Origin of the sequence: Mesorhizobium sp. M0140 (assembly GCF_040322475.1) — a bacterium.
Classification (GTDB): Bacteria; Pseudomonadota; Alphaproteobacteria; order Rhizobiales; family Rhizobiaceae; genus Mesorhizobium.
This window is the reverse complement of sequence record NZ_JAMYTM010000003.1, coordinates 221,993-277,661: the sequence shown is the minus strand read 5'-3', so window position 1 is coordinate 277,661 and position 55,669 is coordinate 221,993. Positions and strand designations below refer to the sequence as shown.

Sequence of the window (55,669 nt, the reverse complement as noted above, 5' to 3'; positions counted from 1 at the left end):
TTGCCATTGACCCGGCTGCCGCCGCGGCAATGGGCACCGATGAGCTGCGTCACAACTTCCACATTGACGGCCTGTTCCAGCCTGGCCGCATCAGCCTGACCTACACTCATTACGACCGCATGATCGTCGGCGGCGCCGTGCCGACTGGCGCACCGCTTCAACTGGAAGCGATCAAGCCGACCGGCACCAAGAACTTCCTCGACCGTCGCGAGCTGATCGCCGTCAACATCGGCGGCACGGGCGTCATCACGGCCGGCGGCCAGTCCTTCGAATTGCAGGCGCGCGACATGCTCTATCTCGGCATGGGCACCACCGACGTGTCCTTCGCCTCGGTGGACAAGACCGCGCCGGCTAAATTCTATCTGCTCAGCGCGCCTGCGCATCAGGCCTGGCCCAGCCGGCTGATCCGCATCGGCGACGCCAAGCGCCTCGATCTCGGCAGCAAGGACACCTGCAACGAGCGTTCGATCTTCCAGTTCATCCATGCCGAGGGCGTGAAGACCTGCCAGCTGGTGGTCGGCATGACTCAGTTGGCTCCAGGATCGGTGTGGAACACCATGCCATGCCATGTGCATGACCGGCGCATGGAGGCCTATCTCTATTTCGACCTGGCCGAGACGGCGCGCGTCTTCCATTTCATGGGCGAGCCTGACGAGACGCGCCATATCGTCATGGGCAATGAGGAGGCGGTGCTGTCGCCGGGATGGTCGATCCACTCCGGTGCCGGCACTTCCAATTATGCTTTCATCTGGGCGATGGCCGGCGACAATGTCGACTATACCGATGTCGACCCGGTGGCGTTGGGGGATCTGCGGTGAGCGACCCCTTCAGCCTTACCGGAAAACGTATCCTGGTCACCGGCGCCAACACTGGCATCGGCCAAGGCATCGCCGTGTGCGTCGCACGCGCCGGGGGCGCGGTGGTCGGCGTCGGCCGCTCGTCGATGGACGATACGGCAGACAAGATTGCGGCGGTGGGCGGGCAATTCGAAGCGGTGAGCGCCGACCTTGCCGACACTTCGGCCGCCGGCCTGTTGCTCGACCGGATCTGGGACGAAAGCGGTCCGCTCGACGCGCTGGTCAACAATGCCGGCATCATCCGCCGCGCCGATGCCGTCGATCTCAGAGAGGCCGATTGGGACGACGTCATGGACGTCAACCTGAAGACGGTTTTCTTGCTCTGCCAAAGCTTTGCAAGGCGTGCCTTGGCCGCTGAGCGGAAAGGCAAGATCGTCAACATCGCCTCGGTGCTGGGCTTTCAGGGCGGCATCCGTGTCGCGTCTTACACGGCCTCGAAGCATGGCGTGCTCGGCATCACCCGGCTGCTCGCCTGCGAATGGGCGCAAAAAGGCATCAACGTCAACGCCATCGCGCCGGGCTATATCGAGACCAACAACACGCAGGCGCTGCGCGCCGATCCCGACCGCAGCGCCGCCATCCTGGCGCGGATCCCGGCCGGTCGCTGGGGGGAAGCGGGCGACATTGGCGACGCCGCCGTGTTCCTGCTGGCGCCGGCGTCGAACTACATGCATGGAGCGGTGGTGCCTGTGGATGGCGGCTGGCTTGCGCGATGAGGAGACGACGATGACCACAAAGATTTTCGCGCATGCCGGCGAGGGCGCCTGGACGCCGACCCCGGACGGCAACAGGCGACGCGTTCTCCTGCATACCGACGAGTTGATGCTGGTCGAATTCGGCTTCGACAAGGGTGGCGTCGGCGCCCTGCATTCGCACCCACACGTCCAGGCTAGCTATGTCGCCGAGGGCCGCTTCGAGGTGACCATCGACGGTAGGACCGAAACCATCGAGACCGGCGGCAGCTTCATTGTGCCGTCCGGTCTGGTGCACGGCGTCAAGGCGCTGGAAGCAGGGCGGCTGGTCGACAGCTTCACGCCGCACCGGGCCGATTTCCTCGGCTAGCCAGGGAAGACCCGCACCTCAAAAGAGGCGCGGGTTGTTGCCTGGGCGCTTGTGGCGCCGCGGTACTCAAGACATGACCGCAGGATGCGAACCTGCCGCATGATGGTGAACATAGGCTTAACGCGCCGGGTGTTCGGTCAGGTGATATGCCGGAGCAGGCTGAAGAGCCGCTCGAACGTCTTGCCGTAGGGCGGGCGCAACAAGGCTCCCGCGCTCAGCCGGGACTGCAGGAAAACCGGCTTCTCCTTGCTGAAGGTGCGAAAGCCCCATTCGCCGTGATAGGCGCCCACGCCGCTGGCGCCGACGCCGCCGAAAGGCTGGTTCTCCTGCACCAGATGCAGCATGCAGTCGTTGATGGTGACGCCGCCGGCGACGGTCTCATGCAGGATGCGTTGACGGTTGCCGCTGTCGCGCCCGAACCAGTAGAGCGCCAGCGGCCGGTCCGCCCCATTCACATGCGCGATTGCCTCGTCGATCCCGGTATATTCTACGATGGGCAGCACCGGCCCAAAAATCTCTTCGCGCATCAGCCGCAGGTGCGCGCCGGCATTGCGGACCAGGGTCGGCAGCAATTTCCGGCTGGTACCGCCAAGCTCCTCACTGGCCGGGTTGATTTCGGTGACATCGGCGCCGGCGTCACGCGCTTCAGTGATCATGTCGCGCAGGCGCTGGTGGTGCCGATCGCTGATGATGGCGGTATAATCGGGGTTGTCGCGCAGGGTCGGGTAGAGCTTCGCGATCGCCGTTGCGAGCTTCGCGGCGACCGCGTCTGCTCGCCCCTTCGGGACCAGAAGATAATCCGGCGCGATGCAGGTCTGCCCGGCATTCAACAGCTTGCCGTAGGCAATGCTGGATACCGCCGCGTCGAGGTCGCATGACGGATCGAAGATTGCCGGCGACTTGCCGCCGAGTTCGAGCGTGACCGGGGTCAGGTTGGCTGCCGCGGCTATCGCGACCTGGCGTCCGACCGCGGTCGAGCCGGTGAACAGCAAATGATCGAAAGGCATCGACACGAAGGCCTTTCCCATCTCCGCGTCGCCGCTGATGACGCTGAGCTCATCGGGTGCGAAATGCTCGGCAACGAGTTTGGCCAGCAGCGTTGAAAATGTCGGCGTCAGTTCGGAAGGTTTTATGAGTACGCGGTTGCCGGCGGCAAGGGCCGCGGTGACCGGCGCGACAGCGAGCTGGAAAGGATAATTCCAGGGCGACACGATGCCGACGACACCCAGTGGCTGCGGAAGGAGGCGATTTCTGCCCGGCAGGAACGGCATAGTGGTGGCGACGCGGCGTTCGCGCATCCAGCCCCTGAGGTGCGACAGCGCGTGGCGGATACCGGCGCGCACGACGAACAGTTCCGCAAGACGCGTCTCATGCGCGGAACGGCCGCCAAAGTCGGTGTCGATGGCGGTGCAGATGTCGGCTTCATGCCGCTCGGTCAACGCCAACAGGCGTTTCAGGCGATCCTTGCGGATGCCAAAGTTGGGGAAAGGCTGCGCCTCGAAGGCAGCACGCTGCAACCGAAACCGCTCGCCGAGAGCATCCTGAATGGCCTGCAGCATCGCGCCCTCCCTGACTTGTCGGGCCGAGCTTACATCGTGGTGCGTGGCGGAATCCAGCGGGGGTGCAGGTCTCGCAAGGGAAGGTGCTGCGGCGAGCCTTGGATCAATCGGTCAGCTTCCGCGTTCGCGCCGCAGGCTTTCCTTGTGCCGGCTTGTTCTGGTTGTGGTCCGGTGTCAGCTGCGCTAAGGCAAGGTGCCCATGCGGAGAGTCGTTTTGACCGGTTTCCACATCCTCTCCAATCCACGAAATTGCAGCCCGGTGTCTGCCTGATGCAGGCATCGGCGATGAGCATCTTGGCCGTGGCCCGCAGGCGGCGCGTTTCGTCCCGGGTGGCCCTGATGCAAGATCGGGTTGCCGCATTGCGCCAGCGGAATTGCGGATGAAGGGCGCGCGCAGGCTTGAGGCTGCGTTTGGAGCGGCCGCGCGAAGGGTTATGCGGGAGTTTCTGCGATTCGTGCCGCTGTCTCTGAAACAGCGCATGCAAAGACGCACATACGCACGCGCAACGCCCGCCAACAGAATTTTCATTTCGGGCTGCGCGCGCAGCGGGACGACGCTGACACAGCGGCTGATGAGGTGTTTCGGGGATATTTTCGTCCATCCGCCCGAAGCGCGATACACAATGCTGGACATGCTGGATCGGCCGGAATCGAACCTCGTCGTCAAGCGCGATGCGCGCGGTTTTGCGCATCTGGCGAAGCTACCTCCCTCCATCGGCTTGATCTATTGTGTGCGCCATCCATTCGACACGCTGACAAGTTCGCATCCGCAAACACGCCACGAGCGTCGGTTCCGCGTCACGCCGCATCGCTGGCTGGCCGAATACGACGCGCTGACCCGGCTGAAGAAGGCACAACCGCACCGGCAGATACTCTTTGTCCGCTACGAAGACATGATCGGCGCGCCCGATGCGCAGCAGGACAGAATCGCGCAGTCGTTCGGACTGACACCGCGCATTCGTTTCAGCGAGGATCCGGACAATCCGATCCGGGTGGCTTCGTTGAGAAAATGGGAACGGAATGAAGAATTCAGGACCTATCTCGACGGTCTGCCCCCGGCATTTCTCGTCGGCGTCCGGCGTTTCTGCGCCGAGTTCGGCTATGACATGCCAATAAGCACGCCGACCGTGGACGCGCGGTGATGCAGGCACCGGCGGCCGTCGCGACAGAAGAGCGAGATCCCAAGCGGCGCGTGCTGAAAGACGTGTTCGGCTTCGATGATTTTCGCCCCGGCCAGGCCGATGTCATGGACGCGCTGCTGGCTGGGCGTCATGTGCTGGCCGTCATGCCGACAGGTGCGGGCAAATCGCTCTGCTACCAAGTGCCGGCACTGGTCCTGGGTGGGCTCACCATTGTCGTTTCGCCGCTGGTGGCGCTGATGCAGGATCAGGTCGCCGCCTTGCGGCTTGCCGGCGTGGCGGCCGACACGATCAATTCCTCGATCGACCGCGATGCCAATATCGCCGCATGGCGTCGCGTCGCCTCGGGCCAGACGCGCCTGCTCTATCTCGCGCCGGAGCGGCTGATGACCGAGCGCATGCTCGAGGCGCTGGCCAGGCTCGATATCAGCCTGATCGCCGTCGACGAGGCGCATTGCATCTCGCAATGGGGGCCGGCGTTCCGGCGCGAATACGAGGACCTGTCGCGTCTGCGCGGCATCTTTCCCAACGTGCCGATCATGGCGCTGACGGCAACGGCGGACGAAGGCACGCGCACCGACATCGAATCTCGGCTATTTGCCGAGCGCGTCGAGACCCTGGTGCTGGGCTTCGACCGGCCGAACATCAAGCTTGCCATCGAGGCCAAGCAGGACAGCAAGCGGCAATTGCTGCGCTTCGTCGAGCGCCATCCCGGCCGCAGCGGCATCGTCTACTGCCTGTCGCGCAAGAAGACGGAGGAGATGGCGGCCTTCCTCGAGAAGAACGGCGTCACCGCGCTCGCCTATCATGCCGGCATGAGCAAGGAGGCGCGAGACGCCAACCAGAACAGCTTCATGACCCTTTCAGGCGTCGTCATGGTGGCGACCATCGCTTTCGGCATGGGCATTGACAAGCCTGATGTCGCCTATGTCTTCCACACCGACATGCCGGGCAGCCTGGAGGCCTACTACCAGGAGATCGGCCGCGCCGGCCGCGATGGGCGGGACGCCGAGGCGCATATGCTGTTCGGCCTTGGCGATATCCGCATGCGCCGGATGTTCATCGACGACGAGGATGCGCCGCCCGAGCACAAGAGGCGCTCGCATGGCCGGCTCGACACGCTGATCGGCTATTGCGAGACGGCGCAGTGCCGCCGCCAGGTGCTGCTCGGCTATTTCGGCGAAGAAGCGCAGCCTTGCGGCAATTGCGACACCTGCCTCGACCAGGCGCCGCGCGCCGATGGCGGAGCGGAGGCGCGGATCATCCTGGCAGCCATCGCCCAGAGTGGCGAACGCTTCGGTGCCGGCCATGTCATCGACATTCTGCTCGGCCATGAAACCGAGAAGGTGCTGGCCAGGAACCACCAGAGGCTCGCCAGCTTCGGCAGCGGACTGGCGCACAAGAAGGACTTTTGGCTGTCGCTAATCCGGCAGCTCGTCGCCGGCGGGTTTCTGATGCCGGATCCGGCCGGCCATGGCGGCCTCGCCATCGCCGAAAAAGGCCATGCGCTTGGCCGTGGCGAGGTGCCGTTCCATTATCGCGTCGAGGTGCGCAGCCGCGCCTTGCGCGGCAAGACGCGCTCCGGGCAGGATTTCGGGCAATCGGATGTGGACACCGGGCTGCTGGCCGCGCTGAAGACCTTGCGACTGCGGCTCGCCAAGGAGCGCCAGGTGCCGGCCTATGTGGTGTTTTCCGATCGCACCCTGATCGACATGGCAGAGCGCCGCCCAAACGACCTCGACGCCTTCGCTGAAGTGAATGGGGTTGGGGCGGCAAAGCTGAAGGAGTTCGGCCAGGTTTTTCTGAGTACGATTGCCGAGCACCAATCCGATGGCTCGGCCTGAGGTCAGATCAGCGACTGGTCACGCGTCCTGAAGCATAGCGATCTTCGGAGAGGGCATCCGTTCCGAGACCTCCTGTTCCGTCGCCGCCCATTCCTCCACCGCCCATGCCCCCGCCGAGACCGATCAGTTCAATGTTCTCTGGCCGGCCCGCCGACAGATCAGGCCCAGACTGAGGCGTTCATCGACTTCATGGCTGAGCATCTTCAACCGCAATAGGTGCCGCTGTCCGCCTATCCACCGCAGCGTCGACCCGCGGGGCGTCAGTCGCGCGATATGGACAGTCCCGTGAAAAGCGGAGCGTAGGCGGCGAGCCTGCGGGATACGAACTCCGTGAAGAGCCGCACGCGCTTCGTCTTGCGTGTCTCCCCCTGTGTGAGAAGCCAGAGCGTTCCGTACATGTGCAGGTCGGTGCCCGGCACCCTCACCAGCAGGGGGTCGGCATCTCCGACGAAGCACGGCAGTGTCGTGATCCCGAGACCTTGCCGTACGGCAACGATCTGCGCCTCGGCGTCCGTGGTCCTGAATGGAACCCCCGCGGTGCGAACCTCACCCGCGCCGGCCCACTCTGGAATTCCATGAACGCTTATGACGATCCACCGGATGGGATCAGGCGCGCCCGCACGCCACGCGGCCAGGCGATCGCGGGACATGTAGACGCCGCCGAACACCTCCGGTCCCTTCAGGCCGTGAAGATTGAGCGGCAGGGTTTTGCGGTCGTAGACGACGCGGATCGCGACGTCGGCCTCTCGGTTGGTCAGATTTGCCAGCTCGCCGGACGACAGGATTTCCATCTCGATGTCCGGGTGCAGACGCGCGAAATCGGCGAAGTCCGGCATGAGCAGGTGTGTCGCGAGGGGAGGTGCCAGCGTCACCCGCAGAAGCCCGCGCACACCCTGGTCGCGCCCGAAGACGCGCGTCTCCAGCTGGTGCGACGACGCTTCCATCTGGTTCGCGAGATCGAGGACCTCCTCGCCCACAGCCGTCAGGCGGTAGCCCGAAGGCAGCTTTTCGAACATGTGCGCTCCGAGGCGTTCCTCGAGCTGGGCGACGCGTCGCAGCACGGTCGAGTGATTCACCCCGAGCTGCGCGCCGGCAGCCCGCACCGAGCCTCCGCGCGCGACGGCAAGAAAGTAGCGAATGTCATCCCAGTCGATCATGGTGCAATCCGGCACCGCGCGGTGCGCCTTCCCAAGCCCGTATCTAACGCATGCTACAGCAGTACGGGCGGGACATCATAGCTTATGTCGACAGGGGCGGCGCAATTCCGAATGGCGGACACGGATCGTCACGGCTGGCGTCAGTTCCTGAAAGCGGATCGATTTTGCACCACCGATGTGCGCGCTTCCGCACTCACCGCGTGACTCTGACGGGCCCATCTAGAGGTTCTCGGGGCGTACCCGAACGACCAAAGACAGAGCCTGGAAGGATTGAGTTATGGGAAAACTAGACGGTAAGGTTGCGGTTATTACGGGTGGCGCCACCGGCATCGGCCTCGCCGCTGCAAAGCGCTTCATCGAGGAGGGCGCTTTCGTCTTCATTTTCGGCCGTCGGCAGGATGTGCTCGACGCTGCTGTGGCCAACCTCGGGGCCAATGCCCGCGCGGTGAAAGGCTCGGTTTCCGACGAGGCCGACCTCGACCGGCTCTACGCGGCGGTGAAGGCCGAGCGCGGAACCCTCGACATCGTCTTCGCCAATGCCGGGGCGGGAGGCCTGCTTCCGCTCGGCGAGATCACCGCCGAGCACATTGACGAAACCTTCGACACCAATGTGAAGGGTACGATATTCACGGTCCAGAAGGCGCTGCCACTGATGGGCGAGGGCGGTTCGATCATCCTGACCGGATCGAGCGCCGGCACCACGGGCGCCCCCGCATTCAGCGTCTACAGCGCGAGTAAGGCGGCCGTGCGCAATCTTGCGCGGAGCTGGGCGGAGGACCTGAAGGGCACCGGCATCCGGGTAAACGTGCTGTCGCCCGGGCCGACAGCGACCGAACTCGCGAAGGCAGCGATAGGGGAGGAGGGCTTGAAGGCCTTCGCCTCGATGAACCCGCTCCAGCGCATGGCCGATCCGGCGGAGATTGGAGCGGCGGCTGCGTTTCTCGCGTCGCCCGACAGCAGCTTCATGACCGCCAGCGAGGTCGCCGTCGACGGGGGCCTGGCGCAAATCTGACGCTACGCCCCGCCGTTCATTCCATTCGATATTCCGGGCCCGCAGGGCGTGGTAAACTGAAGGAGAATATACATGAGCTATGCAATTATTGGCTTCGGCAAGATCGGCCACGCTCTTGCCAAGGCGTTTGCCCGCAACGGCATCGAAGTGTCCGTGGCAACCACGCGCGACCCGGAAAGCTTTGCAGCCGATGCGGCCGCGATCGGACCCACGATTATCCCCAAAACGCTGGCGGAAGCGATCAAGGCGGACATCATCTTTCTGGCGGTTCGTTTCGAGTCGCACCCAGATGTCGCGAAGGCGCTGTCAAGCTGGGAAGGCAAGACGATCATCGACGCGACGAACGTGTTTCCAGCCCCTGAAGAGCTGGACGGTCTGCCGTCCTCCGCCTTCGTCGCAAAGGCGTTCACCGGTGCCAAGCTCGTCAAAGGGTTCAATCACCTGATTGCAGCCACTTTGGCTGCCGATCCGATCGTCGAGGGCGGGCACCGGGTCGTCTTTCTGTCGAGCGACGACGAGGACGCGATCGCTCCCGTGGCGGCCTTAGCCAAACAACTCGGGTTCGCACCGGTCAAGCTGGGGAAGCTCAACGAGGGTGGCGCACTGGTGCACGCACGCGGCCGCACTTGGGGCCAGCTGATCTTCCAGGACCTGTTCAAGAAGGAGCAGTAACGGATTTATCGTGCACCGACAGAGTGGCCGGTGTTCGACGCCGGCCACATCGTCAGCAACGAGCCGAGCCGCAAAGTGACATGCTTGAAAGCGGCTTACATTTGCCTGGGATCCTTCGGCCGACATGTGCCGGCCACCCATGAATCGTAATTGCAATAGCTGACGTCCCAGCCGGCATCGCGTCTTTTGGAAGTTACCTCACGACCGCCCGGGCGGATGGGTCCGAAGCCACCCCAACTGCCATCCGAGCCTTTGCAATTTCCCATGACGCGATAATTGCAGTTGTTTACGACGAAGTTGCCGTCCATCGACACGCATGCCGATGCGACAGTGGAAAGACTGAAGAAGGCCGTGCCGACGACTGTGACGGCGAGAGAGGCTTTGCGCATAGTGGTCTCCTAACTGGCTGGGCGAACCAACCATTACGAGATCTTGGGCCGGCCACTTCCCCCATTTGGGCCAAACCGGCTGGCAAATTCACAGCGACATGGCTGCGCTTGCGGACAGAAAACCATGTGCGGAGAGCCGAATGGGCCTGCCCATCGCCGAAGCTTTACGCCTCCGCAAAGGCCAGAGTGTCCCGGCTCGGGCGGCTTTGTCCTGTTGGCTGCGCGATATGCGCGCGATATGCGGCAGGCGGCTAGCAGCCCAGGAGATGTCAGGTTCTTGGGCTAAATGGCGGAGAGGGAGGGATTCGAACCCCCGATGGGCTTGCACCCATGCCGCATTTCGAGTGCGGTGCATTCGACCACTCTGCCACCTCTCCGCGGTCATGGTCGGCCGTTGCCGGCGCGGCGCACTAGATAACGGCTGAACGGGCAGGTTACAAGGCCAATCCGTCAGTTATTTGGCTTGCTTGGCAAGCGGCGGATTCACGGCTGGTGGGGTACAGCGAGACCCGAGGCAGATTGCCGACCAGTCACCCATCCTCAGCCCAGGCGGGGCAACGCCGTGGGCATGTCGGCACAGCCGGTCCGTGCCCGCCAATGACAATCTCGGAAACGGCGCGGCTGGTTTGCCTTGACTCGCCCCCAACCTTCGGTTAGGGACAGCGCGCAATCGGCGTGGAGGGTTCTTCCGCGCCGCTTGTTTTTTGAACCCGCAGACTGACAAAAAGACGGCTGAACTGCCAGAGGCGGTTCATCAAGGCCGACCGAACAGCGAAAGGCAAAAAATGTTCGCAGTCATTAAAACGGGTGGCAAGCAGTATCGCGTTGCCGCCAACGATCTCCTGAAGATCGAAAAAGTTGAAGCCAATGTCGGCGATATGGTCGAAATCGGCCACGTTCTGGCGCATGGCGAAGGCGAGAATGTCACGTTTGGCGCGCCGTTCGTCGACGGCGCGGTGGTCACCGCCGAAGTCGTCGAACAGGGCAAGAACCGCACCGTCATCGCCTTCAAGAAGCGCCGCCGGCAGAATTCGCGCCGCAAGATCGGCCATCGCCAGCTTTTGACCACCGTGCGGATCTCCGAGATCCTGCTGGGTGGCGCCAAGCCGACCAAGACGGCAGCGGCCAAGGCGCCGAAGAAGGTGAAGGCCGAGGCCGCCACCGAGGTGCAGGCGGAAGCCGCGCCGAAGAAGGAGCCCAAGGCCAAGGCAGCCGAGACAAAGGCAGCCGAGACCGCCGCAGCGCCACTGTTCAAGGCACCGAAGGGTGAGCCGGACGATCTGACCGTGATCAAGGGCATCGGCCCGGTCGCAGCCAAGGATCTTAACGAGCAGGGCATCATCACCTTCGCCCAGCTTGCCAAGCTGACCGAGAAGGATGTCGCCAAGATCGACGAGCACATGCCCTTCAGCGCCGACCAGATCAAGGACTGGCGCGAGCAGGCCAAGGAATTGGCTGCGAAGTAATTTTCTGGCGATTGGGTCGCCGGATCGGACTTGAAACGGAACGCGAACGCGTTCATAAGGCCTTTTAGGCGCCTTGCGGCGCAACGGAGTTAGTTAGATGGCACACAAGAAAGCTGGCGGCTCGTCGCGCAACGGTCGCGACTCGCATTCCAAGCGTCTGGGCGTGAAGAAGTTCGGCGGCGAAGCCGTCATCCCGGGCAACATCATCATTCGTCAACGCGGCACCACGTGGCATCCCGGCGTCAATGTCGGCATGGGCACGGATCATACGCTTTTTGCGCTCGAGACCGGCGCCGTGACGTTCAACAAAAAAGCCAACGGCCGAACCTACGTATCGGTCAACCCGATTGCCAAAGCCGCGGAGTAGCCGGTTCCGCACTAGAACACCGGCGCCCATCTCGGGAACCGGTGTCTGGCAAAGCCAGGAAAAGGATCAGGGGAGATGGGTTTCCATCTCCCCTTTTTCTTGTGCCTGGAGGACTTTCAAATGGTTGCCGAAGCGGAAGACTCAGAAGACGGAAGTTACGCGATAGACTGCCCGGTGCTGGTCACCGAGCGGCTGGTGATGCGGGCGCCCCATGAAGGCGATGTCGCGCAACTGGTCGAACTTGCCGACAACCGTCATGTCGCCGAAATGCTGGCACGCATGCCGCACCCCTATGGCGAGGCCGAGGCGCGCTCCTTCCTCGCCATGACCAGGTCGCGCCGGGCCGGCATCGCCTATGCCCTGACGCTGGCCGGAACCGACACGTTCGTCGGCTGTGCCGGTCTCAACACCACCGAACGCGGGCTGGAACTCGGCTACTGGATCGGCGAGCCTTACTGGAAGAAGGGCTATGCGACGGAAGCAGCCCATGCGCTGGTCGATCTCGCCTTCCAGAGGACGTCGATCCAGGTGCTGCAGGCCTCGACGCGGGTCATCAATCCGGCCTCGCGCCGCGTCATCCACAAATGCGGGTTCCAATATGCCGGCCAGGGCATGCTGAATTCGATCGTCGCCGGCCAGGTTCCCGTCGAGCGCTACCGGCTCGATCGCAAGACCTGGACCAGCCTGCGGAACTGGGTACATTTTTGATGTGTGACGACGGTCAAGCCAATGGTCGACAGCAGCGATATTGAAACGGTCGCGATCGCGCCGATGACGCCCGGGGATATCGAAAGCTTTCATCGCGCGCTCGATGTCGTAGCGCGTGAGCGAAAGTACCTGTCCTTCCTAGAGGCGCCACCGCTGGATCAAGTCAGAAGTTTCGCAATGGACCGTATCGGGAGAGGCGATCCGGGGTTCGTGGCCGTTGTTCGTGGCGAGGTCGTCGGCTGGTGCGACATCTCACGTCACGATCGGCTCATCCATGCGCATCGCGGCTCCCTCGGAATGGGGATCATTCCTTCCTATCGGGGGCGTGGCCTCGGACTGCGGCTCATCAATGCGACCTTGGCACAGGCGCGCAAGACCGGCTTTATCCGCGTCGAGCTTTCCGTGCATTCCGACAATGCTCGCGCCATCTCTCTTTACGACAAGGTCGGGTTTGTCAGGGAGGGCGTGCAGCGCGACGCCGTCCATATCGACGGGGAATACCGCGATACGATCATGATGGCGATCGTCGAACGTGAAAACACTGCCGGATGAAAGGCCATCAGCCCAGTTCGACCCACACCGGCAGGTGGTCCGAACCGTCAGCTTTCCGGTCGACCCACAGGCGCTTCAGGGATTTGGCAAGCGAAGCGCTTGTGAAGATATAGTCGATGCGCTTGTGGCGGCTGGGGTCGGTGGGTTGTTTCGGGTCGACCCAGCTGATGAGATCGTCGCCGGTGGCGTTCAGGCGCAAGGCGGCATCGACGGCGAAGTCGGCGGTCAGCGGCATGCCGAATTCATGGTCCGGCCGGCCGGCGAGTTCGACATATTCGGGTGAACCGGCCAGCATGTTGAAATCGCCCATGCCGACAAAGGCTTCGGGATGCGGCAGTTCCGGCAGGCCGATCTCGGCGACGCCGGACAGCGCGCCGCCTTCGAGCGCGTAGTTCAGCATGCGTTGGCGCAAGAACTGGATCTGGCTGGCGCGTTCGACGGGGCTGCGGTGATCGAGATGGATGGAATAGAAGCGGATGAAACCAAGCGGCGTCTCGATCAGCGCTTCCAGCGCGCCACGCTGGAAGTTCATCATCTCGAAGCTGCGGCTGCGCGGCAAAAGCAGGTTGCGCGACAGATGAATAGGCGTTTTCGACAGCACCATGTTGCCGAGCTGGAAGGTTTTCGTGATGGCGCGGCCATTGTCGATGTGCGAACCGATATTGGCCTCGAAATTGCTGCCATAGACGGCGAAGTAGTCGGGCAGCGCCTCGCCGATCTCGGCGACCATGTCGCGGCCGCTATTCCTGGGATTGTTGCGGGTCACCTCCTGCAAAGCGATCACGTCGGCGCCGCGCACGGCATCAGCGATGCGCCCGACATCGTATTGCCCGTCGAGGCCGATGCCGTACTGGATGTTGTAAGTTACAAGCTTCATTCCGGCATCTCTCCGGCCGATCCCACGCGGCCATTGTCACAAAACGGCCTCGCCCTTCGCCGCGCCTTGGTTTAGAGCAAGGGCCAAGGTTTAGAGCAATGCCGCAAGGCCACTAGTAGAAACTGTACAATCCCATGAAATTTCTCGATCAAGCCAAGGTCTACATCCGCTCCGGTGACGGTGGCGCCGGTTCGGTGTCGTTCCGGCGCGAAAAGTTCATCGAGTTCGGCGGGCCGGATGGCGGTGATGGCGGTCGTGGCGGCGATGTCTGGCTGGAGGCGGTCAACGGGCTGAACACGCTGATCGATTACCGCTACCAGCAGCATTTCAAGGCCAAGACCGGCGTCCACGGCATGGGCCGCAACATGACCGGTGCCAAGGGCGCCGATGTCACGCTGAAGGTGCCGGCGGGAACGCAGGTGTTCGAAGAGGACAACGAGACGCTGATCTGCGATCTGACCGTGGTCGGCCAGCGCTTTCTGCTGGCCAAGGGCGGAAATGGCGGTTTCGGCAACCAACATTTCAAGACCTCGACCAACCAGGCGCCGCGCCGCGCCAATCCCGGCCTGCCGGGGCAGGAGCTCAACATCTGGCTGCGGCTGAAGCTGATCGCCGATGCCGGGCTGGTCGGGCTGCCCAATGCCGGCAAGTCGACATTCCTGGCGGCGGTCACCGCGGCCAAGCCGAAGATCGCCGACTATCCGTTCACGACGCTGCATCCCGGCCTCGGCGTCGCCCGGATCGACGCGCGCGAGTTCGTCATCGCCGACATTCCGGGTCTCATCGAAGGCGCGCATGAGGGCGTCGGCATTGGCGATCGCTTTCTTGGCCATGTCGAGCGCACGCGCGTGCTGCTGCATCTGGTTTCGGCGCAGGAGGAAAATCCGGGCAAAGCCTACAAGACCGTGCGCGCGGAACTTGAGGCCTATGGCAACGGCCTGACCGACAAGGTCGAGATCGTGGCACTTTCCCAGGTCGACACGCTCGACGCCGATGCGCGCAAGAAGAAAGTCGCCTCGCTGAAGCGCGCCGCCGGCCGAGCACCGATGCTGTTGTCGGCGGTCACCGGCGAAGGCGTCGAGGCGGTGCTGCGGGCGCTGATGTCGGTGGTGGGCGAGGCGCGTGCGCGGACGGCTACCCCGGTCGAGACGCGCTGGGACAAGTAGGCCATGCAGTCGCTGAAAAAATATCGGCGCATCACCGTCAAGATCGGCTCGGCGCTGCTCGTCGACCGAACGTCAGGCCTGAAGCGCGACTGGCTGGCCTCGCTTGCCGACGATATTGCGGTGCTTGCGCAGGGCGGCGCTGAAATCCTCGTCGTCTCCTCCGGCGCCATCGCGCTTGGCCGCACCATCCTTGGCCTCGGCAAGCGAGCCCTGAAACTGGAGGAGAGCCAGGCGGCGGCAGCCGTGGGACAGATCGCATTGGCCGGCGCCTGGTCGGACGCGCTCGGCAAGGGCAGCCTGAAATCGGGCCAGATCCTGCTGACGCTCGGCGACACCGAGGAGCGCCGCCGTTATCTCAATGCGCGGGCGACGATCTCGACACTCTTGAAGATGAAGGCAGTGCCGGTCATCAACGAGAACGACACGGTGGCGACTTCCGAAATCCGCTACGGCGACAATGACCGGCTGGCGGCTCGCGTCGCCACCATGATGGGCGCCGACCTCCTGGTGCTGCTCTCAGACATCGACGGGCTCTATACGGCGCCGCCGGCGCGTGACCCCCATGCCAAATTCATTCCGGTGGTCGACCGGATCACGCCCGATATCGAGGCGATGGCGGGTGCGGCCGCTTCCGAACTGTCGCGCGGCGGCATGCGCACGAAGCTCGATGCCGGCAAGATCGCCACCGCCGCCGGCACCGCGATGATCATCACGTCGGGCACGCGGCTGTCGCCGCTGATGGCGATCGAACGCGGCGAACGCGCCACCTTCTTCCGGCCGAGTTCCAATCCGGTCAAGGGTTACAAGACCTGGATCGCCGGCCAACTCGAACCGGCCGGCCGGCTGACAGTCGATGCCGGCGCCATCGGCGCGCTGCTGTCGGGCAAGTCGCTGCTGCCGGCGGGCGTCAAGCTGGTCAGCGGCAATTTCTCGCGCGGCGACACGGTGGCGATCCTGTCGCCCGAGGGCCGCGAGATCGCGCGCGGGCTGGTTGCCTACGATGCCGCCGATGCCGTAAGGATCGCTGGCCTGAAGACGGCCGAGATCGAAACCGTGCTCGGCTACGAGGCGCGTTCGGCGATGATCCACCGCGACGACCTTGTGGTGAGTCATTCTGGTGCCCAAGTAGGGGCTAGCGACCAAGTACTGGCCGGTGGCGCCATAAGCGGAGGATGAGCATGCTGAAGCAGCATGAAAAATCCGGAGAAGACACAGTGGCGCTGATGGCCGATATCGGCCGCCGCGCCCGCGCTGCCGCCCGACCGTTGGCCATTGCCACCACCGCCGCCAAGAATGCTGCACTTGCCGCCATGGCCGAGGCGATCGTCGCCAGGCAGCAAGACATTCTCGACGCCAACGCCATCGATGTCTCGAACGGCCAGGAATCCGGGCTTTCCGCCTCCTTCATGGACCGGCTGAAGCTCGATCCGGCGCGCATTCGCGCCATGGCCGACGGCATCAGGGAGATCGCCGAATTGCGCGACCCGGTTGGCGACGTGATCGCACAATGGGATCGGCCGAACGGTCTGCATATCGAGCGCGTGCGCACGCCGCTCGGCGTCGTCGGCGTCATCTATGAGAGCCGCCCGAACGTCACCGCCGATGCCGGCGCGCTGTGCCTCAAGGCCGGCAATCCGGTAATCCTGCGCGGCGGCTCGGATTCGCTCAATTCCTCGGCCGCCATCCACGCCTGCCTGGTCGAAGGGCTGAAGGAAGCCGGCCTGCCGGAGGACGCCATCCAACTGGTGCCGATCACCGACCGCGCCGCCGTCGGCGAGATGCTGAAAGGCTTGGGCGGTATGCTCGACGTCATCATTCCGCGCGGTGGCAAAAGCCTCGTCGGGCGGGTGCAGGCCGAGGCACGGGTGCCGGTCTTCGCGCATCTCGAAGGCATCTGCCATCTCTACATCGACCGTTCGGCCGAGCTCCAAATGGCGGTGCGGATCGCCGTCAACGCCAAGATGCGGCGCACCGGCGTCTGCGGTGCCGCAGAGACGCTGCTGGTCGACCGCGCGGTCGCCTCCACGCATCTGGTGCCGATCCTCAACGCACTGCGCGCGGCCGGCTGCGAGATCCATGCCGATGCCGAGGTGCTGAAAGTGTTTTTCGACGCCAGGCCGGCGACCGATGCCGACTGGGTGACTGAATATCTCGATGCCATCATCGCGGTGAAGCTGGTCGACGGTATCAAGGGTGCGATCGATCACATCGAGACGTTTTCCTCGCATCACACCGAGGCGATCGTCGCCGAGGATGCGCAAGCGGTCGAAAAATTCTTCAACGAGATCGATTCGGCGATCCTGCTGCACAACGCATCGACGCAGTTCGCCGACGGCGGCGAGTTCGGCATGGGCGCCGAGATCGGCATCGCCACCGGCAAGATGCATGCGCGCGGACCGGTGGGCGTCGAGCAACTGACGTCGTTCAAATACCGCGTGCGCGGGTCTGGACAGGTGAGGCCTTGACGTATTTCGCCCAAAGGGCCTGAAGCTTGCGCCCAGCCACCCCCCTCTGTCCTGCCGGACATCTCCCCCGCAAGGGGGGAGATTGGCTGGCATTTCGGGTTTCGCCGATCTCCAACGCGGCAAGATTTACGCCTTCGCCGAAACTGCTGATCTCCCCCCTTGCGGGGGAGATGGCCGGCAGGGCAGAGGGGGGTGCCTAGCGCGATGCTATCCCCTTCCCACCCCCCCGTTCCCTCCCATTATCTCAAAATGCCGCATGCCGAGAAAGGCCTCGCCGTCGGCCTGTTCGGCGGCTCGTTCAATCCGCCGCATGCCGGCCACGCGCTGGTCGCCGAGATTGCACTGCGGCGCCTGGCGCTCGACCAGCTGTGGTGGATGGTGACGCCGGGCAATCCGCTGAAGAACACCAGGGAGTTGGCGCCGCTGGGCGAGCGGCTGCAGCTGTCCGAGCAGATCGCCAAGAACCCGAAGATCAAGGTCACCGCCTTCGAGGCGGCGCATCACGTCCGCTACACCGCCGACACGCTGGCGCTGGTCAAGGCGCGCAATCCCGGTGTCGACTTCGTCTGGATCATGGGTGCGGATAGTTTGCGCGATTTTCACCGCTGGCAGCGCTGGCGCGAGATCGTCATGACCTTCCCGATCGCCGTCATCGACCGCCCTGGCGCGACGCTGTCGTTCCTGTCCTCGGTCGTCGCCAAGACCTTCGACTATGCCCGCATCGACGAGGGCGATGCGCCGCGGCTTGCCCGCATGAAGGCACCGGCCTGGACCTTCATCCACGGCCCGCGCTCGTCGCTGTCATCGAGCGCGATCCGCAAGCTGGCGAAGGGGTGAGCCCGACCGCCCGGCCATGTCGCTTTTATCGCTCCCTTTGCCCGTTTCATGGGCAATCCTGAGCAGGCATGTCGATTCCCAGGAAAACCCGCAGCGAAGCCGAGCAGGGCGCCGAGCCCACGCCGCTGATCGCGATTGCCAGCGTCATCGTGTCGATGGCACTGATTGCCGTCGGCAACGGGCTGATGTTTGCCTATATCCCGGTTCGGCTCGGCGCCGAGGGTTTCGATCCGACCTGGGCCGGGCTGATCATCACCGGACTTTCGGCCGGCGGGCTGGCGGGCTGCATCCTGACCGGACCGCTGGTGCGAAGGGTCGGCCATGCCCGTGCCTTCATGGTGTTGTCGGCGCTGATCGCGCTGGCCAACGCCGCGGTCGGCGCCGGGGTCCATCCGCTGCTGTGGATAGCCGCCCGCGCGCTCTACGGCTTTGCCATCTGCGGCCTGTTCATCGTCGCGCAGAGCTGGCTCAACGATGCCGTTGCCAACGCCATCCGCGGCCGGGTGATGGCTTTCTTCTACGTTGCCTATGTCGCCGGGCTCGGCGTCGGCTACGCGACGCTGGCGCTGGTCGATATCAGGACAGCGGATGCGCCGCTGATCGGCATCGTCTTCACCGCGCTATCGATCCTCCCTGTCGGGATGACCAAACTTGCCCAGCCGCCGGCACCGCAGGCGGCCTCGGTGGCGCTGCGCCGTGCCTGGCGGGTTTCACCGGTCGGCGTCGCCGGCATGCTTGCGGTCGGCGGCCTGTCGATGTCGATTGCGGGCTTCGCGCCGATCCACGCCACGGCCAAGGGCTACAGCCAGGCCGATGTGGCGCTGCTGCTTTCGGCGATGCCTCTCGGCACGCTGATCCTGCAGATCCCGCTTGGCTGGATTTCCGACCGAACCGACCGCCGCTATGTGCTGATCGCCGCATCCGCGCTCGCCATGGTTGCCGGCCTGTTTGCGCTCGGGTTCGATGGCGGCGCGTTGGCCGCGTTGGTTGTGATCTATATCGTGTGGGACGGCGCCTCGGAATCGATCTATTCGCTGGCCAGCGCACATGCCGCCGACCGCGCCGGCAAGGACGACATGGTGGCGCTGTCCAGTTCGCTTTTGTTTGCCTGGTCGCTGTCGGGTTTCGTCGTGCCCGGCATCGTGACGGCGCTTTCAGCCGTCTTCGGAACGCAGGCTTTCATCTATGTGGCTGTTCTCATCGCCGCAGCCTTCTGCCTGTTCGTGCTTTTGCGCGTGTTCACGACGCGTGCGGTCCCGGTCGGTGAAACCGGCAGCTTCGCACCGATGACGGCGCAGGCGCCGTTGCCGGTCGAACTTGCCTTCGCACCGGACGATGAGGGCCGGCACTGAGCCAACCGACTATTGTCGACGGGCTTCCGGTTGGGGCGCTTCCGGCGGCGGCAGCGGGATCGATATGCCTTCGCTATCGAACTCCTGTTTGGCGCGCTTGGTGAGATCGGTCTGGGTGGCGAAGAAGTCCGCCGACGATGTCCAATAGCGCAGGGCAATCGAAACAGTGCTGTCGCCCAATGTCGAGACGAAAGCGATCGGTGCCGGCTCACGTTTCACTCGCCGTTCGGCCGCGGCAATGGCAAGCAAGGCTTTCTGCGCCCTGTCGATGTCGTTCCAGGAGCCGATGCTGAGTATGATGTCGCTGCGGCGTACGCCGTTGCGCGAAAAGTTGCGCACCGGCTGGTTCCACAGCGTCGAGTTCGGCGCCAATATGTAGACCCCGTCGGCCGTCCTGAGCTTGGTCGCGAACAGGCCGATCTCCTCGATCGTACCGGCGATCGAACCGACCTCGACGGATTCGCCGATGCGGAACGGCCGCAGCGCCAGAAGCATGATGCCGGCGGCGATGTTTTGCAGCGTGCCCTGCAACGCCAGGCCGATGGCGAGGCCAATGGCACCGATCGCGGCAATGATCGAGGCCGTCTGCACGCCGAACTGGCCGAGCACCATGATGGTGACGAGGATCAGGATGGCGTAGCGGACGATCTTCGAGAAGAAATGCCGCAACGTCGCGTCGAAACCATGGATATGGCCGAGACCAGCGAAGATCGAACGTTCGGCAAGACCGGCGACGATGTAGCCGACAATCAAGAGGATGACGGCACCGATGGCCGAGAAGGAGTACGAAACAATCAGCGTGCTCAGTTGGGCGAGGCCAGCCTGGACGCTGAGAAAAGCGTTTTGCGGGTCGATCGGCATGGGGGAAATCCGGTTGGTCGGTGAGCCGATAACCCATGCGGGCGGTGAGGGTTCCGATCTTTTCCGGCGTGCGGCGGAACCACAAGAGCGACAATACGTTCGTGCGAGGCAGGGTCCCGTCTTGAAACTGTCAGGGAACTCTGCCTATCTAAGTGGTGTCACCTGCTTCAAGGGGTGATTTGGTTGTTCTTGCTGCGAAAGGAAATACACTGAGAACAGCACTGCGGAAGAAGGCCGATATCATGCCTTCGCCGGCCAGGATCAGCGTAGACGACGCCGTGTCCCGCGCCATCAAGACAGTCCTTGCCAGTCTGGAAGACTCCAAGGCCGAAAACATTGTCTCCATCGACATCCAGGGGAAATCGAGCCTCGGCGACTACATGGTCGTCGCTTCGGGCCGATCGCACCGTCATGTCGCGGCTGTCGCCGATCATCTTCTCAAAGCGATCAAGGATGCCGGTCTCGGCACCGCGCGCGTCGAGGGGCTATCCGGCGCCGACTGGGTCCTGATCGATTCTGGCGACATCATCGTCCATGTCTTCCGCCCCGAAGTCCGCGAATTCTACAATCTCGAAAAGATGTGGCAGGCGCCGGACCTCGAGGAAGAAACGCTCCACTAAGTCGTTCGCGCGGCTTACAAGGCGAGGATGAAGATATCAGTTCATGCCGTGGGCCGGATGAAAGCCGGCCCCGAAAAGCTGCTGGCCGACCGCTATTTCGAGCGTTTCGCCAAGAGCGGCCCGGTAGTGGGGCTTGAATTTGGCGGCATTGCCGAGATTGCCGAGGGGCGCGGCCAGACCGCCAACGAGCGGCGGCGTGAGGAAGGCCAGAAACTGCAGACGCAGTTGCAGCCCGGAACCGCTTTGATCCTCCTTGACGAACGCGGCAAAAGCTTTTCCTCGGAAGATTTCGCCGGGCGCCTCGGCCTGTTGCGTGACGGTGGCCGCAAGGCGTTGGTCATCGCCATCGGCGGCGCCGACGGCCACGATCAGTCGCTGCGCGACCAGGCCGAACTAGTGATGTCGTTCGGATTGCTGACATGGCCGCATCAACTGGTGCGCGTGATGCTGGGAGAGCAGCTTTATCGTGTGGCCACCATCCTTTCGGGACATCCCTACCATCGCTCGTAAACCGGTGAATTGGTGCGACACACCCGGATTTCCGCCCCAATGCCGAGGCAAGATTGCATCGAGTGGGCGGTTTCGAACATGGTTGATTGTTCGTTAACGAAGCCACGCATAGAGTCGGGCTTCAATGTCTGAAGACAGCAAATCAAGAACGGGCTCCTGGCGCGCGCGCTGCGGCATCGCGGCGGCGGTACTTGTGCTGTCGCTGCATGCGGGGCGGGCGGAAAACACGCTCGACACGGCTCCCGATCCGGATCAGAGCCGGGCCGAATATGAACGGGTCTCGAAGGAGATCACGCTGTCGTCGGAACGATTGGCCAAACTCTCCGCCGATATCGCGACGATCAAGAAGGATCACGCCTCGATCACCGCCGCATTGATCCAGTCGGCGATGACCGAGCAGAAGCTCGGCCAGGACATCGAGGACATCGGCGCTCGGCTGGAAGGACTGAAGGGCCAGGAACAGAAGATCCGCGCCTCGCTGATGGCGCGGCGCGACGTTCTGGCCGAAGTGCTGGGCGCGTTGCAGCGCATGGGCCTCAACCCGCCGCCGGCGATCCTGGTCAAGCCCGAGGACGCGCTGTCGTCGGTGCGCAGCGCCATCCTGCTCGGCGCGGTGGTACCCGAACTGCGCCAGCAGACCGATAGCCTGCTTGCCGATCTCAAGGAACAAACCAGGATTACGGCGTCGATCGAGGCCGAACGGGCGCGGCTGACGGCGGCGGTCGGCGACCAGACGGCGGAAAAGAAGCGGCTCGGCATGCTGCTGGAGGCCAAGCAGAAGCTCGAAGCCGACACGCAAACGCAAATGGCCGCGGAAAAGCAGCGATCCGAAGCGCTGGCGGCCAAGGCCGGCAGCCTGAAAGAGTTGATCGCCTCGCTCGAAGCGCAGGCCGACAAGAGCCGCAAGGCCGCCGATGCGGCCAAGGCCGCCGAGCAGAAGACGGCGGATGGCGACAACGCATCTGCGCCGGCGGAATTGGCGTCGCTGCCGGTGCCGGAAGGCAACCAACTTGCCGCCGCGGCACCCTTTTCAGCCTTGCAAGGACAGATCGCGCTGCCGGTGACCGGCCGCATCAAACGGCGATACGGCGCCGATGACGGTAACGGCGCGGTGATGCTTGGCGACATGGTTGCGACACAATCGGGAGCCATCGTCACCGCGCCGGCGGATGGAAATGTGCTTTATGCGGGGCCGTTTCGGTCTTATGGTCAACTCTTGATCCTGAACGCAGGCGACGGCTATCATGTCGTTTTGGCGGGGATGAGCAGAATCAGCGTCGCGACCGGTCAAGCAGTGCTTGCAGGAGAGCCGATCGGTGCGATGGGAGAGGCCCGGGTGGCGAGCACCTCGGTTTCGAAGAATGGAAATGCCACGCCGGAACTCTATGTCGAGTTCCGCAAGGATGGAAAACCCGTCGATCCGGCCCCATGGTGGGCGGACCGTTTTTCTGGAAGGACGTGAATAATGCGGAAACTGTCGCTTCTGTTTGCCGGTGCGCTGATGGGCGCGTCCGCCATGAGCCTGGTCTATGGCGCACCCGGCTCGGCGGCGAACGCTGCAGGGTCGGAGACCTACAAGCAACTGGCGATCTTCGGCGATATCTTCGAGCGGGTGCGGGCACAGTATGTGACACCGCCCGACGACAAGTCGCTGGTCGAGAATGCCATCAACGGCATGCTGGCTTCGCTTGACCCGCACTCCTCCTACATGAATGCCGAGCAGGCGCAGGATATGCGCGTCCAGACCAAGGGCGAGTTCGGTGGCCTCGGCATCGAAGTCACCATGGAGAACGACCTGGTCAAGGTGATCACGCCGATCGACGACACACCGGCCGCCAAGGCAGGCGTGCTGGCCGGCGACTACATCGCCAAGATCGACGGCGAAGAGGTTCGCGGCCTGACCCTCAACGATGCGGTCGACAAGATGCGCGGCCTGGTCAACACGCCGATCAAGCTGACCATCCTGCGCCAGGGCGCCGACAAGCCGATCGAACTGACGGTCGTGCGCGACATCATCAAGGTCAAGGCGGTCAAGTTCCGGGTCGAGAACGACATCGGCTACATGAAGATCACCTCCTTCACCGAAAAGACCTATGACGACCTCGAGAACGCCATCGACACCATCAAGAAGCAGATTCCCGACGACAAGCTGAAGGGCTACGTTCTGGATCTCCGCCTCAATCCGGGTGGCCTGCTCGACCAGGCGGTGAGCGTGTCCGATGCCTTCCTCAACCGCGGCGAGATCGTTTCGACGCGTGGCCGCGACCCCAAGGACGTCACCCGCTTCGACGCCAAGCCCAAGCAGGTCGACGACATCAACGGCAAGCCGATGATTGTCCTGGTCAATGGCGGTTCGGCCAGTGCATCGGAAATCGTCGCCGGCGCGCTGCAGGATCTGCGCCGCGTCACGGTGGTCGGCACGCAGTCCTTCGGCAAGGGTTCGGTGCAGACCATCATTCCGCTCGGCGAGAATGGTGCGCTCAGGCTGACGACGGCGCTCTATTACACGCCGTCCGGCAAGTCGATCCAGGGCAAGGGCATCACGCCCGACATCAAGGTCGACCAGCCGCTGCCGCCGGAACTGCAGGGCAGGGACCTGACGCGCGGCGAATCCGACCTCAAGGGCCATATCAAGGGCGCCGATGAGAGCACGACCGGTTCGGGCTCGGCAGCTTATGTGCCGCCGGATCCGAAAGACGATCTGCAGCTCATCTATGCCGAGCAGCTGCTGCGCGGCCAGAAGACCGATCCGGCCTTCCCGCCCAATCCGCAAAAGGCGGTTCTCAACCAGTAAGGATCTGGAGCGGCCACGCGCCGCTCCATCTTTCTGTTTGAGCCTGATGGAAGCAATGCGATGCTGCCGGGACCGAAAGGTTCCGGCAGTTTGATTCGGGGGGCGAGGCAAAGCTCCCAAGACATGGCGCGGGGTGCGCCGGGATTGATGAATTCGCGCATGTCCTTTCGAAGCGGCTTCGCCTTCGGAGCCATGCGCCCGGGGATTAGGCTTGGCTGACATCGGCAAGGACATCGAACGCCCGCTCGGACAGGCAGTCCGGCCGCCGCGCGCCGCCGGCAAGCTCAGCGGCGGTGCGATCATGGCGACCGTGGCCGTGCTGGCGGTGGCAGGCGTCTCCGGCGCGATCGCGCTCAGGGAAAAGCCGTTTCGAAAGCCGCAAGAGGTTGCAGTTTCAACGCCGAAAGTGACCGCGGCGGCCGAACCTGCCCCTGCGCCGCCTGCATTGGCCCCGGCGGCACCGAAGCCGGAGGCGCCGGTCAAATCAGGCGGGCCGCAGATCATCCATGTGCAGACGGAGGAGGGCGATGGGCCGCCCAAGGCAGCGATCGTCATTCGCGATCCGTCGACCATCGGCCAGAACCTGAAGATCGCGCATATTCCCGACAAGGCGCTGATCGAGACCAGCGAGACTGGGCCGTTGCCGGTGCGCGCCACCGATGGCAGACGGCCGTTCGACGTCTATGCGCGGCCCTGGTCGGGCGGGCGCGGCGCACGGGTGGCGATCGTCATCGGCGGGCTTTCGGTTTCGCAGACCGGCACCCAGGCGGCCATCGCCAAGCTGCCGGCGGAAGTGACGCTGGCCTTCGCGCCGCAAGGCAACAGCATCGGCCGGTGGATGCAGGCAGCCAGGCAGAGCGGCCACGAGATCGTCATGCAGGTGCCGCTCGAACCGTTCGATTATCCGAAGGTAAATCCGGGCCGCAACACGCTGACGGTGGCGGCGAGCGCGGATGAGAACCTGAAAAGCCTGCACTGGGCACTGTCGCGGACGACCAACTATACCGGCGTCATGAACTATATGGGCGCCCGTTTTTCCGCCGACGCGGCGGCGATGGAGCCGTTCATCGCCGAGCTCGGCAAACGCGGCCTTGCCTATATCGATGACGGCTCGTCGGCTCGCAGCCTGGCGCCGGACCTGGCGCTGAAGGACGGCGTGCCCTTCGTCGCCGGCGACATGGCGATCGATGCCGTGCAGGATCGCGGCGAAATCCTGAAGAAGCTCGACAGTCTGGAGGCGACCGCGCGGGCCAAAGGCACCGCCGTCGGCATCGGTTCGGCCTTCGACCTGACGGTCGATACGGTGTCGTCCTGGGTGGTCGAGGCCAAGAAGCGCGGCATCGAGATCGTGCCGATTTCAGCGGTGGCCATTGACCCGCAAAAAGGCTAACAGCCGTCTTGATAATTCTACTCCGGCGGGCATCTGTCGACGTTTTCTGCGCTTCCGGTGCTCACGTACTTTAAGTACGCTCCGCTCCGGTTCTCGAAAACGCTCGCCACCTGCCTCACCGGAGCGAATTCTCAAAACGGCTGGACCCCATCACGCATGGCTAAAAAGATTGATCGCGAAACGCTGCCTTATCGTCCCTGTGTCGGGCTGATGATCCTCAATGCCGAGGGCCTTGTCTGGGTCGGGCACCGGATTGCCGAACCGGACAGCGAATTTGCCGGCACGACGCAGCTCTGGCAGATGCCGCAAGGCGGTATCGACAAGGGCGAGGAGCCGCTGCAGGCGGCCGAGCGCGAACTCTATGAGGAGACCGGCATGCGAGGCGTCTCGCTGCTGGCCGAGGCGCCGGACTGGATCAACTATGATTTGCCGGACCATCTCGTCGGCATCGCCTTCAAGGGCCGGTATCGCGGCCAGACGCAGAAATGGTTCGCCTTTCGCTTCCACGGCGACACCAGCGAGATCCAGATCAACCCGCCGCCGGGCGGCCACACCGCAGAGTTCGACGAATGGGCATGGCGGCCTATGCAGGATTTGCCCGACCTGATCGTGCCGTTCAAGCGCCATGTCTATGAGGATGTGGTGGCGGCGTTCCGGCATCTGGTGCAATAGCCGCTATACAACAACCGCGGTTGCCGCGCCGGCCCGGCGGTCCTATTGATGTATCCACTACCACGCGAAGGGTCGCCATGAACGACGCCCCCCAAAAGCCGCCGCCAGAAGAGGTCACCGCCACAAGCGAAGTGGCGGCTGGGGCCATCCTCACCATCGATCTCGGTGCAATCCGTGAAAACTACCGGCGGCTGAAAGCGCGGTTGGGCGATGTTGCCTGCGCTGGTGTGCTCAAGGCGGACGGCTACGGCGTTGGCGCCGGCCAGGTCGCGGCGGCGCTGCTGCGCGAAGGCTGCGATGTCTTCTTCGTTGCGCTCCTGGGCGAAGGCGTCGCCCTGCGCCGCTCGCTTGGTCCGGGCCCTGCCATTTTCGTGTTGAACGGCATTCCGCCCGGTGCCGAGCGGGACGCTGTGGCGGCAGACATTTGCGCCGTCATCAACAGCCCGGAACAATTGGTGGCCTGGCGTGTGGCGGCTCGCCGCGCCGGCCGAAAACTGCCGGCCGCGATCCAGGTCGACAGCGGCATGTCGCGGCTCGGCATGGCGCCCCGGGATGTGGAGCGCGTTGCCGCCGATCCGCAGGCCTTCGACGGCATCGACATCCGGTTCGTGATGAGTCATCTGGCCTGCGCCGACGAGCCGGAGCACCCGGCCAATGAGCGGCAGCGGCTGGCATTCGAGCAGCTGCGCAAGATGCTGCCGGCGGCACCGGCCTCGCTGACCAATTCCTCCGGCATCTTTCTTGGGGAACGCTTTCGCTACGATCTCGCCCGCCCCGGTGCCGCGCTCTATGGCATCAATCCGACGCCGGCAAAGCCCAATCCGATGCTGCCGGTGGTGCGGCTGCAGGCAAAGGTGGCACAGACGCGCAGCGTCGAAAAGGGCGCGGGCGTCGGCTATGGCCATACCTATCAAGCGCAAGGCCCGCTCAGGCTGGCGACGATTTCGTTCGGCTACGCGGATGGCTGGCAGCGCCGCGCCGCGTCCGCCGCCTGGTTCGAGGGCGTGCGCCTGCCTTTCCTCGGGCGAGTGTCGATGGACTCGATCATTCTCGACATTTCCGCCCTGCCGGCCGGCAGGCTGCGCGAGGGTGATCTCGTCGAACTGCTCGGTCCCTCGCAAAGTGTCGACGACGCTGCCGGCCATGCCGGCACCATCGGCTACGAGATTCTGACCAGCCTCGGCTCGCGCTTCCATCGGCGCTATGTCGGCGGTTGAGCGGTTTGGCCACGCTTGACAAGCGGACGCCTGTCGGCAAGGCTCCTTGCATGAGCAACCCAGCTTATATCAGAACCTTGTTCAGGGTCTGCCCGATCGCGGGATCGTAGCCCCGGCGCGGCCGCCTTTTGGCGTCCGTCCGAACCGGGGCATTTCTACCTGATCATCATTCCCGAGCCAGACAGCTTCGCGGCTGCCGGCTTTTCATCAAGCCACCGTTTGTGCGGCGGCAGGCGCGCGTCTGTTCGATGCGCCAAGTCATCGAGGTTTGCCATGCAACATGCAACAGGATTGCGTCCACCGAGCCGGCCTCTGGTCAGCGATGCCGACCACCACAGGCTGACCGGCCTGGCGCGGGCGTCGCTCGACCGCGTGCCCGAGACGGCCGAAGAACTGCTTTCGGAAATGGACCGCGCCATCGTCACGGCAGCGGCTTCCATGCCGGCCAACGTGGTGCGGATGGGTTCGACGGTGACAATCCGCAACGATGGCGGGGAGCGCATCACACTGGTCTATCCCGGCGATGCCGACATCAGTGAAAACAGGATCTCGGTGCTGACGCCGTTGGGGACGGCGCTCATCGGCGCCACCATCGGGCAGACAGTGCGCTGGAGCAGTCGTGGCGGCCGGGAACTGTCGGCGACCATCGAAGTGGTCGATGCGCCGGCCTGCGGGCGGGAAGGGTCCTGATCATGGAGACGGCGATGACAGGCGCGAATTTCCGGCTGACGACAAAGGACTTCGCCGTCCTCGAGATCATGTTGGAGCGTCGGCGGGCTTTCGCGGATCCGATTGTTCCAATGCTTGAAGACAAGCTTTCCAAAGCCGAGGTCGTCGCGATCGATTCGGTCGGATCCGATATCGTGACGCTGAACAGCAGGCTGGTGTTTCGTGTCGATGCCGGCCCTGCCCAGACCCGGACCCTGGTGCAGAACGAGGTGCGCGGTCCGGTCGGCTCCAGCCTGTCGATCATGACAAGGCGGGGGCTTTGCATGCTCGGCATGGCCGAGGGCCGGACTGCATGGATCGAACAGGCCGACGGCAGGCGGGAGTCGGTCCTGGTCGCAACCGTGCTCTACCAGCCGGAGGCCGCGCGGCGTGCCGTCAGGGAGAGATCCCAAGTCGAGGCGCGACGGCCGCATGGGCTCACCCTCGTCTACAGCGCCGCAGCCGATTGGCGGCCCCTTGGCGAAAGGGCCGGAATGCGGCAGACAGGGGATGACGACCCCGGTCCCACGGCGGCGTGAACAGGCAACACTGCACGATCCCGAAAGTCGGCATCGATTTTCGCCGGGGATCGTGCGCAAATCGGAAATGCGGCCGCGTCCAGGCGTCCCTAGGACGTGCGGCGCGGCAAGGAGTGAACGATGAAGATCATGGTGCTGGGCGGCGGCGTCATCGGAGTGACCACGGCGTACTTCCTTGCCGAGGCCGGCCACGAGGTGACGGTTCTCGACCGCCAGAAAGGCCCGGCGCTGGAAACCAGCTTCGCCAATGCCGGCGAGATTTCGCCCGGCTACGCCTCGCCCTGGGCCGGACCCGGCATTCCGCTGAAGGCGATCAAATGGCTGCTGATGAAGCATGGCCCGCTGGTGGTGCGGCCGGCCTTCGATCCGCATATGTGGACATGGCTGATCAAGATGCTGCGCAACTGCACCGCCGAGCGCTATGCGATCAACAAGGCGCGCATGGTTCCGCTCGCCGAATACAGCCGCGACACGCTGAAGGCGCTGCGCGAAGCGACCGGCATCGCCTATGACGAGCGTACCCAGGGCACGCTGCAGCTGTTCCGTACGCAAAAGCAGCTCGACGGCACCGGCGGCGATGTCGAGGTGCTGAAGAAGTACGGCGTGCCCTACGAGATCCTCGAGCAGGACGGTTGCATCGCGGCTGAGCCTGGCCTTGCCGGGGTGCGCGAAAAGTTCGTCGGCGGCCTCAGGCTGCCGCACGACGAGACCGGCGACTGCAAGATGTTCACCGACAGGCTGGCCGAACTCTGTGTGGCCCGCGGCGTCAAGTTCGAATACGACGTGACGATCTGGCGCGTCATCCGCAGCCGCAACCGCATCGCCAATCTCAGCACCAGCAAAGGCTGGAAGACCGCCGACGCCTATGTGATGGCGCTGGGCAGTTATTCGGCAGGTTTCATGCGCCGGGTGAAGCGGCCGATCCCGGTCTATCCGGTCAAGGGCTATTCGATCACCGTGCCGATCAAGGACGCCGCCGCGGCACCGGTGTCGACGGTGATGGACGAGACCTACAAGGTGGCGATCACCCGGCTCGGCGACCGCATCCGGGTTGGCGGTACGGCCGAGATTTCCGGCTTCGACCTCAGGCTGCACGAATCGCGGCGGCGCACGCTGGAACACTCGGTCGGCGATCTCTTTCCGGGCGCCGGCGCGATGCGGGACGCGACGTTCTGGTGCGGGCTGCGGCCGATGACGCCGGACGGTCCGCCGCTGATCGGCCGCACCGAGCTCTCCAATCTCTATCTCAACACCGGCCACGGCACGCTCGGCTGGACCATGGCTTGCGGCTCGGGCAAGGTTCTGGCCGACATCATCTCCAGCCGGGTGCCGGACATCGATGTCCGCGACCTCGCTCAGGAGCGTTATCTGCGATAAGAGGTCAGAACGCCTGTCGGACCCAGTCCTCGTCGAACAGCAGCCGGTAGGCCCACGGTATCGTCACATTGGTGGCGACCGGGTTCGAGTGGGCGACATAGTCGTCATAGATCGGCTTCATCCTGGTGTAGAAGGCCGGATCGAGCACCATCATGCCGTTCTCCGAGTCGTGAAAGAAGCTGCGGTTGTTGAGATTGACCGACGAGATGGCGACCAGCCTTTCGTCGATCATCATGATCTTGGAATGCAGCACCACGTCAGGCGACTTGAACTCGCGGATGTTGATGCGGTCGCCATATTTCTCGACGAACAGCTTGTTGAGCGCGGTGAGAAACTTGCCGCCGATATCGCCCTTGAGATCGATGCGGCCGACAATGTCGATCCTGACGCCGCGGGCGAGCGCCCGGTCAACAGCCTGGGCAAGCTTGGGCGTCAGGTTGAGGTAGGGGTTGACGATCTGGATATGGTGCCGGGCGGCGTCGACCAGCTCGACGAAATAGTCCTCCAGCGCATGACCATCCTCGTAAGGCACCGAAATGAAGTGTCGTGCCGTGCCTGACGGGCGGGCGCCGTCGGACCGGACCGGAATGGAGAAGGGGCGCGCCAGATTGGTGTCGGCGTCGCGCAGCCACATTGTCGAAAGATGCGCAGCCAGCGTTTCGACCGTGGCCGGATCGGCGAACTCGATGTCGAAGTCGCTCCAGTTCGAATAGTAGTTCAGCGAAAACCCGTCGGTCTTGTCGTATTGCTCAAGGTCTGGATAGCGCGACAGATCGATCGGCTGGTGGAACAGGAAGCCGTCATGGATGTTGCGGCCACCGATGATGGCGCGTGAGCGCCCGGGATCGTCGGCAAGCGTTGCCAGCATCTTGACGTGATGGACCTTGTGCAGTTGTGAGGTCTGCTCGTCGATCGGCGCGCCATGGTCCGCCCGCCAGCGATATTCTTGCAATTCGACATTGGGGAATTCGGCGGCCAGCCGGTGCAGCAGGGCGTCGTCCTTGTCGCGCTCCAGAACGTCGGTGACGATGATGCGGACCTTGGTGCCTAGTGCTGCATGATGGCGGATCAACCGCTCGATGATGCGACCGGAGAAGTCGGCCTTGAACTCCAGCGACGACAGATAGATCAGCTTCAGCCTTGGCGCCCTGGAGAAATCGAGCGGCAGTTCCGGATCGCCCTTGTCGATGGCGCTGTCGGACAGTGGTGCTCCCATCAGCGCCTCGACCTTGGCGTTGAAGCCGTCGCGCGATTTGCGCAGCAGGCGCGGCTTTCCGATCGGCAAGGCACAGGTCTGCGAGAGCCAGCGGCTGGCATAGAAGGCCCGGCTGAGAGGATCGAGGCCGGTTGGGTCTGGCGTAGGGCAACGCTCGTAGCGGCTGTCGAAGGCGGCGAGAGCCGGATCGGCGGTCTCTTCGCGCTGGATGGTGAGCGGCGCGCCGGCCGGGGCAAGGCTGGAGCGGATCCTTGCCGTGCAGCGGTTCAGGCTCTCGCTTGGAAACAGGCTGACCGTGTCGTCCTCGCCGGCCAGGCGAAAGCGGAATGCCGTGCCCGTGGCGATGGTGCGTGAATCGGCGCCGGCACGGATTGCCAGCGTGCCGTCGCAGGCGCCCTCGATGACGGCGGGTTGCTTGCCGGCCTGGCGCAGCACGATCTCGACGCTGCGTGCCTGCAGGCCGGAGAAATCGAAGACCCTGGGTGCCGAAGGCCGCGCCGCCGCATCGATGTAGAGCGTTTGCCGCGACACCCGCCAGCGTCCTTCGAAATGACCCTCGCCGCTGCTGGCGCCGGCTTGCGGCAGATGCATTTCTGCGACCGGCCCGGCCAGTTGTTGCAGCGTCCGGTAGGTCGCCTGGAAATCGCTGTTGCGGATCTCATGGCGGTCATGGCCGAAAGGGCCGGTGCCGTTGGCGCGGTCCATGGCGCCAAGCTGTTGGTGGGCGAGCAGCGCCAGGAACCGCTTTTCGTAGTCGCTGGTGCCGGCGTCACCGAAAAACTGCGCGGCGGCGATCCGCGGCCCAGCTGTCTCGGCGGAGAGCGCGGGTCGCGCACAAGCGCTCTGACCTTGCAGGAGATCGCAGGCATTGCGACCAGTACCGGCACAACCGGCAAGGACAGCCAGCCCGAACAGAACGATGGTGATGGATGCGCGACCCTTCACCCGGTCGCTCCGGCCTTCAGGGCGCTCAATTGCGCCGGATCGCGCGGTGGCATGAAGCCCTGCGGGAAGACCTTGCAGACGGGAATGGTGAAGGTGGCGATCAGCAGTTCGGCCTCGCCGCGCATTTTGCGTGGCGTTGTCTTGTCGTCGCGGATCGCTTTCGCCGAGGCGACCAGGGCGCCATCGCAGTCGCAATGGTTGTGGCGGGCGATGTAGCAGGCGTCATGCGCCTGGCAGGCCGCATCGAGGCGGTCGGCCGGCCGGGCCGATAGATCGCCGGTGCGGGTGCCAGGGCCGCAATAACTGCCGAAGACGAAAGGCGAAGGCCGCGCCATGGCGTAGCGGATCGGCTTGGGCAGTTCGGCTTCCGGGACCTTCGTCCACGGATTGGCGCAAGCGGAAACGAAAAGCAGCGGCAGGATGGCAAGAACGGCTCGCATGTCTATTCGCGCCAGCTTTCTGAAAGATGTCCCTGCGCGCGGCGTCCGCCCACAGCCGGCGACCGCACGCCTGATGCCACACTGGCCGGTTTTGTGGCAAGGAAAAGGCGGCACGGCTAAAGCGCATCGCGTTTGATCGGATTCATGCGATGCGCTTTAGCGTCTTTGTTTTATGCATGTCGTTCTCTCAAAACCGAGATCACTTTTGGGCGACATGCATCAGACAAACAGGTTTCGCTCCCGCTCCACTGCCTTGGTGATGAAGCTGGCAACGATCTGGACGCGGCGCAGCGGCCTGACCGATTCGTGATAGACCAGCCAGTAGGCACGGCGGATGGGCGCGACAGCATCGACGGACACAAGTTCCGGCATCGAGCGGGCGACGAATGTGTGCAGGATGCCGATGCCGGCGCCCGAGCGCACCGCTTCGGCCTGGCCGAGCGCCGAGGAGATGGCGAAGCTGGTGCGCCAGTCGGCGCTGAATTCGGCCGCGTAGTCGAGCGAGGGACTGACGATGAGGTCCGGCACATAGCCGATCAATGTGTGCTGGCCAAGCTCGGCGGCGGTTTGGGGCAAACCATGCACGTCAGCATAGGCGCGGGAGGCAAACAGGCCGAGCGAGTAGTCGACCAGCTTTCCCGCCACCAGCCGACCCTCCGTCGGCCGCTCGACGGTGATGGCGATGTCGGCCTCGCGCCGCGACAGAGAGAAGGAGCGCGGCACCGGCACCAACTGGATCGTCAGCTCGCGGTGCAGGGCGGTCAGCGCGCCAAGGCGCTTGGCCAGGAAGGCGACACCAAACCCGTCCGGCGCGCCGATGCGCACCGTGCCGGAGACATCGTCGCCTTCGCCGGCAACGGTCGAACGTGCGGCGATCATGTCGCCTTCCATGCGCTCGGCAATGTCGAGAAAGCGCTCGCCGGCAGGCGTCAGCTCGCTGCCGGTGGTCAACCGGCGAAACAGCTTTGCCCGCAGCGCATCCTCGAGTGCGGCGATGCGGCGCGAGACAGTGGCGTGGTTGAGCTCCAGCCGTTTGGCCGCGCCAAGGATCTGGCCGGCGCGCGCCACGGCGAGGAAGATGCGGACGTCATCCCAGTTCATGGGGATGGTCCGATCTAATGACGAGCGTCGCGTTCCCGCCCACCCCCCTCTGTCCTGCCGGACATCTCCCCCGCAAGGGGGGAGATTGGCAGCTCCGCTGACAGAGCCTCTTTTGCGGAGCTGAAGATTTGCGAAAGCGACCGCTGCATCCGATCTCCCCCCTTGCGGGGGAGATGTCCGGCAGGACAGAGGGGGGTGTGACGAAGCTCAACCTTGAGAAATCCTGTAAAGACGGGCGCACCCTATCATTTGCGGCAATTGATGCACAGGTGCCTCTCGTTATCTACTTTTCGCACAACGGTTGCGTTCTCCGTCGCGTTGCCATCCGCCGGCCAAAGGCGGACAATACAGCATCACGAACAAGGGAGAGAAATCATGATCGATTATGGTCATTTCATCGGCGGCAAGCATGTCGCCGGGACCAGCGGCCGCAAGCAGGATGTCATGCAGCCGATGGACGGCTCCGTGCGCGGCACGGTGGCGCTGGCCTCGCAGGCGGAACTGCGCGCGGCGGTCGAGAATGCCAAGGCAGCGCAGCCGAAATGGGCCGCGACCAACCCGCAGCGCCGCGTGCGCGTGCTGATGAAGTTTCTCGAACTGGTCGCCCGCGACTATGACGAACTGGCCGACATCCTGGCGCGTGAGCATGGCAAGACGATCGCCGACGCCAAGGGCGACATCCAGCGCGGCCTCGAAGTGGTCGAAGTCTGCATCGGCGCGCCGCATATGATGAAGGGCGAATTCACCGACGGCGCCGGCCCCGGCATCGACGTCTATTCGATGCGCCAGCCGCTCGGCGTCGTCGCCGGCATCACGCCGTTCAACTTCCCGGCAATGATCCCGCTGTGGAAGATCGCGCCGGCCATCGCCTGCGGCAACGCCTTCATCCTGAAGCCTTCGGAGCGCGATCCCGGCGTGCCGATGCGCATTGCCGAACTGTTCCTCGAAGCCGGCCTGCCGGCAGGCATCCTCAACGTCGTCAACGGCGACAAGGACGTGGTCGACGCCATCCTCGACGATCCCGACATCAAGGCCATCGGCTTTGTCGGCTCGACGCCGATCGCCCATTACATCTATTCGCGCGGCACGGCCGCCGGCAAGCGCGTGCAGTGCTTCGGCGGCGCCAAGAACCACATGATCATCATGCCCGATGCCGACATGGACCAGACCGTCGATGCGTTGATCGGCGCCGGCTACGGCTCGGCCGGCGAGCGGTGCATGGCGATCTCGGTCGCCGTCCCGGTCGGCAACGATACCGCCAACCGGCTGATGGAAAAACTGATCCCGCGCGTTGAAAGCCTGAAGGTCGGTCCTTCGACGGACTCTTCCGCCGATTTCGGCCCGCTGGTGACGGCGCAGGCATTGGAACGCGTTAAGGGCTATGTTGACACCGGCGTCAAGGAAGGCGCCAAGCTGGTCGTCGACGGCCGCGGCTTCTCGATGCAGGGTTATGAAGACGGCTACTATATGGGTGGCTGCCTGTTCGACAACGTGACCGCCGATATGCGCATCTACAAGGAAGAGATCTTTGGGCCGGTGCTCTCTGTTGTGCGCGCGCCGACCTATGAGAGCGCGATCAAGCTCGCCAACGATCACGAGATGGGCAATGGCGTCGCCATCTTCACCCGTGACGGCGATGCCGCGCGCGACTTTGCAAGCCGTGTCCAGGTCGGCATGGTCGGCATCAACGTGCCGATCCCGGTGCCGATCGCCTACTACACCTTCGGCGGCTGGAAGGCATCTTCCTTCGGCGATCTCAACCAGCACGGCCCGGACGCGTTCCGCTTCTACACCAAGACCAAGACGGTGACCTCGCGCTGGCCGTCCGGCATCAAGGATGGTGCCGAATTCGTCATCCCGACGATGAACTGACCGGACAACAAATTGGTTTGGATTCAACGCTCGGGCGCTCGCGCCCGGGCGTTTTTTTGCAATCGGTGGCGACCCTATCCGTTGAACGCTAATGTGATGGAACCAAGTAGCATCTGCCGTCTTGGTTTGCAGTCCTGCCGCAAGGAGGTACGGCAGATCAAGCAACGGCGCTGGCGACAGCTTCGGGGACATCGTCTGGCGCAAGGAGGTGTCAGATGACCCGTCTTGTGGCAACGCTATTTTTCGCGGCGGTTTCCGCGTTTCCGGCCGCCCCGGCGATGGCAGAGCAATGCGCGGCCCGTGCGGATATGATCAAAGCGCTCGGGGAAAAATTCCACGAAAGCGAAGCGGCGCGGGGCCTGGTCAACCCGAGCCTGATTCTTGAGATATTCGTCTCCGACCAGGGCACCTGGACAATTCTTGCCACCGACACGCATGGTTAGAGCTGCGTCATCACGGCAGGCGAAGGCTGGGACGGTCCGTTGATGGCGGCGGCTGCCTTGCCCGGGACTTAACCCGAGCTTCGAGGAAGCGCCAACGACGAGAGCGCACCGGATATAAAAGGACGTTCAGCGCGTGGCGGCCGTCTCGGCGTGGCCGCGCAACAGCGCCATCAGGCGTTTGGCGTCCTTGGCCGCGGCCTCTTCGTCGCCCGCAAGGATCGAGCGGATCAGCGCTACATGGTGCTCGGCGGATTCGGCAAGACCGGTTTCGGCCTTGTAGCGGAACCAGAAGCGGCGGCTGTGGGTCTGCAAGGGGGCGGCCAAACGGGCGGCGAAGGGATTGTCGGCAGCCAGCGCCAGCGCTTCGTCGAGTGCCTTGTCGGCCTGGATGAAGGCAAGCACATTGCCCGAGATCACCGCTTTCTGCATGGCGAGCGCTGCTTCGTGAAACAAGTCGGCGGCTTCGCGGGTGACGAAGCGGGCGGCCGAGCGGGCGAGCACCACCTCGACGCCGCGACGTGCATCGAGGACGCGCAGCCAGTCGCCGGCATGGAGCGGGGCGATGGCGATCCCGGCGCGCGGCCTGATGTCAAGCAGCCCTTCCCAGGCCAACCGCTGGATCGCCTCGCGCACTGGTGTCCTGCCAAGCCCGAGCCTGTCGATCAGAGCGCCCTCGGTGACGAAGCTTGCCGGGGCCAGTTCGAGCGTGACGATCATGTGCTCGAGCACATGGTAGGCCCTGGTCGCGGCTGGCTCCGCCGAGGTGTTTGCTGCCATGGATATCAAATGCGCTCTCCTGATATATCTTGAATATATCATAACGGAATCCGCATTGACAGCGGGTTTGTTAATAGATATACCACTGATATATCAGATGGAGAGATGATCATGTGGACCGGAGTTTTTCCTGCCGTCACGACCAAATTCACCGCGGATGATCGTCTCGATCATGCCGAGATGGAGCGGTGCTTCAGCCTGCAGATGGAGGCCGGCTGCGACGGCATCATCGTCTGCGGATCGCTCGGCGAGGGGCCGATGCTGTCGCCCGACGAGAAGATCGAGGTGCTGAAGACCGCACAGAAGGTCGCCGGCAAGAAGCCGGTGCTGCTGACCGTCAACGAGGCCGGCACACGCGAGGCGGCCAGCATCGCCAAGCGCGCGAGCCGGGAAGGCGCCAATGGCCTCATGGTCGTGCCGAGCCCGATCTACCACACCAATGCGGAAGAGACCGTCGGGGCGCTGCGCGCGGTCGCGCAGGCGGGCGACCTGCCGGTCATGATCTACTCCAACCGGCTTGCCTACCGCGTCGACGTCACCGTCGACCAGATGGAGGAGCTGGCGTCGGACAAGCGCTTTGTCGCGATCAAGGAATCCTCCGACGACATCCGTCGTTCGACCGAGATCATCAATCGCCTGGGCACTCGCTACGACCTGTTCACCGGCGTCGACAATCTGGCCTTCGAGGCGCTGTCGGTCGGCGCCATCGGCTGGGTCGCGGGACTGGTCACAGCCTTCCCGCGCGAGACCGTCGCCATATTCCAGCTGATGAAGCAGGGCCGCCGCGAGGAGGCGCTCGCCATCTACCGCTGGTTCCGGCCGCTGCTCGATCTCGATGTCTCGACTTACCTGGTCCAAAACATCAAGCTTGCCGAAGTGTTCGCGATCAACACAAATGACCGCGTTCGCATGCCGCGCCAGCCGCTGTCTGGAGAGCGCCGCAAGGCTGTCGAGAAGATCGTCAAGGATGCGCTCGCCGTGCGGCCGACACTGCCGCAGTTCTGAGCTGGTATGAAGCGAGCGGGGCGGAGACTGGGACATGCATGCAGGGGTGACGTACAAAGATGAATAGCGATGTTCCAATCGACATCGCCATCATCGGTGGCGGCATCATCGGCATCTGTGCCGCTGCGTCTCTCGCCGAGGCCGGACGCAGGGCCACCGTCTTCGACCGCACCGGCATTTGCGAGGAGACGAGCTCCGGCAATGCCGCCGCCTTCGCCTTCTCCGACGTGCTGCCGCTGGCCCACAAGGGCATGATCCGGCAGCTGCCGAAATGGCTGGCCGATCCGCTTGGCCCGCTCAGCATTCCGCCCGCCCATCTGCCGAGGCTTCTGCCCTGGCTAATCCGCTTCTGGCGCGCCGGGGCGCCCGGGAAATACGAGGCGAGCCTTGCCGCTCAGGCGGGCATGATGAAGCTCGCCGAAGCGGAGTGGATGGGCCTGCTCGATCGCTCCGGCACGCGGTCGATGCTGCGCGAAGATGGCTCGCTCGAGCTCTATGAAAGCGAAGCCGAATTTCAGGCCGGGCTGCCCGGCTGGGCGGCGCGTGAGCGTTTCGGCATCGGTTTCCGCCATGTCGAGGGCGAGGAACTGGCCGCCTTGCAGCCGGGGCTGTCGCCGCGCTTCATCAAAGGCACGTTCGTGCCGGGATGGAAGACGGTCGCCGACCCGAAACTGCTGGGCAAGGCGGTGTGGGCCTATGCGCAGGCCAAGGGCGCCCGCTTTGAGCTGGCCCGAATCAGCCAAGTCGCGGTGGATCAGGATGGTGCGACGCTGACGTTGGCAGACGGCACCACAAGGCAGGCGCGACACCTCGTCGTCGCCGCCGGCGCATGGTCGCATCTGCTGGCGCGGCAGCTCGGCGATCGCATTCCGCTGGAGACCGAGCGCGGCTACAACACCACGTTGCCGACGAGTGCCTTCGACGTGAAGCGGATGCTGATCTTCTCCGGCCATGGTTTCGTCGTCACGCCGCTCGAAACGGGCCTGCGTGTCGGTGGCGCCGTTGAACTCGGCGGCATCGAGCGGCCGCCCAATTATGCCAGGTCGAAAGCGCTGCTGCGGAAGGCACAGAAATTCTTGCCGGGGCTCGATCCCTCGGGTGGGCGCGAATGGATGGGGTTCCGCCCCTCGCTGCCGGATTCAGTGCCAGTCATCGGCGGCGCGCCGGGAAAGCGGTCGGTGGTCTATGCCTTCGGCCATGGCCATCTCGGCCTGACCCAGGCGGCGGCCACCGGACGGTTGATCAGGGATCTTGTCCTGGGGCAGACTCCACCGATCGATCTGGCCCCCTTCAGTCCGCAACGATTTTGATATTTTCGGGTTTTGATTTTCGAGGAGCGTCATGGCCAAGAAATCCTTCTTCTGCATAGACGGCCACACCTGCGGCAATCCGGTGCGGCTGGTCGCTGGCGGCGGCCCGCTGCTGCAGGGCGCGACGATGATGGAGCGGCGTGCGCATTTTCTGGCCGAGTATGACTGGATACGCACCGGGCTGATGTTCGAGCCGCGCGGCCACGACGTGATGTCCGGTTCGATTCTCTATCCGCCGACGCGCGAGGATTGCGACATCGCCATCCTGTTCATTGAAACCTCCGGCTGCCTGCCGATGTGCGGTCATGGCACCATCGGTACGGTGACGATGGCCATCGAGCACGGACTGATCAAGCCGAAGACGCCGGGCGTGCTTCGGCTCGACACGCCGGCCGGCCTTGTCATCGCCGAATACAAACAGGTCGGCGACTATGTCGAGGAGGTGCGCATCACCAATGTGCCGTCCTTCCTCCATGCCGAGGGGCTGACGGTCGAATGCCCTGGGCTCGGCGAAATCACCGTCGATGTCGCCTATGGCGGCAACTTCTACGCCATCGTCGAACCACAGAAGAACTATCGCGACATGGCCGATTATTCGGCGGGCGACTTCATCGCCTGGAGCCCGGTGGTGCGCCAGCGGCTCAACGAGAAATATTCCTTCGTCCATCCCGAGAGCCCTGGCATCAACCGGCTGTCGCACATGCTGTGGACCGGTGCGCCGACGGTGGATGGCGCGGATGCCCGCAATGCCGTGTTCTACGGCGACAAGGCGATCGACCGCTCGCCCTGCGGCACCGGCACCTCGGCGCGCATGGCGCAGCTTCATGCCAAGGGCAAACTCAAGGCCGGCGACAGCTTCGTCCATGAATCGATCATCGGTTCGCTGTTCAAGGGCAAGGTCGAAAAGGATGTCAGCGTGGCCGGCAAGCCGGCCATCATTCCCTCGATCGGCGGCTGGGCGCGGATGACCGGACTGAACACCATCTTCATCGACGACCGCGACCCTTTCGCGCACGGATTTGTTGTCAAGTGATGGGACTCCTGACCTTGCGGAAAGCAACGGCCTGAAAAATGGATCGTGCCAAAAACGCAAGGATTCCTTTCATCACCTAATTTTGACGGCGATTTCTTCGAAACGGAGCGCATGATGCGGTCGAATCGTCAAAGACATTGCGTTATGCCAATGGTAGGGTCCGCGATAGTCCAGGGGCTGGATGATGGAAAACGGGCAATCGGACAGCGTGCTTCGAAAACACGCATGACGATTGAAAAATGACGTTGCAATCCGGGCTCGAAACTTTACGACTAGGGGAAATACGAAAAGGAATGCGTCTGCATGGGCGACATTCCAGGGGAGCCATGTACACATGCAGTATTTTGTCCAGCAGCTTATCAACGGGCTGACGCTGGGATCGATCTATGGGCTGATCGCGATCGGCTACACGATGGTCTACGGCATCATCGGCATGATCAATTTCGCCCATGGCGACATCTTCATGGTGGGTGCCTTCACGGCACTGATCGTCTTCCTCGCCCTTGGCGCGCTGTTCTATTCGGTGCCGGTTGTGCTGGCGCTGCTGATCATGATGATCGTGGCGATGCTGCTCACCAGCCTCTATAACTGGACGATCGAAAAGGTCGCCTACCGGCCGTTGCGCGGTTCGTTCCGACTGGCCCCGCTGATCACTGCCATCGGCATGTCGATCGCGCTGTCGAACTTCGTCCAGGTGACGCAGGGTCCACGCAACAAGCCGATCCCGCCGATGGTCAGCCAGGTTTACAACATCAACGGCATCAGCGTGTCGCTGAAGCAGATCATCATCGTCGTCGTCACGGCGCTGCTGCTGGCGCTGTTCTGGTATCTGGTCAACAAGACCTCGCTCGGGCGAGCGCAACGGGCCTGTGAGCAGGACCGCAAGATGGCGGCGCTGCTCGGCATCGATGTCGACCGTACCATCTCGATCACCTTCATCATGGGTGCGGCCCTTGCCGCGGTCGCCGGCACGTTGTTCCTGATGTATTACGGCGTCATTGCCTTCTCGGATGGCTTCACGCCAGGCGTGAAGGCCTTCACGGCGGCGGTGCTGGGCGGCATCGGTTCGCTGCCTGGGGCGGTGGTCGGCGGGCTGATGATCGGCTTCATCGAGAGCATGTGGTCGGCCTATTTCTCGATCGACTACAAGGACGTCGCGGCGTTCTCGATCCTGGCCATCGTGCTGATCTTCCTGCCTTCCGGCATATTGGGCCGGCCAGAAGTCGAAAAGGTCTGAGACTATGGCCGTCACCGTATCTCCGGAGCGCGACACCGTCGCCACCCCCATGCAGCGCGCGTTGCGCGAGGCACTTTATGCCGCTGCCATATCGTTCGGCCTGTTCGTGCTGTTCATCGGCCTGAAGACCGGCCAGAACATTTCCAATGAACTGGTCCTGACGACACGCTGGGGCCTGCTTGCCGCCGTGGTGATCGCCACGGCTGTCGGGCGCTTCCTCTATGTCGCTTATGGCCAGCCCTTCCTCGCCAACCAGAAGATCACCGACGTCGCCACCGGCCTGCTGCCGGCCAGCGTGGCGTCACGCTTCTTCCAGTTGCCGGCCTTCATCGTGGCCTTGGTCGCGGCGGTGGTGTTGTTTGCGGTCAACAGCTCTCTCGTCGGATGGGTGGGAGCGGAGCCGGCGGGCTATCTGCAGTTCCTGCGCGCCCTGGCAGTCATCTATGTGCTGGCCTGCGTGATCTATTATTTCCGGGGCTTCATCCATGCCAACTTCACCAAACTCGGCATTGCCGCGCTGATCCTCTATCCGATCCTGGTAGTGGCGATCCTGTCGCTGATGTCCTGGTCGTTCGTCGGCGGTCTGCAAGGTTCGCTGAAATGGGTCGACAATTTCGGCATCCAGATCCTGATCTATGTGATGCTGGCCTGGGGCCTGAACATCGTCGTCGGCCTCGCCGGCCTGCTCGACCTCGGTTATGTCGCTTTCTACGCGGTCGGCGCCTATGCCTATGCGCTGCTCGGCACGCAATACGGCCTGTCGTTCTGGATCCTTTTGCCGGCCGCCGGCGCCATGGCCGCCTTCTGGGGCGTGCTGCTCGGTTTTCCGGTGCTGCGCCTGCGTGGCGACTATCTGGCGATCGTCACCTTGGCTTTCGGTGAGATCATCCGCCTGGTCCTGATCAACTGGCGTGAGGTCACCAACGGTTCGGCCGGTATTTCCGGCATTCCGAAGGTCACCTTCTTCGGCCTGATGACCTTCAACGTGTCGGACCCCAATTACATCGCCAAGGTGCTGCATCTCGCGACATCGAGCGCCTACTACAAGATCTTCCTCTATTACCTGATCCTGGCGCTGGCGCTGCTGACAGCCTTCGTTACCATCCGGCTGCGGCGCATGCCGGTCGGCCGTGCCTGGGAAGCGTTGCGGGAGGACGAGATCGCCTGCCGTTCGCTCGGCATCAACACCACCACTACGAAGCTTACAGCCTTTGCCACGGGTGCGATGTTCGGCGGCTTCGCCGGCGCGTTCTTCGCCGCACGGCAGGGCTTCGTCAGCCCGGAATCCTTCGTCTTCCTGGAATCGGCCATCATCCTGGCCATCGTCGTTCTCGGTGGCATGGGCTCGCTGGTCGGCATCGCGGTCGCCGCAATGGTGATGATCGGCGGTACCGAGGCGTTGCGCGAACTCGACTTCCTCAAGCAGGTCTTCGGACCGGACTTCACACCGGAACTCTACCGCATGCTTCTGTTCGGCATGGCCATGGTCATCGTCATGCTGTGGAAGCCGCGCGGCTTCGTCGGCAGTCGTGAACCAACCGCCTTCCTCAAGGAGCGAAAGGCTGTCTCAAGCTCCTTCACCAAGGAAGGACACGGCTGATGAATGCGAACCCTGTTCAGAAGGCCAATTCCGGCGTGAACGACGCTATCCTGCAGGTCGATCATCTGTCGATGAAGTTCGGCGGCCTGGTGGCCATCGGCGATCTGTCCTTCGCCGCCAAGCGCGGCGAGATCACCGCGCTGATCGGCCCCAACGGCGCCGGCAAGACCACGGTGTTCAACTGCATCACCGGCTTCTACAAGCCCTCGGAAGGCATGATCACGCTCAACCGGAACGATGGTTCGACCTTCCTGCTCGAGCGGCTGCCCAACCATGAGATCCCGGCGCGCGCCAAGGTGGCGCGCACCTTCCAGAACATCCGCCTGTTCTCCGGCATGACCCTGCTGGAGAACCTGCTGGTCGCCCAGCACAACAAACTGATGAAGGCATCGGGCTACACGGTGCTTGGCCTGTTCGGCTTCAGCGGCTATCGCAAGGCCTCGGCCGAATCGGTGGAGCTCGCCAAGCATTGGCTGGAAAAGGCCGATCTTGTCGACCGTGCCGACGACCCGGCCGGCGACCTGCCCTATGGCGCGCAGCGCCGTCTCGAAATCGCTCGCGCCATGTGCACGGGACCCGAGCTTCTGTGCCTCGATGAACCGGCGGCCGGCCTCAATCCGAAGGAATCGGCGGCGCTCAACGAGCTGCTGATCGACATCAAGAACACATCTGGCACCTCGATCCTGTTGATCGAGCACGACATGTCGGTGGTCATGCAAATCTCCGACCATGTCGTGGTGCTGGAGTATGGCCGCAAGATTTCCGACGGCAGCCCGCAGTCCGTGCGCACAGATCCGCGCGTCATCGCCGCCTATCTCGGCGTCGACGACGAAGAAGTCGAAGCCGTCCTTACCGAAGTCGGCGACGAAGATGTCATTGAACAGCTGGATACAGGGCCGGATACCGCGCATGGTCCGGGAACATCGTCGTCCTATCTCGCCGGGCCGGTGACCGACACGGTCGGCCACAGTTCGGGCGAGCGGGTTACGGTGGCCAAGGGAGCGTCAAAGGCCGGTCAGGTCGACGCCAGGTCGCTCGCCGCGGCAAACAAGGCAGCCTCGCTGGCAGCCGTACCGGCGGCGAAGGCAAAGCCTGCTCCGAAAGCGGCTTCAAAGGCGGCAACCGGCACGGCGGCGAAGTCGACCGCGTCGGCCAAGCCGGCAGTCAAGGCCACGGCGAAGGCTGGAGAGATCTCCAATCGGCTGGCGGCGCCTCGCGGCGGCAAGGCCGATAATTTGACCCGCATCAAGGGCATCGGTACGGTCAACGAGAAGAAGCTCAACGATCACGGCATCTTCCACTTCGACCAGATCGGCGCCTGGAAAAAGGCCGACGTCGAGGCCGCCGAAGCCTATCTCGCCTTTGACGGACGTATCGCGCGCGAGGAATGGGTCAAACAGGCCAGGTTGCTCGGCCAAGGCAAGGACACGGAATTCTCGCGCCGCGTCGATGCGGGCAAGGTGGCGACAAGCCATGCTTCCGCAAAGACTGCAAAGGCAGCCTCCGGAAAGACCGCGAGCAAGACCGCTGCCAAGCCCGTGGCGGGCAAGCGCGGAGGGGGCAAGTGATGGCCGCGACAACGCTGCTCGATATCAAGGGCGTGCAGACTTACTACGGCAACATCCGAGCCTTGAACGGCGTCGATGTCACTGTGAAGGAAGGTGAGATCGTGGCGCTGATCGGTGCCAATGGCGCCGGCAAGTCGACGCTGATGATGACCATTTTCGGCGCGCCGCGGGCTCGCGCCGGCACCATCACCTTTGCCGGCACCGACATAACCCAGATGCCGACGCACGAGATCGCGCGCATGCGCATTGCCCAGTCGCCCGAGGGCCGGCGGATCTTTCCGCGCATGACGGTGATGGAAAACCTGCAGATGGGCGCCAGCCTCGACAACCTCAAGCATTATGACGAGGACGTCGAGAAGGTGTTCACGCTGTTCCCGCGTTTGAAAGAGCGCATCACCCAGCGCGGCGGCACGCTGTCGGGCGGTGAGCAGCAGATGCTGTCGATCGGACGCGCGCTGATGGCACGACCGAAGCTGCTTTTGCTCGACGAGCCGTCGCTGGGTCTCGCGCCGCTGATCGTCAAGCAGATCTTCGACGCCATCCGCGAACTGAACCGCACCCAGGGGCTGACCGTGTTCCTGGTCGAGCAGAACGCCTTCGGCGCGCTCAAGCTCGCCACGCGCGGCTACGTCATGGTCAACGGCAATGTGACGATGAGCGGCACCGGCAAGGAGCTGCTCGCCAATCCGGAAGTGCGCGCCGCCTATCTCGAAGGCGGACACCACTGAGTTCGGAGCGGAATGCGTGCATTCGCCATTCCGCTCCAGATTGTTTGTTTGTCGCATGATCTTGTCCGGAAAGTCCGCAACTTTTCGGGATCATGCTAAGGAGACTTCACCATGCAGGGCATTCTTTACGAGGAACCCTCGATCTGGCAGTTCTTCTTCGTCACCTGTCTGCTCGGCGGCTGGGCGGCGTGGATGACCGGCAAGGCCAGTGCTCAGACGTGGCGCAGCTTCATCCAGCTGTTCGCCTATATGCTGGGCCTCGGCATCGCGATCCGCTTCATCCATCACGCGCTGTTCGGCGGCACCATGTTCTCGCTACACTATTATGTCGTCGACACCATCGTGCTGATGATCCTCGGCTTCGTCGGCTATCAATACACGCGCACCAACCAGATGGTGACACAGTATAATTGGCTCTACGAAAGAGCTTCACTCTTGAGCTGGAAACCGAAAGGCTGACGTTCATCATTAACGCCGTCTCGAAATTGAATCGGCGTGACAAGTGCCTGAAAATCGGCAAACTATGCTTTCTGCGATAAGGGTGGGCATCGCATGAAAGCTTCATCCACGCCCACTCCGTAAATGGGAGCGTTTAAATGAAAAAGTCACTTTTGTCCGCCGTCGCCCTGACCGCGCTGGTCGCGTTCGGCGGCAACGCGTGGGCTGACGTCATGTTCGGCGTCGCCGGTCCGATCACCGGTCCGAACGCCGCCTTCGGCGCACAGCTTCAGAAGGGTGCGGAAGCGGCCGTCGCCGACATCAATGCCAAGGGCGGCATCAACGGCGAGCAGATCAAGCTCGAAGTCGGCGACGACGTCTCCGATCCGAAGCAGGGCATCTCGGTTGCGAACAAGTTCGTCGGCGACGGCGTCAAGTTCGTGGTCGGCCACTTCAACTCGGGCGTTTCGATTCCGGCTTCGGAAGTCTATGCGGAAAACGGCATTGTCGAAGTGACGCCGGCCGCGACCAACCCGCAGTTCACCGAGCGCGGCCTGTGGAATGTGTTCCGCACCTGCGGACGCGATGACCAGCAGGGTAGCATTGCCGGTGCTTATCTCGCCGCGAACTTCAAGGACGCCAAGATCGCCGTCATCCACGACAAGACCACCTATGGCCAGGGTCTTGCCGACGAAACCAAGAAGGCAATGAATGCCAAGGGCCTGACGGAAGTCATGTATGAAGGCATCAATGTCGGCGACAAGGACTTCTCGGCGCTGATCGCCAAGATGAAGGAAGCCGGCGTTTCGATCATCTACTGGGGCGGCCTGCACACCGAAGCAGGCCTGATCATCCGCCAGGCGGCCGACCAGGGCCTCAAGGCGACACTGATTTCCGGCGACGGCATCGTGTCGAACGAACTGGCTTCGATCGCGGGCGACGCTGTTGCAGGCACGCTCAACACGTTCGGTCCGGATCCGCGCCTGATCCCCGCCAACAAGGAACTCGTCGAGAAGTTCCGCGCGCAGGGTTTCGAACCGGAAGCCTATACGCTCTACTCCTACGCCGCAGTACAGGCTATCGCCGAGGCAGCGACCGCTGCCAAGTCGAACGACCCGCAGGCAGTTGCCAAGGCGCTGCATGAAAACGGCCCGTTCAAGACCGTGCTCGGCGATCTGTCCTATGACGCCAAGGGCGACCCGACGCTGCCCGGCTACGTGATGTACGAATGGAAGAAGGGCGACGACGGCAAGTACACCTACATCCAGAAGATGTAAGACTCGTCAGTCTCCAGACCGTTTGCGGATGCCCGGCGCCTCGCGCCGGGCATTTTCTTTTGCCATTCAGGGGGCGACCGATGGAGCCGGGTCCCTTAGCCGGGAATGATCGTGCGTCACGGCAGAGCCGGCGCTTTTTCTGGCTGTTTGGATGAATGCGATGGCCTCTGGCGCAATGATTCCATTTCAATCGGTTTAAATGCGCGTCAAATTTGTTTGCACTGCAGCATTTTCACGCTAATCATTGCGCCGATTTCTCTTCCTTCCGTTGCTGGAGCCCAGTCCTTGGCCATCACGAAGATCCTCGTCGCCAACCGGTCCGAAATCGCCATTCGCGTCTTTCGCGCGGCCAACGAACTTGGCCTCAAAACCGTGGCGATCTGGGCCGAAGAAGACAAATACTCCCTGCATCGCTTCAAGGCCGACGAGAGCTACCAGGTCGGGCGCGGACCGCATCTGACCCGGGACATGGGGCCGATCGAAAGCTATCTGTCGATCGAGGAGGTGATCCGCGTCGCCAGGCTGTCGGGTGCCGATGCTATCCATCCCGGCTACGGATTGTTGTCGGAAAGTCCCGAATTCGCCGACGCCTGTGCCGAAGCCGGCATTACCTTCATCGGGCCGAAGCCGGACACAATGCGGCGGCTTGGCAACAAGGTCGCGGCGCGCAATCTCGCCATCGAGGTCGGGGTGCCGGTGATCCCCGCCACCGATCCGTTGCCGGATGACATGGAGGCGGTCAAGAAACTGGCCAAGGGAATCGGCTATCCCGTGATGCTGAAGGCATCATGGGGTGGCGGCGGCCGCGGCATGCGCGCCATCCGCGCCGAAGCCGACCTTGCCCGTGAAGTCACCGAAGGCAAGCGTGAGGCGAAAGCCGCCTTCGGCAAGGACGAGGTCTATCTCGAAAAGCTGATCGAACGCGCGCGCCATGTCGAGGTGCAGGTGCTGGGCGACACCCATGGCAATGCGGTGCACCTGTTCGAGCGCGACTGTTCGATCCAGCGCCGCAACCAGAAGGTCGTCGAGCGGGCGCCGGCGCCCTATCTCGAAATGTCGCAGCGCGAGGAGCTTTGCGGCCATGCGCTGAAGATCGCCCGCGAGACCAGTTATATCGGCGCCGGCACGGTCGAGTTCCTGCAGGATGCCGACACCGGCAAATTCTATTTCATCGAGGTCAACCCGCGCATCCAGGTCGAGCACACCGTCACCGAGCAGGTGACCGGCATCGATATCGTCAAGGCGCAGATCCATATCCTCGACGGCTTTGCCATCGGCACACCGGAATCAGGCGTGCCGGCGCAGAAGGACATAAGGCTGAACGGCCACGCGCTGCAGTGCCGCATCACCACGGAAGACCCCGAGCACAATTTCATCCCCGATTACGGACGCATTACCGCCTATCGCGGCGCAACAGGCTTCGGCATCCGCCTCGATGGCGGCACCGCCTATTCGGGCGCTGTCATCACCCGCTTCTACGATCCGCTGCTGGAGAAGGTGACGGCGTGGGCGCCGACGCCGGCCGAGACGATCGCCCGCATGAACCGGGCGCTGCGCGAGTTCCGCATCCGCGGCGTCGCCACCAATCTGACCTTCCTCGAAGCGATCATCAACCACCCGAGCTTCGCCGACAATTCCTACACGACCAAGTTCATCGACACGACGCCGGAACTGTTCCAGCAGGTCAAGCGCCAGGACCGCGCCACCAAGCTCATCAACTATCTCGCCGACGTCAGCGTCAACGGCCATCCCGAGACGCGCGGCCGGCCGCAGCCGAAGGCCGATGCGGCCGCACCCGTGGTGCCTTACCTCAACGGCAATGTGCCCGGCGGCAGCAAGCAGAAGCTGGATGTGCTCGGGCCGGAGAAGTTCGCCGCCTGGATGCGCGATCAGAGGCAAGTGCTGGTCACGGACACGACGATGCGCGATGGCCACCAGTCGTTGCTCGCCACGCGTGTGCGAACGCATGACATTGCCGGCATCGCCGGTACCTATGCGCGTGCCTTGCCGCAGCTTCTATCGCTGGAATGCTGGGGCGGCGCCACCTTCGATGTCGCCATGCGCTTCCTCACCGAGGATCCGTGGGAGCGGCTGTCGCTGGTGCGCGAGGCGGCGCCCAATCTGCTGTTGCAGATGCTACTGCGCGGCGCCAATGGCGTCGGCTACACCAACTATCCCGACAATGTCGTGCAGCATTTCGTCAAGCAGGCAGCAAGCGGTGGCATCGACCTGTTCCGGGTCTTCGATTGCCTGAACTGGGTCGACAATATGCGCGTCGCCATGGATGCGGTCGGCGCCGAGGGTAAGCTGATCGAAGCGGCGATCTGCTACACCGGCGACATCCTCGATCCGGCGCGGGCGAAATACGACCTCAAATACTATGTCGGCCTGGCCAAGGAATTGCAGGCGGCCGGCGCCCACATCATTGCCGTCAAGGACATGGCCGGACTGCTGAAGCCGGCGGCGGCACGCGTGCTGTTCAAGGCGCTGCGCGAGGCGACCGACCTGCCGATCCATTTCCACACCCACGACACGTCGGGCCTGTCGGCGGCGACGGTGCTGGCGGCGGTGGAAAGCGGCGTCGACGCCATAGACGCGGCGATGGATGCTTTCTCCGGCAACACCTCGCAGCCATGCCTTGGCTCGCTCGTCGAGGCGCTGAAGGGCACAGAACGCGACCCCGGTCTCGACCCGCAATGGATCAGGAAAATCTCGTTCTACTGGGAAGCGGTGCGCAACCAGTACGCCGCCTTTGAAAGCGACCTCAAGGGGCCAGCTTCGGAAGTCTATCTGCACGAGATGCCGGGCGGGCAGTTCACCAATTTGAAGGAACAGGCGCGCTCGCTCGGACTGGAGACGCGCTGGCACGAGGTGGCGCAGACCTATCACGACGTCAATCTGATGTTCGGCGACATCGTCAAGGTGACGCCGTCCTCCAAGGTCGTCGGCGACATGGCATTGATGATGGTCAGCCAGGATCTCACCGTTGCCGATGTCGAAAACCCGGACAAGGATATCGCATTCCCGGATTCGGTCGTCTCGATGCTGCGCGGCGACCTTGGCCAGTCGCCAGGCGGGTGGCCGGCGGCGCTGCAGGGGAAGGCGCTGAAGGGCGACAAGCCGATCACGGTGCGGCCCGGCTCACTGCTCAAGCCAGCCGACCTAAAGGCCAACCGCAAGGAAATCGAGGAGAAGCTCGAGCGCAAGCTATCGGAGTTCGAATTCGCCTCGTGGCTGATGTATCCAAAGGTGTTTACGGATTTCGCCGGAGCGCAGGAAACCTATGGGCCGGTCAGCGTCCTGCCGACGCCGACCTATTTCTACGGCATGAAGCCGGAAGACGAGATCTTCGTCGACATCGAGAAGGGCAAGACGCTGGTGGTCCGATGCCTTGCCATCGGCGATGTCGACGAAAAGGGCATGGTCACCGTGTTCTTCGAGCTCAACGGCCAGCCGCGTCGTGTCAAGGTGCCCGACCGGGCGCATGGCGCGTCCGCCGCCAAAGCCCGCCGCAAGGCCGAACCCGGCAACGAGGCGCATGTCGGCGCACCGATGCCGGGCGTCGTCTCGGCGCTTTCGGTGGCTGCCGGCCAGGCTGTGAAGGCCGGTGACGTGCTGCTTTCCATCGAAGCGATGAAGATGGAGACGGCGCTGCATGCCGAGCGCGACGGCACCGTTGCCGAGGTGCTGGTCAAGGCGGGCGACCAGATCGATGCCAAGGATCTGCTGATCGCTTTCAATTAGAGTTCGCAAAACGGACCGGTTGTCGGCTTCTGGCGGCAGCCCGCGTGGCTTGGTCGATAACGGCTTGACCCGCCGCCGCCGGTCGGGCATCGAACCGGCTCAAATTTTGCCGCAGTCGTCCGCGAGTCGCGGAGCCGATGCTTTTGGAGAAAAATATGGCCGACGATATCACCGATACCAGCCAGACTGTTGCCGCCGGCCAGCTGCGTGCCTTCATCGAGCGCATAGAGCGGCTCGAGGAAGAGAAGAAAACCATTTCTGACGATATCAAGGAAGTGTTCGCCGAGGCCAAGGGCACTGGGTTCGACACCAAGGCGATGCGCACGATCATCCGGCTGCGCAAGAAGGACCAGGCCGAGCGGCAGGAAGAGGAAACCATCCTCGATCTGTATAAGGCCGCACTCGGCATGGTGTAAGATCAGCCGGCCCCGGCACCGACACGGTTGCCGGAGATACGGTTTAAGCCATGAGCGAATTCGACTTCGGCGCCCGCCGCGCCTCTGAATTCCGCCAGCGCGGCTTCTGGACGCTGTTCGCTGAGCGGCATCCGGAAGAAAGGGCTCTGATGGCGCGGCGCGGACCCTGGTTCTGGCAGCGCGGGCTGCCCGACTTCGCCTTGGTCCTTTCCATGTATGTCGCGCCGGCGCAGAACCAGGTCGGCGTCTTCTTCGGTCGCAACGAGAAGTTCGGCGCCACGCAAGCCTGGTCGCGGCTGAAGCCGTTTCAGCGTGAAATCGAAGACAGGCTGAAGCTCAGGCCGGAACAGAGTTGCGAGGGCCTCGGCATCAATTCGATGTGGCGGGTGAACTGCTATGCCGAGGACAACTGGCCAGCCATGGCCGACTGGCTGGTGACCGAATGTTCGCGCTTCGAGCGTGCGGTAACCGAAGTCCTGGGGCAGGGATAGATATCCGGTGTTGCCAGAAGGTATCGGCTCCTTTTTCCGCTCACGCTGGCAAGGCCAGGTGCCGCTCGACCGGCTGTTCTGGCGCGACCTTGTCCTCGTCGGCACCGCGGTCAGCATCGTCGCATCGGTGCTGGCGCTCGTCTTGCTCGGATTGAAGTTGCCGCTCGGGCTTGTGCTGGCAGTGCATTTCGCGTCGGTGCCCTACAGCCTGTTCCTGACCTTGGCGGTGTGGCGGACCACCGAAAAGATTCCCGGGGCCAAGGCCTGGATGATGACGCTGGGCGCCACGCTGTGGCTGGTGGCGATGATCGTGGTCTGATCGTCTGCCCAGAGGGGGGCGACGGATATTTAAACGAAAAGGGCGACAGATGCCGCCCTTTCATAGTGTCGAACCCGGATGGCTCAGGCCGAGGGCTCGAATTTCAGCGCCACGCCGTTGATGCAATAGCGCAGGCCGGTCGGCGGCGGGCCGTCCTCGAAGACATGGCCGAGATGGCTGCCGCAGCGGGCGCAATGGCATTCGGTGCGAACCATGCCGTAGCTGCGGTCGACGGTGTTTTCGACCGAGCCCGGCACCGGGTCGTTGAAGCTCGGCCAGCCGGTGCCGCTCTCGAACTTCAGCTTGGATTCGAACAAAGGCTGGTCGCAGCCGGCGCAGGAAAAGGTGCCGGCGCGCTTCTCGTAGAGCAAAGCGCAGCTTCCCGGCCGCTCGGTGCCGTGACCGCGCATGACGGCATACTGCTCGGGCGTCAGCCGGGCGCGCCATTCGGCGTCGGTGCGAGTTACAGGGTAGGTGTGGGTGTCCATGTGATCTCCTCAGCCTTGCCGGCTCGCTCCTACAGCGCCGCGCGTCCATCGGACGCGCAAGGGACGCTGTAGCACTTTGGTTTTGCGCATGATCCTTTCCGAACCGGAGGCTCGGGGTCATGCGCGGATTGCAACCTCATATTCGCACCAAGATAGGCATTTGTTACGGCATTTTCCCGCATTTTCGATCGTGACCTTCATGCGATCGCCGCCAGATAGCGATCGACCGAAGCAGCCAACGCCGCTTTTGCGCCTCCGATGACATTCTGGTTCCACCACGCGCCGTAGATATGCTCGAATGCGAATGGCTCCAGCGCCGCCGCGATGCGGCGCACGGCCGCTGCATTGAGCGGAATGTAGTTCGGATAACTGTACATGAAGCTGACATGGCGGCGCGTCGGCGTCACCTGCAGGATATCGCCGGCCAGCAAGACGTCGCCGCCATCGCGTTTCCAGTGCAGCACCTGACCGCCGGCAAAGTGGCCACCGCAGCGGATGAGCGTCAGCGAAGGGTTTATGGCCAGCGTCTCGCCTTCCCAGCTGACGATCGCCTTGTGCGGCCGCATGATCCACTGGCGGTCATCGGCGTGGAGATAGATCGGCACGCCGCCAAACGCCTCGCTCCAACAGACCATCACCGAATAATAATGGCAGTGCGAGATGGCGATCGCCGCCAGGCCGCCGCGGCGGTTGATCTCGGCCACCGCCTCGTCGCTGACCATCGAAACGCAGTCCCACAGCACGTTGCCGTGTGGCGTCTGTGCCAGCAGCGCCCGCTGGCCGATGGCGAAGCGCGGCTCGATGCCGAAGGCGAGAACGCCGGCATCATCCTTCATCACAAGCCGATGCCCTTCAGCAAGTTCCTCCGGCGTGATCCACGCCTGCCCTTCCCAGCGCACATATTGGCGCTCGTCCTCGCAGATCGGGCAATGTTTTGGAGGCGTCTCTGTCGCCGCGAACTGGACGCCGCATTGCAGGCAGAGAAAGCAGGTCATCGGATCTCCTGTCAGTCTTTCAGTGTTTTCTTGAAAGCTGCCTGGTCGCGCCCTCAAGCCCGGCCAAAGTCAGCGGGAACATGCGGCCGCCGAAGATGTCGCGGATCATCGCAGTCGAATGGGTGTAGCCCCAGTTCTTGGGGTCTTCGGGGTTCAGCCATACCGCGTTCGGCCATTGCTGCAGCAGACGGCCGAGCCAGACACTGCCTGCCTCCGGATTCCAGTGCTCGACCGAACCGCCGGGATGAGCGATCTCGTAAGGGCTCATCGAGGCGTCACCGACGACGATCACCTTGTAGTCCGGGCCATATTTGTGGAGGAGGTCGAAGGTCGGAATCACCTCGGCATGCCTGCGGCGATTATCCTTCCACACACCCTCATAGAGGCAGTTGTGGAAATAGAAATATTCGAGCTGGCGGAATTCGGCGCGGGCGGCCGAGAACAGCTCCTCGACGCTCTTGATGTGGTCGTCCATCGAGCCGCCGACATCGAAGAACATCAAAAGCTTCACCGCGTTGCGCCGTTCGGGCCGCGTCTGCACGTCGAGATAGCCATGTTCGGCGGTGGCGTGGATGGTGCCGGGCAGGTCGAATTCCTCCTCGGCGCCTTCGCGCACCCAGCGACGCAAGCGCTTCAGCGCGATCTTGATGTTGCGGGTGCCGAGTTCGACGGCATCATCGAAATTCCTGAACTCACGTCTGTCCCACACCTTCACCGCGCGGCGGTTGCGGCTTTCATGCTGGCCGATACGCACACCTTCGGGATTGTAGCCATAGGCACCGAAGGGCGAGGTGCCGCCGGTGCCGATCCATTTCGAGCCGCCCTGATGGCGGCCTTTTTGCTCTTCAAGCCGCTGTTTCAAGGTCTCCATCAGTTTCTCGAAACCGCCCAGCGCCTCGACCAGCTTTTTCTCTTCGTCGGTCAGGTGCTTTTCGGCGAGGCGGCGCAACCATTCCTCGGGAATGTCAGCGACATCGACGGCATCCGGCCCGCCCAGTGTTTCGATGCCCTTGAAGACATGCGCGAACACTTGGTCGAAGCGGTCGATGTGGCGCTCGTCCTTCACCAGCGCCGCACGGGCGAGGTAATAAAAGCCTTCGACGTCGTAGTCGACCAACCCGGCTTCCAGTCCCTCCATCAGCGACAGATATTCCCTGAGCGAAACGGGAACACGCGCGGCCTTCAGTTCGAGGAAGAAGGGGATGAACATTGTCTATCTACAGCAGATCATACTCAATGAAGCCCGTGCGCCGCGCCACATGGTCGTAGAGCTTGCGCGCGGTGGTGTTGGTCTCGTGTGTCATCCAGTAGACGTTCTTGACGCCGACTTTTTCGGCTTCCTGTTTCACTGCCTCGATCAGCGCAGCACCAATGCCCTTGCCGCGCACGTCAGGGTCGGCGAACAGATCCTGCAGATAGCAGTTGTTTTTTTCCGACCAGCCTGAGCGGTGGTAGAGATAGTGGGTGAGGCCAACCGCCTTGCTGTCCAGCGTGGCGATGAAGCCTTTCGGCTCGAACTCACCTTCGGTGAACAGCCGCTTCCAGGTGATGGCGTAGACCTCTTCCGGCAGCTTCGTCTCATAGAAGGTGAGGTAGTCGGTCCACAGCCGCCGCCAATCGGCGCGGTCGGACTGCGCGAGCGGGCGGACGATAATCTCAGCCATGTCATCTCCTCTGAAGGTTTGGCCGAGGCTGCCTGCCTGTTCGGCTGCTGGCAACGGTCCACAGAAGCGAAAGCGCTGCTGCTACCTATTGCTGCCTTCGTGCCATGAACGCCAGCCGCTCGAACAAATGCACGTCCTGCTCGTTCTTCAGCAATGCGCCATGCAACTTGGGCAGGGCGTTCTTCGGATCGGCGCGCAGATCTTCCGGCGCGATGTCGTCGGCGACCAGCAGCCTTATCCAGTCGAGCGCCTCGGAGGTCGACGGCTTCTTCTTCAAGCCGGGCACGTCGCGGATTTCGTAGAACTGGGTCAGCGCCGCGCGCACCAGGTTCTGCTTGATGCCGGGATAGTGGACATCGACGATTCTATGCAGCGTGTCGACGTCGGGAAAGC

The 55,669-nt window shown here is 63.4% G+C and carries 54 protein-coding genes and 1 tRNA gene (2 of these 55 cut by a window edge); 41 read left to right on the top strand and 14 right to left on the bottom strand.

Annotation, left to right across the window (positions count from 1 at the left end; genetic code table 11):
• The 3 genes in view from kduI to NKJ37_RS05100 are tightly spaced (at most 10 nt apart) and all read left to right on the top strand, a layout consistent with a single transcriptional unit that may run on beyond the window.
• Positions 1-818, top strand: the 3' portion of a protein-coding gene (gene kduI, locus NKJ37_RS05110; RefSeq protein ID WP_352773006.1) for a 5-dehydro-4-deoxy-D-glucuronate isomerase. Its footprint begins 34 nt before the window's first position; 818 of the gene's 852 nt are visible here — the last part of the coding sequence; the start codon falls outside the window, past its left edge; its stop codon occupies positions 816-818.
• Positions 815-1,573, top strand: a complete 759-nt coding sequence (gene kduD, locus NKJ37_RS05105; protein WP_352611359.1) for a 2-dehydro-3-deoxy-D-gluconate 5-dehydrogenase KduD — start codon at positions 815-817, stop codon at positions 1,571-1,573. Before kduI ends, kduD begins: the two co-directional genes overlap by 4 nt.
• Before the next feature lie 10 nt (positions 1,574-1,583).
• Complete coding sequence (locus NKJ37_RS05100) at positions 1,584-1,919, top strand: cupin domain-containing protein (protein WP_023811768.1); 336 nt, start codon at positions 1,584-1,586, stop codon at positions 1,917-1,919.
• A gap of 137 nt (positions 1,920-2,056) precedes the next feature.
• Here the strand turns inward: NKJ37_RS05100 and NKJ37_RS05095 are convergent, their stop codons facing one another.
• Positions 2,057-3,478: a coniferyl aldehyde dehydrogenase gene (locus tag NKJ37_RS05095; protein WP_352611360.1), complete on the bottom strand. Its 1,422-nt coding sequence runs from the start codon at positions 3,476-3,478 to the stop codon at positions 2,057-2,059.
• A gap of 380 nt (positions 3,479-3,858) precedes the next feature.
• On the opposite strand from NKJ37_RS05095, the gene NKJ37_RS05090 reads away from it, so the two are divergent.
• Both NKJ37_RS05090 and recQ read left to right on the top strand, forming a co-directional pair.
• Entirely contained in the window at positions 3,859-4,620 is a 762-nt protein-coding gene (locus NKJ37_RS05090) for a sulfotransferase family protein (protein ID WP_352773003.1), read from the top strand.
• The gene (gene recQ, locus NKJ37_RS05085) at positions 4,620-6,461 is read left to right on the top strand and encodes a DNA helicase RecQ (protein ID WP_352611361.1); all 1,842 of its coding nucleotides are present in this window, start codon (positions 4,620-4,622) and stop codon (positions 6,459-6,461) included. Before NKJ37_RS05090 ends, recQ begins: the two co-directional genes overlap by 1 nt.
• 260 nt (positions 6,462-6,721) lie before the next feature.
• On the opposite strand, the gene NKJ37_RS05080 is transcribed toward recQ, so the two are convergent.
• Positions 6,722-7,618 (bottom strand): LysR family transcriptional regulator, encoded by an 897-nt coding sequence (locus NKJ37_RS05080; RefSeq protein WP_352611362.1) that lies wholly within the window; start codon positions 7,616-7,618, stop codon positions 6,722-6,724.
• A gap of 277 nt (positions 7,619-7,895) precedes the next feature.
• Here NKJ37_RS05080 and NKJ37_RS05075 point away from each other — a divergent pair, with 277 nt between their 5' ends.
• Both NKJ37_RS05075 and NKJ37_RS05070 read left to right on the top strand, forming a co-directional pair.
• Positions 7,896-8,630 (top strand): SDR family NAD(P)-dependent oxidoreductase, encoded by a 735-nt coding sequence (locus NKJ37_RS05075; RefSeq protein WP_352611363.1) that lies wholly within the window; start codon positions 7,896-7,898, stop codon positions 8,628-8,630.
• Between the two features lie 72 nt (positions 8,631-8,702).
• Positions 8,703-9,302, top strand: a complete 600-nt coding sequence (locus NKJ37_RS05070) for an NADPH-dependent F420 reductase (protein ID WP_352611364.1) — start codon at positions 8,703-8,705, stop codon at positions 9,300-9,302.
• A 676-nt stretch (positions 9,303-9,978) separates the two neighbouring features.
• On the opposite strand, the gene NKJ37_RS05065 is transcribed toward NKJ37_RS05070, so the two are convergent.
• Positions 9,979-10,068 (bottom strand) — tRNA-Ser (locus NKJ37_RS05065).
• Positions 10,069-10,476: 408 nt separating this feature from the next.
• On the opposite strand from NKJ37_RS05065, the gene NKJ37_RS05060 reads away from it, so the two are divergent.
• From NKJ37_RS05060 to NKJ37_RS05045, 4 genes are all read left to right on the top strand, one after another.
• Positions 10,477-11,157, top strand: coding sequence for a 50S ribosomal protein L21 (locus NKJ37_RS05060; protein WP_352441000.1), 681 nt, complete (start codon positions 10,477-10,479; stop codon positions 11,155-11,157).
• Between the two features lie 97 nt (positions 11,158-11,254).
• Positions 11,255-11,524: a 50S ribosomal protein L27 gene (gene rpmA / locus NKJ37_RS05055; protein ID WP_013529063.1), complete on the top strand. Its 270-nt coding sequence runs from the start codon at positions 11,255-11,257 to the stop codon at positions 11,522-11,524.
• A gap of 120 nt (positions 11,525-11,644) precedes the next feature.
• Positions 11,645-12,232 (top strand): GNAT family N-acetyltransferase, encoded by a 588-nt coding sequence (locus tag NKJ37_RS05050; protein WP_023811776.1) that lies wholly within the window; start codon positions 11,645-11,647, stop codon positions 12,230-12,232.
• A 21-nt stretch (positions 12,233-12,253) separates the two neighbouring features.
• Positions 12,254-12,784 (top strand): GNAT family N-acetyltransferase, encoded by a 531-nt coding sequence (locus NKJ37_RS05045; RefSeq protein WP_352750600.1) that lies wholly within the window; start codon positions 12,254-12,256, stop codon positions 12,782-12,784.
• A 7-nt stretch (positions 12,785-12,791) separates the two neighbouring features.
• Here the strand turns inward: NKJ37_RS05045 and NKJ37_RS05040 are convergent, their stop codons facing one another.
• Positions 12,792-13,661 carry an endonuclease/exonuclease/phosphatase family protein gene (locus NKJ37_RS05040; RefSeq protein ID WP_128304967.1) on the bottom strand — a complete coding sequence of 290 codons (870 nt, stop codon included), beginning with the start codon at positions 13,659-13,661 and terminating at the stop codon, positions 12,792-12,794.
• A 134-nt stretch (positions 13,662-13,795) separates the two neighbouring features.
• On the opposite strand from NKJ37_RS05040, the gene obgE reads away from it, so the two are divergent.
• The 5 genes from obgE to NKJ37_RS05015 all read left to right on the top strand — a co-directional run bounded on the left by obgE (position 13,796) and on the right by NKJ37_RS05015 (position 19,481).
• Positions 13,796-14,827: a GTPase ObgE gene (obgE, locus tag NKJ37_RS05035; RefSeq protein ID WP_023811779.1), complete on the top strand. Its 1,032-nt coding sequence runs from the start codon at positions 13,796-13,798 to the stop codon at positions 14,825-14,827.
• 3 nt (positions 14,828-14,830) lie between these two features.
• Positions 14,831-16,003 (top strand): glutamate 5-kinase, encoded by a 1,173-nt coding sequence (gene proB, locus NKJ37_RS05030; RefSeq protein ID WP_023811780.1) that lies wholly within the window; start codon positions 14,831-14,833, stop codon positions 16,001-16,003.
• Between the two features lie 2 nt (positions 16,004-16,005).
• Entirely contained in the window at positions 16,006-17,292 is a 1,287-nt protein-coding gene (locus NKJ37_RS05025; protein ID WP_352440998.1) for a glutamate-5-semialdehyde dehydrogenase, read from the top strand.
• Between the two features lie 204 nt (positions 17,293-17,496).
• Positions 17,497-18,129 carry a nicotinate-nucleotide adenylyltransferase gene (locus NKJ37_RS05020; protein WP_352440997.1) on the top strand — a complete coding sequence of 211 codons (633 nt, stop codon included), beginning with the start codon at positions 17,497-17,499 and terminating at the stop codon, positions 18,127-18,129.
• A gap of 68 nt (positions 18,130-18,197) precedes the next feature.
• Positions 18,198-19,481, top strand: a complete 1,284-nt coding sequence (locus tag NKJ37_RS05015; RefSeq protein WP_352440996.1) for an MFS transporter — start codon at positions 18,198-18,200, stop codon at positions 19,479-19,481.
• A 9-nt stretch (positions 19,482-19,490) separates the two neighbouring features.
• Here the strand turns inward: NKJ37_RS05015 and NKJ37_RS05010 are convergent, their stop codons facing one another.
• The gene (locus NKJ37_RS05010; protein ID WP_352440995.1) at positions 19,491-20,342 is read right to left on the bottom strand and encodes a mechanosensitive ion channel family protein; all 852 of its coding nucleotides are present in this window, start codon (positions 20,340-20,342) and stop codon (positions 19,491-19,493) included.
• Positions 20,343-20,584: 242 nt separating this feature from the next.
• On the opposite strand from NKJ37_RS05010, the gene rsfS reads away from it, so the two are divergent.
• The 10 genes from rsfS to NKJ37_RS04960 all read left to right on the top strand — a co-directional run bounded on the left by rsfS (position 20,585) and on the right by NKJ37_RS04960 (position 30,169).
• A complete protein-coding gene (rsfS, locus tag NKJ37_RS05005) occupies positions 20,585-20,962 on the top strand; it encodes a ribosome silencing factor (RefSeq protein ID WP_013529073.1) in 378 nt (125 codons plus the stop codon).
• 27 nt (positions 20,963-20,989) lie between these two features.
• Positions 20,990-21,472, top strand: a complete 483-nt coding sequence (rlmH, locus tag NKJ37_RS05000; protein WP_023811784.1) for a 23S rRNA (pseudouridine(1915)-N(3))-methyltransferase RlmH — start codon at positions 20,990-20,992, stop codon at positions 21,470-21,472.
• Between the two features lie 124 nt (positions 21,473-21,596).
• Positions 21,597-22,934: a murein hydrolase activator EnvC family protein gene (locus tag NKJ37_RS04995; protein WP_352772997.1), complete on the top strand. Its 1,338-nt coding sequence runs from the start codon at positions 21,597-21,599 to the stop codon at positions 22,932-22,934.
• The gene (locus NKJ37_RS04990) at positions 22,935-24,266 is read left to right on the top strand and encodes a S41 family peptidase (RefSeq protein WP_023811786.1); all 1,332 of its coding nucleotides are present in this window, start codon (positions 22,935-22,937) and stop codon (positions 24,264-24,266) included. It abuts the gene before it with no gap.
• Positions 24,267-24,477: 211 nt separating this feature from the next.
• Complete coding sequence (locus tag NKJ37_RS04985; protein ID WP_352440993.1) at positions 24,478-25,656, top strand: divergent polysaccharide deacetylase family protein; 1,179 nt, start codon at positions 24,478-24,480, stop codon at positions 25,654-25,656.
• Between the two features lie 156 nt (positions 25,657-25,812).
• Complete coding sequence (locus NKJ37_RS04980) at positions 25,813-26,328, top strand: RNA pyrophosphohydrolase (RefSeq protein ID WP_023811788.1); 516 nt, start codon at positions 25,813-25,815, stop codon at positions 26,326-26,328.
• A 77-nt stretch (positions 26,329-26,405) separates the two neighbouring features.
• The gene (alr, locus tag NKJ37_RS04975; RefSeq protein ID WP_352772993.1) at positions 26,406-27,545 is read left to right on the top strand and encodes an alanine racemase; all 1,140 of its coding nucleotides are present in this window, start codon (positions 26,406-26,408) and stop codon (positions 27,543-27,545) included.
• A 273-nt stretch (positions 27,546-27,818) separates the two neighbouring features.
• Positions 27,819-28,235, top strand: coding sequence for a nucleoside diphosphate kinase regulator (gene rnk / locus NKJ37_RS04970; protein WP_023811790.1), 417 nt, complete (start codon positions 27,819-27,821; stop codon positions 28,233-28,235).
• A gap of 2 nt (positions 28,236-28,237) precedes the next feature.
• The gene (locus NKJ37_RS04965; protein ID WP_352554279.1) at positions 28,238-28,792 is read left to right on the top strand and encodes a GreA/GreB family elongation factor; all 555 of its coding nucleotides are present in this window, start codon (positions 28,238-28,240) and stop codon (positions 28,790-28,792) included.
• Positions 28,793-28,912: 120 nt separating this feature from the next.
• Entirely contained in the window at positions 28,913-30,169 is a 1,257-nt protein-coding gene (locus tag NKJ37_RS04960; protein ID WP_128304957.1) for a D-amino acid dehydrogenase, read from the top strand.
• Positions 30,170-30,173: 4 nt separating this feature from the next.
• Here the strand turns inward: NKJ37_RS04960 and NKJ37_RS04955 are convergent, their stop codons facing one another.
• The 3 genes from NKJ37_RS04955 to NKJ37_RS04945 form a co-directional block, all read right to left on the bottom strand.
• Positions 30,174-32,330: a phospholipase D-like domain-containing protein gene (locus NKJ37_RS04955; RefSeq protein WP_352440989.1), complete on the bottom strand. Its 2,157-nt coding sequence runs from the start codon at positions 32,328-32,330 to the stop codon at positions 30,174-30,176.
• Positions 32,327-32,770, bottom strand: coding sequence for a phospholipase A2 family protein (locus NKJ37_RS04950; RefSeq protein ID WP_352772989.1), 444 nt, complete (start codon positions 32,768-32,770; stop codon positions 32,327-32,329). The genes NKJ37_RS04955 and NKJ37_RS04950 overlap by 4 nt, the downstream gene beginning before the upstream one ends.
• Positions 32,771-32,989: 219 nt before the next feature.
• Positions 32,990-33,871, bottom strand: coding sequence for a LysR family transcriptional regulator (locus tag NKJ37_RS04945; protein ID WP_352772986.1), 882 nt, complete (start codon positions 33,869-33,871; stop codon positions 32,990-32,992).
• A 375-nt stretch (positions 33,872-34,246) separates the two neighbouring features.
• On the opposite strand from NKJ37_RS04945, the gene NKJ37_RS04940 reads away from it, so the two are divergent.
• Both NKJ37_RS04940 and NKJ37_RS04935 read left to right on the top strand, forming a co-directional pair.
• The gene (locus tag NKJ37_RS04940) at positions 34,247-35,743 is read left to right on the top strand and encodes a CoA-acylating methylmalonate-semialdehyde dehydrogenase (RefSeq protein WP_023811796.1); all 1,497 of its coding nucleotides are present in this window, start codon (positions 34,247-34,249) and stop codon (positions 35,741-35,743) included.
• Between the two features lie 215 nt (positions 35,744-35,958).
• The gene (locus tag NKJ37_RS04935) at positions 35,959-36,186 is read left to right on the top strand and encodes a hypothetical protein (RefSeq protein WP_352772983.1); all 228 of its coding nucleotides are present in this window, start codon (positions 35,959-35,961) and stop codon (positions 36,184-36,186) included.
• Between the two features lie 126 nt (positions 36,187-36,312).
• On the opposite strand, the gene NKJ37_RS04930 is transcribed toward NKJ37_RS04935, so the two are convergent.
• Complete coding sequence (locus NKJ37_RS04930; RefSeq protein ID WP_245486341.1) at positions 36,313-36,963, bottom strand: GntR family transcriptional regulator; 651 nt, start codon at positions 36,961-36,963, stop codon at positions 36,313-36,315.
• 111 nt (positions 36,964-37,074) lie between these two features.
• On the opposite strand from NKJ37_RS04930, the gene NKJ37_RS04925 reads away from it, so the two are divergent.
• From NKJ37_RS04925 to NKJ37_RS04865, 13 genes are all read left to right on the top strand, one after another.
• On the top strand, positions 37,075-37,968 hold the full coding sequence (locus NKJ37_RS04925; RefSeq protein ID WP_352440986.1) for a dihydrodipicolinate synthase family protein: 894 nt from the start codon (positions 37,075-37,077) through the stop codon (positions 37,966-37,968).
• Between the two features lie 59 nt (positions 37,969-38,027).
• Positions 38,028-39,278 (top strand): NAD(P)/FAD-dependent oxidoreductase, encoded by a 1,251-nt coding sequence (locus NKJ37_RS04920; protein WP_352440985.1) that lies wholly within the window; start codon positions 38,028-38,030, stop codon positions 39,276-39,278.
• A gap of 31 nt (positions 39,279-39,309) precedes the next feature.
• Positions 39,310-40,311, top strand: coding sequence for a 4-hydroxyproline epimerase (locus NKJ37_RS04915; protein ID WP_352440984.1), 1,002 nt, complete (start codon positions 39,310-39,312; stop codon positions 40,309-40,311).
• A 334-nt stretch (positions 40,312-40,645) separates the two neighbouring features.
• Complete coding sequence (locus tag NKJ37_RS04910; RefSeq protein WP_013529092.1) at positions 40,646-41,548, top strand: branched-chain amino acid ABC transporter permease; 903 nt, start codon at positions 40,646-40,648, stop codon at positions 41,546-41,548.
• Positions 41,549-41,552: 4 nt separating this feature from the next.
• Positions 41,553-43,148 (top strand): high-affinity branched-chain amino acid ABC transporter permease LivM, encoded by a 1,596-nt coding sequence (gene livM / locus NKJ37_RS04905; protein ID WP_023811802.1) that lies wholly within the window; start codon positions 41,553-41,555, stop codon positions 43,146-43,148.
• Positions 43,148-44,716 carry an ATP-binding cassette domain-containing protein gene (locus tag NKJ37_RS04900; RefSeq protein WP_023811803.1) on the top strand — a complete coding sequence of 523 codons (1,569 nt, stop codon included), beginning with the start codon at positions 43,148-43,150 and terminating at the stop codon, positions 44,714-44,716. The genes livM and NKJ37_RS04900 overlap by 1 nt, the downstream gene beginning before the upstream one ends.
• Positions 44,716-45,444 (top strand): ABC transporter ATP-binding protein, encoded by a 729-nt coding sequence (locus NKJ37_RS04895; protein WP_127296224.1) that lies wholly within the window; start codon positions 44,716-44,718, stop codon positions 45,442-45,444. Before NKJ37_RS04900 ends, NKJ37_RS04895 begins: the two co-directional genes overlap by 1 nt.
• A gap of 111 nt (positions 45,445-45,555) precedes the next feature.
• The gene (locus NKJ37_RS04890; protein ID WP_023811804.1) at positions 45,556-45,903 is read left to right on the top strand and encodes a DUF6867 family protein; all 348 of its coding nucleotides are present in this window, start codon (positions 45,556-45,558) and stop codon (positions 45,901-45,903) included.
• 137 nt (positions 45,904-46,040) lie between these two features.
• Positions 46,041-47,159: a branched-chain amino acid ABC transporter substrate-binding protein gene (locus NKJ37_RS04885; protein ID WP_023811805.1), complete on the top strand. Its 1,119-nt coding sequence runs from the start codon at positions 46,041-46,043 to the stop codon at positions 47,157-47,159.
• A gap of 285 nt (positions 47,160-47,444) precedes the next feature.
• Entirely contained in the window at positions 47,445-50,903 is a 3,459-nt protein-coding gene (pyc, locus tag NKJ37_RS04880) for a pyruvate carboxylase (protein ID WP_352722977.1), read from the top strand.
• A gap of 155 nt (positions 50,904-51,058) precedes the next feature.
• Positions 51,059-51,319 (top strand): DUF2312 domain-containing protein, encoded by a 261-nt coding sequence (locus NKJ37_RS04875; RefSeq protein ID WP_013529099.1) that lies wholly within the window; start codon positions 51,059-51,061, stop codon positions 51,317-51,319.
• 50 nt (positions 51,320-51,369) lie between these two features.
• Entirely contained in the window at positions 51,370-51,810 is a 441-nt protein-coding gene (locus NKJ37_RS04870) for a hypothetical protein (RefSeq protein WP_127296220.1), read from the top strand.
• A gap of 7 nt (positions 51,811-51,817) precedes the next feature.
• Positions 51,818-52,129 carry a hypothetical protein gene (locus NKJ37_RS04865; RefSeq protein WP_127296219.1) on the top strand — a complete coding sequence of 104 codons (312 nt, stop codon included), beginning with the start codon at positions 51,818-51,820 and terminating at the stop codon, positions 52,127-52,129.
• An 83-nt stretch (positions 52,130-52,212) separates the two neighbouring features.
• Here NKJ37_RS04865 and msrB read toward each other — a convergent pair whose 3' ends face one another.
• From msrB to NKJ37_RS04840, 5 genes are all read right to left on the bottom strand, one after another.
• Positions 52,213-52,617, bottom strand: coding sequence for a peptide-methionine (R)-S-oxide reductase MsrB (msrB, locus tag NKJ37_RS04860; RefSeq protein WP_127270383.1), 405 nt, complete (start codon positions 52,615-52,617; stop codon positions 52,213-52,215).
• A 197-nt stretch (positions 52,618-52,814) separates the two neighbouring features.
• The gene (locus NKJ37_RS04855; protein ID WP_352611382.1) at positions 52,815-53,612 is read right to left on the bottom strand and encodes an MBL fold metallo-hydrolase; all 798 of its coding nucleotides are present in this window, start codon (positions 53,610-53,612) and stop codon (positions 52,815-52,817) included.
• A gap of 19 nt (positions 53,613-53,631) precedes the next feature.
• Positions 53,632-54,822, bottom strand: coding sequence for a vWA domain-containing protein (locus NKJ37_RS04850; protein ID WP_352772977.1), 1,191 nt, complete (start codon positions 54,820-54,822; stop codon positions 53,632-53,634).
• A 7-nt stretch (positions 54,823-54,829) separates the two neighbouring features.
• The gene (locus NKJ37_RS04845; RefSeq protein ID WP_352629168.1) at positions 54,830-55,276 is read right to left on the bottom strand and encodes a GNAT family N-acetyltransferase; all 447 of its coding nucleotides are present in this window, start codon (positions 55,274-55,276) and stop codon (positions 54,830-54,832) included.
• Positions 55,277-55,361: 85 nt separating this feature from the next.
• A protein-coding gene (locus NKJ37_RS04840) for an AAA family ATPase (RefSeq protein ID WP_023811813.1) crosses the window boundary here: on the bottom strand, positions 55,362-55,669 show its 3' portion. 532 nt of this gene lie beyond the right edge of the window; only the last 308 of its 840 coding nucleotides appear in the window; its start codon lies off the right edge, out of view; its stop codon occupies positions 55,362-55,364.

What these genes read in the sequence shown, in the direction of transcription:
- NKJ37_RS04870 (WP_127296220.1), top strand. Translation starts at nt 51,370, where the DNA reads ATGAGCGAATTCGACTTCGGCGCCCGCCGCGCCTCTGAATTCCGCCAG.
- NKJ37_RS05025 (WP_352440998.1), top strand. Translation starts at nt 16,006, where the DNA reads ATGCTGAAGCAGCATGAAAAATCCGGAGAAGACACAGTGGCGCTGATG.
- NKJ37_RS05045 (WP_352750600.1), top strand. Translation starts at nt 12,254, where the DNA reads ATGGTCGACAGCAGCGATATTGAAACGGTCGCGATCGCGCCGATGACG.
- NKJ37_RS04945 (WP_352772986.1), bottom strand. Translation starts at nt 33,871, where the DNA reads ATGAACTGGGATGACGTCCGCATCTTCCTCGCCGTGGCGCGCGCCGGC.
- livM (WP_023811802.1), top strand. Translation starts at nt 41,553, where the DNA reads ATGGCCGTCACCGTATCTCCGGAGCGCGACACCGTCGCCACCCCCATG.
- NKJ37_RS04910 (WP_013529092.1), top strand. Translation starts at nt 40,646, where the DNA reads ATGCAGTATTTTGTCCAGCAGCTTATCAACGGGCTGACGCTGGGATCG.
- NKJ37_RS04930 (WP_245486341.1), bottom strand. Translation starts at nt 36,963, where the DNA reads ATGGCAGCAAACACCTCGGCGGAGCCAGCCGCGACCAGGGCCTACCAT.
- msrB (WP_127270383.1), bottom strand. Translation starts at nt 52,617, where the DNA reads ATGGACACCCACACCTACCCTGTAACTCGCACCGACGCCGAATGGCGC.
- NKJ37_RS04920 (WP_352440985.1), top strand. Translation starts at nt 38,028, where the DNA reads ATGAATAGCGATGTTCCAATCGACATCGCCATCATCGGTGGCGGCATC.
- NKJ37_RS04885 (WP_023811805.1), top strand. Translation starts at nt 46,041, where the DNA reads ATGAAAAAGTCACTTTTGTCCGCCGTCGCCCTGACCGCGCTGGTCGCG.
- NKJ37_RS05010 (WP_352440995.1), bottom strand. Translation starts at nt 20,342, where the DNA reads ATGCCGATCGACCCGCAAAACGCTTTTCTCAGCGTCCAGGCTGGCCTC.
- NKJ37_RS04900 (WP_023811803.1), top strand. Translation starts at nt 43,148, where the DNA reads ATGAATGCGAACCCTGTTCAGAAGGCCAATTCCGGCGTGAACGACGCT.
- alr (WP_352772993.1), top strand. Translation starts at nt 26,406, where the DNA reads ATGAACGACGCCCCCCAAAAGCCGCCGCCAGAAGAGGTCACCGCCACA.
- rsfS (WP_013529073.1), top strand. Translation starts at nt 20,585, where the DNA reads ATGCCTTCGCCGGCCAGGATCAGCGTAGACGACGCCGTGTCCCGCGCC.
- NKJ37_RS04875 (WP_013529099.1), top strand. Translation starts at nt 51,059, where the DNA reads ATGGCCGACGATATCACCGATACCAGCCAGACTGTTGCCGCCGGCCAG.
- NKJ37_RS04925 (WP_352440986.1), top strand. Translation starts at nt 37,075, where the DNA reads ATGTGGACCGGAGTTTTTCCTGCCGTCACGACCAAATTCACCGCGGAT.
- obgE (WP_023811779.1), top strand. Translation starts at nt 13,796, where the DNA reads ATGAAATTTCTCGATCAAGCCAAGGTCTACATCCGCTCCGGTGACGGT.
- NKJ37_RS05100 (WP_023811768.1), top strand. Translation starts at nt 1,584, where the DNA reads ATGACCACAAAGATTTTCGCGCATGCCGGCGAGGGCGCCTGGACGCCG.
- NKJ37_RS05095 (WP_352611360.1), bottom strand. Translation starts at nt 3,478, where the DNA reads ATGCTGCAGGCCATTCAGGATGCTCTCGGCGAGCGGTTTCGGTTGCAG.
- NKJ37_RS04935 (WP_352772983.1), top strand. Translation starts at nt 35,959, where the DNA reads ATGACCCGTCTTGTGGCAACGCTATTTTTCGCGGCGGTTTCCGCGTTT.
- NKJ37_RS05075 (WP_352611363.1), top strand. Translation starts at nt 7,896, where the DNA reads ATGGGAAAACTAGACGGTAAGGTTGCGGTTATTACGGGTGGCGCCACC.
- proB (WP_023811780.1), top strand. Translation starts at nt 14,831, where the DNA reads ATGCAGTCGCTGAAAAAATATCGGCGCATCACCGTCAAGATCGGCTCG.
- NKJ37_RS04845 (WP_352629168.1), bottom strand. Translation starts at nt 55,276, where the DNA reads ATGGCTGAGATTATCGTCCGCCCGCTCGCGCAGTCCGACCGCGCCGAT.
- NKJ37_RS05080 (WP_352611362.1), bottom strand. Translation starts at nt 7,618, where the DNA reads ATGATCGACTGGGATGACATTCGCTACTTTCTTGCCGTCGCGCGCGGA.
- rpmA (WP_013529063.1), top strand. Translation starts at nt 11,255, where the DNA reads ATGGCACACAAGAAAGCTGGCGGCTCGTCGCGCAACGGTCGCGACTCG.
- recQ (WP_352611361.1), top strand. Translation starts at nt 4,620, where the DNA reads ATGCAGGCACCGGCGGCCGTCGCGACAGAAGAGCGAGATCCCAAGCGG.
- NKJ37_RS04995 (WP_352772997.1), top strand. Translation starts at nt 21,597, where the DNA reads ATGTCTGAAGACAGCAAATCAAGAACGGGCTCCTGGCGCGCGCGCTGC.
- NKJ37_RS05040 (WP_128304967.1), bottom strand. Translation starts at nt 13,661, where the DNA reads ATGAAGCTTGTAACTTACAACATCCAGTACGGCATCGGCCTCGACGGG.
- NKJ37_RS04895 (WP_127296224.1), top strand. Translation starts at nt 44,716, where the DNA reads ATGGCCGCGACAACGCTGCTCGATATCAAGGGCGTGCAGACTTACTAC.
- NKJ37_RS04915 (WP_352440984.1), top strand. Translation starts at nt 39,310, where the DNA reads ATGGCCAAGAAATCCTTCTTCTGCATAGACGGCCACACCTGCGGCAAT.
- NKJ37_RS04890 (WP_023811804.1), top strand. Translation starts at nt 45,556, where the DNA reads ATGCAGGGCATTCTTTACGAGGAACCCTCGATCTGGCAGTTCTTCTTC.
- NKJ37_RS05020 (WP_352440997.1), top strand. Translation starts at nt 17,497, where the DNA reads ATGCTATCCCCTTCCCACCCCCCCGTTCCCTCCCATTATCTCAAAATG.
- NKJ37_RS04960 (WP_128304957.1), top strand. Translation starts at nt 28,913, where the DNA reads ATGAAGATCATGGTGCTGGGCGGCGGCGTCATCGGAGTGACCACGGCG.
- NKJ37_RS04950 (WP_352772989.1), bottom strand. Translation starts at nt 32,770, where the DNA reads ATGCGAGCCGTTCTTGCCATCCTGCCGCTGCTTTTCGTTTCCGCTTGC.
- rlmH (WP_023811784.1), top strand. Translation starts at nt 20,990, where the DNA reads ATGAAGATATCAGTTCATGCCGTGGGCCGGATGAAAGCCGGCCCCGAA.
- NKJ37_RS05050 (WP_023811776.1), top strand. Translation starts at nt 11,645, where the DNA reads ATGGTTGCCGAAGCGGAAGACTCAGAAGACGGAAGTTACGCGATAGAC.
- NKJ37_RS04980 (WP_023811788.1), top strand. Translation starts at nt 25,813, where the DNA reads ATGGCTAAAAAGATTGATCGCGAAACGCTGCCTTATCGTCCCTGTGTC.
- NKJ37_RS05015 (WP_352440996.1), top strand. Translation starts at nt 18,198, where the DNA reads ATGTCGATTCCCAGGAAAACCCGCAGCGAAGCCGAGCAGGGCGCCGAG.
- NKJ37_RS04965 (WP_352554279.1), top strand. Translation starts at nt 28,238, where the DNA reads ATGGAGACGGCGATGACAGGCGCGAATTTCCGGCTGACGACAAAGGAC.
- NKJ37_RS04850 (WP_352772977.1), bottom strand. Translation starts at nt 54,822, where the DNA reads ATGTTCATCCCCTTCTTCCTCGAACTGAAGGCCGCGCGTGTTCCCGTT.
- rnk (WP_023811790.1), top strand. Translation starts at nt 27,819, where the DNA reads ATGCAACATGCAACAGGATTGCGTCCACCGAGCCGGCCTCTGGTCAGC.
- NKJ37_RS05060 (WP_352441000.1), top strand. Translation starts at nt 10,477, where the DNA reads ATGTTCGCAGTCATTAAAACGGGTGGCAAGCAGTATCGCGTTGCCGCC.
- NKJ37_RS04855 (WP_352611382.1), bottom strand. Translation starts at nt 53,612, where the DNA reads ATGACCTGCTTTCTCTGCCTGCAATGCGGCGTCCAGTTCGCGGCGACA.
- NKJ37_RS04940 (WP_023811796.1), top strand. Translation starts at nt 34,247, where the DNA reads ATGATCGATTATGGTCATTTCATCGGCGGCAAGCATGTCGCCGGGACC.
- NKJ37_RS05090 (WP_352773003.1), top strand. Translation starts at nt 3,859, where the DNA reads ATGAAGGGCGCGCGCAGGCTTGAGGCTGCGTTTGGAGCGGCCGCGCGA.
- NKJ37_RS05070 (WP_352611364.1), top strand. Translation starts at nt 8,703, where the DNA reads ATGAGCTATGCAATTATTGGCTTCGGCAAGATCGGCCACGCTCTTGCC.